The organism is Bounagaea algeriensis (assembly GCF_054491375.1).
In genome coordinates this window covers 911,789-969,170 of the sequence record NZ_CM137102.1, presented here as the reverse complement: position 1 = coordinate 969,170, position 57,382 = coordinate 911,789, and the positions used below count along the sequence as shown (strand labels likewise).

Sequence of the window (57,382 nt, the reverse complement as noted above, 5' to 3'; positions counted from 1 at the left end):
GCCGCAGCCCGGCCAGCTGGTCGGGCAGGTGGTGCACGGCGAACGCGGCGTGCACCAGATCGGCCCGCTCCCCGACGGCCTCGGCCAAGCCCGGATCGGCGGCATCGGCGTGCACATCGCGCACTTCCACGTCGGCGCTGGCGGAACGCCGCGCGCGGCTGGTGGCTTCGGCCAGCAGCTGCGGCGCCGAGTCCACGACGAGGACGCCCGCGCCGGTCGGTTCACGCCGCCCCAGCTCCTCGGCGAAGGCCGCGGCGGTGCCGCCGGCGCCCGCGCCGATCTCGACGACCCGGCGGTCCTCGGCGCGCAGCAGCGAGGCCGCCAGCTGCCGGGTTTCCGGCGCGACGAGCTCGTCGACCTGCCGCAGGTCGGCCAGCCGCTCGTCCCAGTCGATGTTGTCGTGCGAGTGCGTGTGCTCTGCCATGCGGGGCACTGTACGCGGAAGCTCCCATCCACCGCCGCGCCGCGGATTCCCGGCCGCCCCGACCGCACTCCTGACCAGGGGTTTGTACATTTCTCGAGAAATGTCCGCGACTTTTCTCGAGAAACGTGCAAAACCGGCCGGTCGGGCCCACCGCAACGCTAGGCGGCGCGCACCTCATCGGGGCGGGGATGTTTCCGCGGCCGACCGCGGGGCCGTTTGCGCTGGATCACCGCGCCCTGGTCGAAGATCTCACCTCCCCACACGCCCCAGGGTTCTCCGCGGGCGAGCGCCCCGGCCAGGCACTCGGCCTTGATCGGGCAGTCGGCGCACAGCGTCTTGGCCTTCTCCAGGTCGCGCGGGGTTTCCGCGAACCACAGGTCCGGATCGGCGCGGCAGGGCAGCCGCAACGCCCGGCCGCGGTCGGCGGCCGCAGCCAGCCCGCCCCCAGCGGGCCCGGCGCTGTTCGGCCCCTCGCCGTTCGCCCCGGCTCCGTCCTGCCCGGGCAGGGTTTCCGCGGACGCGATCGGCCCCTCCTCGTCCGTCGATTTCTCCGCCACGCGGGTCCGTTGCCGGACACTCGCGGTAGCCATGCGATGACCTCCTGTTGTGCGATGTGAACGCTGTCGTGCTGGATGAGCGGTCGTGTCCTGGTGATCGCCGCGCAACGGCCCCGGACGCGAAAAAGGCCGCGGACCCGGGTGGCGGGTCCGCGGCCTGATCGAGCTGCTGGTGCGGAGTCAGCTCAATGAACGCGTGCAGCGTTGGGCGGCGAACCGGCGCCGGGCGGGAAACCAGCCGATGACGCGGGCGCGGTCGAAGAACGGATACGGGCGCACCGCGCGGAACGGCGCGTCGAACGCGACGAGGCCGGCGGACGTTCCGATCGCGCTGATCAGCATGGTCGCCACCTCCCACAGGGCGTTCGGGCCGCGTCGATCCCCTCTCGACGGCGGCCGCGGTGCCGGTCGCGGCATCCGCTGCCCGCGCACTCTACGAGCCGTCGCTACTGGCCCGCAACGAATTTTTGACCAGCGATTTCGTCACCACCCGACCGGGTGTGCAGGTGGGGCCCCGACGTGCTCGGCGGGCAGCGGTGGCTACCGCAGGAACAGCGCACCGGCCGGGCGCTCCGACACGAGCGGCGCAGCCGAGGTCCCGCCGAGCGGCCGCCGCAGCACCCGACCGCAGCAGCGTTGTTCAACCCCGCTCGCCGCGCACCAGCTCGAGCACGTCGGTGCCGAACTTCTCCAACTTGCTCGCCCCGATGCCGGAGATCCCCACCAGCGCGCTCTCGTCGGCGGGGCGCTGTTCGGCGATCGCGATGAGCGTGGCGTCGGTGAACACCACGTAGGCCGGCACGCTGAGCTGCTTGGCCCGTTGGCTGCGCCACGACTTCAGCCGCCCCAGCAGTTCCTCGTCCACGTCGGACGGGCAGTCGGCGCAGCGGCCGATCTTGATGTGCAGCGTTTCGGTGAGCTTCTGCCCGCACAGGCGGCAGCGGGAGGCCCTGCTCTTCGACTTCGCCGCGTCGGCCTGCTGGGCGTCCGAACGCGCCTTCGCGGGCAGCGCGGCCGGGTGCCGGTCCGGGACGAGGCCGTGCAGGAACCGGCTGCGGCGCCGGTTGCGCCGGCCGCCGGCCTGCCGCGCCAGCGACCAGGACAGCTTCAGGTGCTGGCGGGCACGGGTAACGCCCACGTACAGCAGGCGCCGTTCCTCCTCGAGCGCAGCGGCGGTTTCGGCGCGCTGGATCGGCAGCGTGCCGTCGACGCAGCCGACGAGGAACACCGCGTCCCACTCGAGGCCTTTGGACGCGTGCAGCGAGGCCAGCGTGACGCCTTCCACGGTCGGCGGGTGCTGCGCCTCGGCGCGCTCGTCGAGTTCCCGCACGTAGCGGCTCAGGTCTGCCTCGGGGTCGGTCTGCGCGAGCTCCTCGGCGAGATCGACGAGCGCGTTGAGCGACTCCCAGCGTTCGCGCGCGGAACCGCCCGCCGGGGCTTGCGCGGTCAGGCCGAGTTCGGTGAGCACGGCGCGGACCTGCTCGGGCAGCGGCCGGTCGGCCTCGGCGCGGGCGACCGCGGTGCGCAGCGCGGACATGGCCTGCCGCACCTCGTCGCGGGCGAAGAACCGCTCCCCGCCGCGCACCTGGTACGGGATCTCGGCCTCGCCCAGCGCCTTCTCGTAGACCTCGGACTGCGCGTTGACGCGGAACAGCACGGCGATCTCGGACAGCGGCACGCCCTGGGCGACGAGTTTGGCGATCTCCCGCGCGGTGGCTTCGGCCTCGGCCGGTTCGTCGTCGTGCTCGCTGAAGTCGGGCCGCGGTCCGTCGGGGCGCTGGCCGACGAGCTCCAACCGCGTCCCCGCGGGCCGTTCCTGCGCGGCGCCGATGACCTGGTTGGCCAGTTCCACGATCTGCGGGGTGGAGCGGTAGTCGCGTTCGAGCTTGACCACGGAGGCTTCGCGGAACCGGCGGGAGAACCCGATGAGCCACTTGGGCGTGGCGCCGGCGAAGGAGTAGATGGTCTGGTTGGCGTCGCCGACGACGGTCAGGTCGTCGCGGCCGCCGAGCCACGCGTCGAGCACGCGCTGCTGCAGCGGGTTCACGTCCTGGTACTCGTCGACGACGAACGAGCGGTACTGGGCGCGGAACTGCTCGGCCATCCCCGGTTCGTCCTCCAGGATCGCGGCGATGTGCAGCAGCAGGTCCTCGAAGTCGAGCGCTTCGGCGCGGTTCTTCGCCTCCTCGTAGGCGACGAACAGCCGGGCCAGCTGGCGCGGCGGGATGCTCGTCTCGCGGCCGGCGCGGGCGGCAGCCGCGTGGTACTGCTCGGGCCCGACGAGGCTGGACTTGGCCCACTCGATTTCCGAGGCGAAGTCGCGCACGTCCTCCTTCCCGGTGGACACGCCCAGGCGGTTGGCCGCCTGCACGACCAGCCGGAACTTGTTGTCCACCAGCGTCCACAGCGGCGTGTCGTGCACGCGGGGCCAGAAGTAGCGCAGCTGGCGGAACGCCGCCGCGTGGAAGGTCTGCGCCTGCACTCCGGCGGCGCCGAGGCCGCGCAGCCGGGTGCGCATCTCCCCGGCGGCGCGGGCGGTGAAGGTGACCGCGAGCACGTGCTGCGGCACCACGAGGCCGCGCTGCACCAGGTGCGCGATGCGGTGCGTGATCGTGCGGGTCTTGCCGGTGCCCGCACCGGCGAGCACGCACACGGGTCCGCGCGGGGCCAGCACCGCCTGCCGCTGTTCCGGATCGAGCCCTTCCAGCAGTCGCGGTTGGTCGGCCATGCGGCGCATCTTCGCAGATCCGCGCCAGCGCGCGGGCGCGCACCCCGGCGCGGTGTGCGCCACGTGACCGCACCCGGCCGGGTGGGTGGGGGACGTTTCTCGAGAAAAGTTCCCGACTTTTCTCGAGAAACGTCCCCCACCGGCGCAGTGCTTTTCGCGGTTACTCGCGCGGCGGCTGGTCGTGCAGCGCCCACCCGCGGAGCATGCGGTAGGCGATGGACACGCCCGGCGGCAGCAGCAGGCCGTCGACCGCGCCGGTCTCGGATTCGAGCGCGGCGCGCACCGTGTCGCGGTGCACCCACCGCGCCTCCTCGATCTCGCCGTCCGCGGGCCGCAGCGGCACCGACGGGTCGGCGACGGCGCTGAAGCCGAGCATCAACGACCGCGGGAACGGCCACGGCTGGCTGCCGAGGTAGCGCACGTGCTCGACGAGCACGCCGACCTCCTCCTCGATCTCGCGGCGCACGCAGGCTTCCAGCGACTCGCCCACCTCGACGAAGCCGGCGAGCACGGAGTAGCGCTGCGGGGGCCACACGGGCTGCCGCGCCAGCAGCACCCGGTCGGCGCCGTCGTGCACCAGGCAGATCACCGCCGGGTCGGTGCGCGGGTACTCCTCGCGGTCGCAGCCGCTGCACACGCGCACCCACCCGGCGCGGTCCGGCAGGGTGCCCGCCCCGCACACGGAGCAGTAGTTCGCGCGCTGGTGCCAGCCCAGCAGCCCGACGGCCGTGGTCAGCAGCCCGGCTTCGGTGTCGCTGAGCAGCGCCCCCGCGGTGCGCAGGTCCCGCCATTCCGCGTCCGGGGGCTGCGCACCGGGCCGCACGGCCCAGTAGCCGGTGTCGTCCTCGGCACCGAGCAGCACCGCCCCGGCCGCGGGCTCGGCGCCGAAGTCCTCGGTGGCTTCGTAGTGCAGCCGCACCCCGCCGTCGGCGCGCGCGGCCGCGGGCGCGCGCCCGCGTCGGTCCACCTGCAGCAGCTTCCCACCGCGCCACAGCTTCGCCGCTGCTTCGGGCGAGTCGCGCAGCTCTTCCCTGCGGTCCACTGTGGAACGCGAGAGCAGCGGTGCGGTGTCCAGTTCGAACTCCGCGCCGCTGCCGGCTTCGCCCATCACGGCAGGTCGACCCCTCCCAGGCACCGGAGCTGATCGGCGATCTGGTCCGCATCGCCGACGATGACCCCGGTGAACCTCGTGGGACCGAACAACTTCGCCGCCTCTGCCACCTCGTCGCGCGTCACCGCGCGCAGGCGCTCCGGATGCCCCGCCAGCCAGTCCATGTCGAGGCCACCGGCGGCCAGTGTGGACAGCATCGACGCGAGTCCGGACTGCGAGGAGGTCGATGTGGACAGCGCTCCGATCGCGTACTGCCGCGCCGACTCCACTTCGGACTCCACAGGCGGCTGCACCGCCATCTTCCCGAACTCGTAGCGGGTCTCCAGCAGCGCCGCGGCGGTCACCTCGCTGGCGGTGTCCGCGTCGACGAGCAGCGTCGCGCCGCTCGGGGTGAACTCGAACGTGGAGTGCGCGCCGTAGGTGTAGCCCTTGTCCTCGCGGATGTTCTCCACCAGCCGGGAGGAGAAGTAGCCGCCGAAGACGAGGTTGGCGATCTGCACCGCCGGGTACTGCGGATCGGTGCGCGGCACGGACTCGGCGGAGAACCGCAGCTGCGACTGCACCGCGCCCGGCCGGTGCACCAGCTGCAGAGCACCGCCCCGCACGGCCGGCAGGTCCGGCATCTCGCGCGCGGCCTGCTCGGCGCTCCAGCCGGCGAAGGCCCGCTGCACGCGGCCGACCGCCTCCTCCGGGTCCAGGTCGCCGACGAGCACCAGCGACGAGCCGCGCGGCAGCACCGAATGCCGGTGCAGCTGCCGCACCGCTTCCGGCGTGACCTGGGTTACGTCCTCGGTCTCCGGCACCTCCCGCACGAACGGGTGGTCGCCGTAGCGGTGGCGCTGCAGCTGTTCGCGGGCGATCACCCGCGGCTGCGAACGCGCGACGCCGATCCGCTCCACCAGCCGCGCCTGCTCGGCGGCGACCTCGTCCTCCCGGTAGGCCGGGGCGATCAGCGCGTCGGCCACCACCTCCAGCAGCGTGTCCATCCCGTCGGACAGGGCGCTGCCGGACAGTGTCAGCCGCTCCGGGTCGACGCCGGCCTGCAGGTCGCCTCCGACGGCGGCGAGATCGGTGTCCATCCGCACGCGGTCGCGCTCACCAGCCCCGGTCAGCAGCGAGTCCGCGAGCACCTCCGCCCGGGCCGGGTGCAGCGCGTCGTCGCCGGCGAAGGGGATGCGCAGCCGCAGCTCCACCATCGGCACCGAACCGTGCCGGGCTGCGATCACGCGCAGCCCGTTGTCCAGCACCCTGTCCGCGGTGTCCGGAACGTCGTGCGCGCGCGGCCGCTCCAGGTCCGGCAACGGACGCGGGCCCTGCGAAGTGCGGCCGATCTCCTCGGCGCTGCGGTGCGTTGCGCTCATGCCGCACCTCCTGCGGTGTTCTCGTCGGGTCGGATTTCCAGCAGGGCCCGGGTGTCCCCGCGCAGCGACTTCGCCGCGGCGGCCACCGCATCCGGGGTGAGTTCCCCGAAGCGGCCGGGCAGTTCGGACACCAGCTCGGCCCGCCCGTACAGCAGCTCCGTGCTGCCGAGGTCGAGCGTGCGGGACATGACGCGGTCGTGCTCGCGGTGCAGGCTCGCCGACCAGCGCGCGGCGACCCGGCGCAGCTCCTCGGCGCTGGGGCCGCCGGCGGCCAGCCGGTCCAGCTCCTCGTCGATCGCCCCGACCACGCGGTCCACCTCCACCTGCGGCGTGTGGATCGCGGTGAAGGTGAACGTGTCCGGGTCGCGCGCGTCCAGCGGCGCCCCCATGAGCCCGGCGCCGGCGTGCACGTCGACGACCAGTTCGTCGCGGTGCACCAGCCGCTGTTGCAGCCGCGAGGCGTCGCCCTCGGACAGCACGGAGGCCAGCACCACGTGCGCCAGGTAGCCGTCCAGGTCGGCGACCGGGTCGGGCAGCCGGTAGCCGAGCGCCACCGCGGGCAGCGGGGCGTGCTGATCGGTGTGCTGCTCGCGCGCGTCCGCGGCCAGGTGCGGCTCGCCGAACGAGGACCGCTGCGGCACATCGCGGGCGGGCACGTCGCCGAAGTGCTTGTGCACCAGCTCCACCGCGTGGTCGACGTCGAACTCGCCGGCGATGGTCAGCACCGCGTTGCTCGGCGCGTAGTAGCTGTCGAAGAACGCGGCGCAGTCGTCCACCGTGGCCCGTTCCAGGTCGGTGAAGTCGCCGTAGCCGTTGTGCGCGTTGGCGAACGTGGAGTACAGCACCGGCGGCAGCAGGATCCAGGGGAACCCGCCGTAGGGCCGGTTGAGCACGTTCAGCCGGATCTCCTCCTTGACGACGTCGATCTGGTTGCGGAGGTTCTCCTCCGTCAGCCGCGGCGCGCGCATCCGGTCGGCCTCCAGGAACAGCGCCCGCTCCAGGGCCTGCGCCGGCAGCACCTGGAAGTAGTCGGTGTAGTCCTGGTGGGTCGAGCCGTTGAAGATCCCGCCGGAGCCTTGCACGTGGCGGAAGTGCGCGAGCTTCTCCAGGCTCTCGCTGCCCTGGAACATGAGGTGTTCGAAGAGGTGGGCGAAACCGGTGCGCCCTTCGGGCTCGGAGCGGAAGCCCACGTCGTAGTGCACGCTGACGCCCACTACGGGAGCCGTCCCGGCGGTGGTGTCCGGCGCGAGCACCACGCGCAGCCCGTTGGGCAGCGTGACGCGATGCAGTTGGGGGTCGACCATGCCCGCAGCCTACGTCCGAACCCGGGGTTTTCGTGCAACCCCCGCACGATTCGCCCGGTCGGCGGGCGCGGCGCACGGACGCGCACGGGTGCGCCAGGCGTGCGCGAGCCCCGCTGCGGGCGCTACCCGAGCTGGTTGAGCATGTTCTCCACCTGGTTGCCGATCTCCCGCGCGTCGGCGGGCACGAACGCGGTGAGCTGCTCGCCGGTGCTGCCGCGCTCGGCGCGGTTGAGGTAGCGCCCGTCGGGTTCGGGGGTGTCGAACCACGCCACGATCGGCGAGCGCTGCCGCTTGCCGAGCTGGTCGCGCTTGTTCACCGCGAGCTGGCCGACGCGCACGCGCGGCATCCCGGCGATCTGCTTGGCCAGCTGCACCTGGCGGTCGCCGCTGCGCATCCGGCCGCCGGACGCGGCGGGCCGCATGATTCCGCCGGGCTCGTCGTCCTCGCCCCGCCGCTCGCCCCGCCGGGCGGGGTCCAGCTCGGCGGCCGGCACGCGGACCGCGGGCTGCCGGCCCTTCGGCGCGGGCGGCAGCGTCGGCAGCAGCACTTCCGCCGCGGTGACGCGCTCGTGCACCTCGACGGTGAGCAGTCCGCCGCGCTGGGGGTCTTCGCCGGGGGTTTGCACGCCGAGCACGACGCGGTTGCCCCGTTCGCCCTCGGTGATCGCGGCGAGGGTGCGCCAGCAGTGCGGCTGCTCCGGGTCCGGATACCAGATCGAATCGGCCCACAGGTAGGGCTTGGCCAGTGTGCGCAGCGCGGTGGCCAGGTTCGGATCGATTTCGTCGTCGACGAGGACGCCGCTCGCGGCCATGTTGCCGGCCTCGGCCTGCACCGCCCGCGCCCACTGCTCGACGGTGTAGCCGTGGGAGCGGGTGGTCAGCGGCAGGGCGAGTTCCTCGACGCCGAGGTAGCTCAGCACGGCGTCGAGGTGCACGGGCGGCAGCTGCCAGCGTCCCAGCTGGGTCACGAAAACTCCTTCAACTCGCTGGTCCCGCGGCGGTGTGGCTACTCGATGTCGAGCACCCGGAGCATGAGCCTTCCTGGAGGTTCCGCCAAGCGACCACCCCGCACACCGCTCTGGAAACAGTTCACACGCGGTCACTCGCCGAGGACGGGCGGGGCGGTCTTCGGCATGTCGTTGAACCACACGTCGTCGTTCTCCTCGAGCCACGAGGGACGCTCGTGCTCCTCGTCCTCGCCTTGGCCCTGGCCGCCGCGACCGCCCATACCGCCCATGGCGCCGCGGCCGGCGGCACCACCGCGGCCCGCCGCGGTTCCCGCACCACCGGGCGCGCCGGTCTTGGCTCCGCCACCGTTGCCGACGCCGGAGCGTCCGCCCGGACCGGGGCCGGTTCCGGGCTTGCCGCCGGGGGCTCCACCAGGTGCGCCGCCGACCACGCCACCGCCGCCCCCGCCGGGCGTGCCGCCGCCACCCGGGCCGCCCGGGGTGGCCGCTCCGCCCGGAGCCCCCGGGGCTCCGGGGGTCATCGCCGAGGCGGGCGCCGAGGTGCTGGGGGTGGTCGGCCCCGGAACGCCGGGGGTGTTCGTCGACGGGCCGTTGCTGCCGGGTCCGTTGATGCCGGGTCCGTTGATGCCGGGGGCGCCCGGGTGGGAGCCGCCGCCGGGGACGTTGGCCATGCCGCCACCGCCGGGTGCCGCGTTGGCCGCGGTGGTGGCGCCGCCACCACCGCCCCAGCCCGTGGACGACTGCGGCTGGGCCGGGGGCGGTTCCACCGCGCTGCCGTCCGGCTTGCGGAACGCGGGCATCTGCTGGTCGACCTGGGTGACCGTGGGGCTGTAGACGCTGCCCATGGTCCGGCGCGCGGCCTTCTCCTCCTCCTGGCGCTGCTCCATGTTGCCGATGGCGTCGTAGGCGCCGCCCGGAACGAAGGCGACCTTCAGGCCCGTGGTCCAGCCGTTGAACCCCTGCGGCTCGCCGACCATCTTCTTGGCCTCACCGGCACTGTCCCCGGTGGTTTGCATGTTGTTGCCGGTCATGTGGAAGGCGTTGCCGCTGCCCGTCATCCAGTCGTCCACCGGCTTGGACGCGCTCTTGGCCCGCTCGGCCGCTTCGCCTTCCCAACCCGAAGCAATAACCTTGTCGAGCCTGTTCGAGAACTGCGGACCGCGCTCGGCCAGGTCCTTGCCGAGCTCGTTCCAGGCCTTCGCGATCTCCCCGGCCTTGCCGGCGTCGATGGAGTCCTGGTTGGTCTGGTAGATCTGCGCATGGCTGAAGCCGTCCCAGTTCACGCATTGCGTGACCGCGGGCGAGTCGTAGTCCTCCACGCCCTCCCGCAGCCCGGAGTTCCGCTGCTGCAGCTGGTTCATCTGCTGCTGGTGCGCCTGTTCGGCCTGCTGCACCTGCTCCTTGCGGTCGGATTCCGCGTAGCTCTCGTAGCCGAAGATCTTGGATCCGGTGTCGTGGACGTTCCGCCACTTCTCCCCGATCCAGTCGCCGAACCCCACGGCTTACCCCCTCGTCGTCCCGGCGGCCGCCCCCGGCGACCGCGCGCCCGGTCAGGCTTCTGCGCGGCTCAGCGGAGCACGCCACCTGCAGCGGGCTCGCAGAGCGCTCCACACCTTACGATCCCGAGTGATCCCCTGTCACACGAATCCGCCGATTCGTCAGATTTTTCCGCAGGAGGCGCGTGGCGCGGCGGCAGCGGCGTGTGCGGTGGGTTTCGAGTCTTGCGCACTCGTCGTCCCAGCACCGCTTCCTCCGGACAGGAACCGAGCGCGAGGCTGAAGCTCACCCACATCGCCTGCCAGGCGGTACCGACACTCCGCCATCCACGCTGGGTGGCTCCAACGCACCCCCAGTCACTCCGGCAACCGAGACGCCGTCGCCTCGGCGATCTCCTGAACCTCAGCACAAGCATCAACAGAATCGGAACGAGTTCCGGTTATGCCGTAAATCGCAACGCCTCCACCAGAGGAAATAAGGACGTTGCACACCCCGTTGCCAGCACCACCACCCGTTACTGCAACAGCTCCTTGCTTCCCGCTGACTTGTTTCCGGTCGTACCGGTCCCAAGTACTCGTCGAATACGAATTCACTGTTTCATCAGTGTTCTTGTGGAGAGTGAGACTATCTGCTCACCTTCCCAACGGCAGCCGGGTTCGAAACTAACCTCAGTTGCATCCTGAGAATCCGACGACACGCCCCAAGATTTCAATTCATCAGAATTGAAGAATGTACACGGATCGAAACGCTCCAGAGCCTTCGACTGCCGCGCCGCCTCCGAAGGCTGCTCAGACTCCGAGTCACCGGACGGCGCAGCACACGCCGACACCCCGACCAACAGCACACCAGCCGACACGCCCAAACCTAACCGAAACACACGCACCCCAGTCACTCCGGCAACCGCGACGCCGTTGCCTCCGCAATCTTCCGAGCTTCTGGGCACGGCTCGATTGGATTCGCCCCCTTGTTGGAGACCTGATAGATGACAACGCCACCACCAGCATTGACCAGGATATTGCAGCCGAACCCGTCAGCACCGGCCACCTGTGCCACAGCGGCAGACCGTCCGGCAACCTGCTGTTTCTCGTACGAGGCCCAGTTCCCGCTCTGTTCGTACGAATCCACCGTCTCCTCAGCGTTCTTGCTGAGGTCGAGGGCCTTCTCCGCACCGGACCAGCGGCAGGATGGCTCCCAGGAAACCTGCGTTGAATCCTCCCCCTCCCCCGACGGCAACCCCCACGAGCTCAACTCATCAGGCTGGAAGAACGTGCAGGGGTCGAAACCCTCCAACGCCTGCGCCTGCTGCGCCATCTCCGAGGGCTGCTCAGACTCCGAATCACCGGACGGCGCAGCACACGCCGACACCCCGACCAACAGCACACCAGCCGACACGCCCAGCACGGAACGAACGGTCCTCTTCACTGTCGCAACCCACCTTGCATGTCTTCAGCGGCCTGATCGTCGGTAGTACGGTAGTCCTTCGCCGCGCCTTCAAAAGCATCGGCCAGCTTGCGGAGCTCTTCGGACATCTGCCTCAGCAACGAAAGCGCACCAGCCTCCGGGTCTGTCGCCTTCTGCTCGAACCGCGCCTGCAAAACGCTGCCATCCGGATAGTCGCCGAGCCCCTGGACACGTGCAATCATCTGGGAATTGATGGCCAGCTCCTGCATCGCATCCGCTTCCTCCCTGCAGATTTTCGCAGCCTTCTCGGCGGCCTCGGGATCGAGCCGCAGCTTGCCGGCGCTCACCTGCTCGTTGATCCAACCGGTCTGCTTGCTGACCTCCCCCAAGGCCTGCTTCGACCCCTCGAAGCCACCGCCCTCGCTCATGGCAACCCCCTTCACGCAGCTCCCGCGCCCGGCAAGTCGGACACACTCTAACGGGACGCGCGCGCCCGTGGGGACGGTTCCCGGCACTTCGCCACGGATCACATCTCACCCGAACGGCCGCACACCGCTGCCGTTCCGGCTTCCCCCCACGTCGTACCGGCCCGTGCGCAGCGTTTCCAGGAAACCGCGCCACGAGCGCTGCCCGATCGCCAACACCGCACCGGCCCGCTCCTTGGAATCCCGCACCCGCACACCACCGCCGACGAAGGCGACCTCGACGCAGTTGACGCTGGACCCGCTGCGCGAACTCTTCCGCCAGGTCGGCTCGGTCATGCCACACCCCTCCTCGCGAGATCGGTGATCAACGCTGCCGAAGCCGCCGCGTCCAGCGCAAGCTCGTCCAACGCACGGCACAGCTCGACGTAGCCACCGGTCTTCTCCGGCGTGGAGACGAACACACCGCCCAGGCGGTTCTCCAAGTACACGTACGGATCCAGCGCGGGGAACTCGAAAAGCGTGAACGGTCCATCCAGCCCGGAATAGGCACCGACGCCCGCGGGCACGACGCGCAGATGCACGTGCGACATCTGCCCGTCCGAGACCAGCCGCCACAACTGCCGCTGCATCACGCCGCTTCCACCGATCGGCCTGTGCAGCGCGAACTCGTCGATGTAGAACCTCACCCGGGGAGGCCGACTGCGGGTAAGCAGCACCTGACGCCCCAGACGTGCGGACACCCGGCGGTCGACTTCGGCCTCGGTGCGGTCGACCGTGCCGATGATGTGGTGGGCGTACTCCGCCGTCTGCAACAACCCCGGTACGAGAGCCAGCTCGAACACGGTGATTCCGGTGGCTTGCTCCTCCAAAAGGGTCAGGTTCGCCTGTTCATCGGAGTACGCGTCATCGCGTCCGAGGAACGTCGTCACGCCGTCGTCGCCTTCGGCTTTCGCGGCGAGCTGCTCCCGCAGCTCCGCGTTCACCTCGTACACGCGGCACAGCGCGTGCACGTCCTCGACGGCGGCTCTGCGCTCCCCGGTTTCCGTTCGACTGACCCAAGCGGGGCTCGTACCGAGCGCCCGTGCAACCGATCGGGTGGACATGCGGTTGACCTCGCGGAGCTGTTTGAGCTCGGCACCGAGCCCGACGTGAAACAGCCGTCCTTCCCTCATCGCTGAACACCCCCGGTGAGCCGGCGTGACGTTTCCTCAGGTTTCACGCTGTTTCGCTTTTGCGGAAACTGTTTCGCACCTCGCCGAAACAGCGAAACAACCCTAGTTTTCACCACATCGCTTTCCGAGAGGTTCAACGGACGAAGGACCCGAACGAATGATCTTCGACGTGTTTCGCGACGACTTCCGGGACGTGTTCTGGATCGTCGGCACCGGCACGCGCATCCGGCACGCGACGCGGACGCTGCCCGGTGCGGTGTTCGCAGGGGAGTGCACGACGACGCTGTGCGGCGGCAGCATCAAGGTCCCGATGAGCACCCCGGCCGGGCGCACCCCGCCGAGCGCGCACGTCACCGACCGCTGCCCGCCCTGCGCGGCGACCGCCGAGACCGAACGCCTCGTCCAGCACGTCTGGGACTACTGACACCGCCGCGCCCGAGGCTCGCCCGAGAGACGTCGGCGACATTTCTCGAGAAAAGTCGCGTACTTTTCTCGAGAAACGTCCACCCGATGCACCCGGAAAGTCCGCATTCCGAGCGGGGTGCGCCACCTGAAGCCTGAGGTGGCACGCGAGAGCGCTCGGACCAGCGGCGAGACGGCGGAACAGCACGGATCGGCACAGAACGGCACGGATCGGCCGATGCGGGATCACCGGCCGGCACGATCGCGGTAGGCTCTCCACCGCGATACGACAGTCCAGCGACGTGGCCGGTCGGGACGCGCGCCGTCCGCCGGTGTTCGGGGAGCGCAGCACATGAACCAGCCGCCCTGGCCGCCGGACCACCATCAGCATCGCCACCCCTCGCACCAGGACCCGCGGCAGTCCGGCGATTCCGGCGGCCCGCAGGCCTCGGAGCAAGCGCACGATCCGAGCGCCCACGGCCCGCGCCCGCAGCAGGCCCGGCAGTGGCAGCAGGCCCGGCAGTGGCAGCAAGCCCAGCAGTCGCAGCAAGCCCAGCAGTCGCAGCGGCCGCCGCACCAGCATCCGACCGCCCCACCGCAGGACACCCCGACTCCACCGCAGGGAACTCCGCAGACCACGACACAGCGCGCAACGTCGCGGCGCCCCACCCGCGGCCCCGCCACCACCCTGATCGTCGCCGCGGTCATGCTGCTCCTCGCCGGCACCATCGGCGCCGTCACCACCACCGTCGTCCGCAACGGCTCCGTCACCGCAGGCGGCCCGGACAACCCCACACCGGCCGTTCCGGACAGCAGCTCCCGCAGCGCGCAGCCGCTGCTCGAGGACGGCGGCACCGAGTCCGAACCGGACACCTCGAACGCCGAACCACCGGCGAACACGGACCTCGGAACCGCCGGCCCGGCCGCATCGCAGGCACCGAGCAACGCGCAGGACCCTTCCGAGCCCGTGGCCGCGCTCGCCGACAGCCGGCTGAACATCGCGGACAACGGCGCGGTCAACACCCCGTGCGAACTGCCGCCGTTCGACACCAGCCCCGGGGGCCAGAACACGTTCTACCAGGCCGCGGTGCCCTGCCTGCAGCAGATGTGGGCCCCGGCGCTGCGCGAGGCGGGACTGCCCACCGACGCGGCGACCGTCGTCACCACGGCCAGCAGCGTCGACACCCCGTGCGGCCAGCGGGAGTGGAACGAGACCGCGATGTACTGCGCGCACAACCACACCATCTACATGACCGCCCGCTACTACCCGGAGATCGAAAGCCAGCACGACCCGGGTGTCTACTTGGGACAGTTGGCGCACGAGTACGGCCACGCGGTGCAGGGACTGGCCGGGATCAGCGAGGCGTACAACGAGGCCGTGGCCGACGCGGGCGGCTACGACACGGCCGAAGGCCAAGAACTCAGCCGCCGTTCCGAACTGCAGGCCACCTGCTTCGGCGGCATGGCCCTGGCCGCGCTGCAGAACGGCGGCCTCGGCAACGACTACATCCTCCCCGCACTGCGCGACGCCAGCAATCGCGGTGACGAACAGGGCAACGAGGGGCGCACCCACGGCGCGCTGGCCAGCAACGAGCAGTGGGCCGAACGCGGCTTCTACGCCAACCGCGTCACCGAGTGCAACACGTGGGAAGCCGCGGACGCTGCTGTGGAGTGACCGCTTCGCAGACCGCGGCAGCATCCCGCCCCGGGATCACCCCGAGGACGTCGAGCGGCAATTCCTCGCCGGAGCGGTCAGCGGCGCGCGTGCCCCAGCAGCACCGCGAATCCGGAGCCGGCGACCGCGGCGAGGCTCAGCAGCACCCAGGTCAGGCGCATCGCCAGCTCCTCGGCGGCGGAACGGCCCGCGGCATCGGCGGGCACCGCTGTGATCTGCCCGGACGGGCCGCCGACGCCCGCCGCCGGGTCCGCGTCCGGTGGGACGAGCACGGGCAGCACGGTTCCCGGCGCGTGCCCGCAGCCGTCGAAACGCGCCGTGCGGGTGCTCCCGCCCAGCTCGTAGGTGAGCACATCGCCCTGCGTCCCCTGCTGCGCGCAGGGTGCGGTGCGCACGACCCTGGCCTCGACGCGCTGCCACTCAGCGAGGTTGCGCGCGGGGGCGAGGACGGTCGGTGCCACGGCGACTCCGAGGACGGCGATGCCCAGCACTCCCAGCAGGAGCAGAATCGACGCGAACGGAGCCGAACCCGAGTGCCTCACCCGATCGATACTCCCAGAAATGCTCCGGCTCGGTGAAAACAGCGTCACCGAGTCGCAATTCCCGGCGGAGAACCCGCGGAATCAGGGCGATTCTTCCTGGTCCTGCTCCGCCGCCCGCTGCGCGTCCGCTGCCGTGCGCGTCGACATGCGGATCTCGTGCACGAAATCCTGCGTCGCACCGCCGAGGTACTGCATCGTCTCCTGCATGGTGTTCACGAGCTGCTCCGGAGCGTGGTCGCCGCCGAGCGCTTCGCGCATCCGCTGCGCCATCTCCGGCGCCTGCCCCACGAACTCCTCCAGCTCGGCGGCGGCCTCGTCGGCCTGCTGCAACGCGGCCCGCGCCTGCGGGTCGCGAACGTCGTCGAAACGGCCACTGCTCATCCGCGCACCTCCACGCCCTGAGAACGCGCAGTCCTCGAACCGGTCATCACGCGCACACTAGCGGCCGGCGGTGCTGCTCCGCAGCCGCCTCCGGCGTGCTCTCCGGGGGAACGGCGGCACGCCCCGCGCCTGCGTGCCGCAGCAACCGCCGGTCACTCCTCGTGCGTGCCCCGCTCCTGCTGCGCCCCCCGCTCCTGCTGCGCCGAGGTCTCCCGCGACTGCCCGTGCCAGACGTGGAGCAGGCGGTCGCCGCGTTCCAGCTCGGCCACCTCGGGTGCGTCGACGCGGTGCAACTGCCCGCGCCGCACCACTCCGAGCACGATCTCGCGCACCCGCGTGGGTGCGGCGCCGACCTCCTCGCGCCGCACCGGGCGTTCGGCCAGGGTGAACCCGCGCTCCGGGGCGAGCAGGTCGGCGAACATGTCCACCACCGCCGGGGTCGTCGTGGCCACCCCCAGCAGCCGCCCGGCCGTCTCGCTGGTGACGACGACCGAGTCCGCCCCGGACTGGCGCACCAGGTGCACGTTCTCCCGCTCGCGCACCGCGGCGACCAGCTGCGCCTCCGGGGCCAGTTCACGCGCGGTCAGCGTCACCAGCACCGCCGTGTCGTCGCGTTCGGTGGCGATGACGACGGCGCGCGCGTGCGGCACACCGGCCAGGCGCAGCACGTCTGCCCGCGTGCCCGACCCGGTCACCGTGACCAGTCCGAGCGTGGCCGCGGATTCCAGCGCGGCGGTGTCGGTGTCCACCACGACGATGTCCTCGTGGGAGACCTCTTCGCCGAGCAGCGCGTTCACCGCGGAACGCCCCTTGGTTCCGTACCCGACGACCACGACGTGGTTGCGCACCTTCGACCTCCAGCGCTGGATGCGGAAAGCTTGCCGCGAGCGTTCGGTGAGCACCTCCAACGTGGTGCCGACGAGCACCACGAGGAACAGCACCCGGATCGGCGTGATGATCAGCGCGTTGACCAGCCGCGCCTGCGGTGTGACCGGGACGATGTCACCGTAGCCGGTCGTGGACAGCGATACGGTGCAGTAGTAGAAGGCGTCGGCCAGGCTCAGCGGCCCGCCGCCGCTGCTGTCGGAATACCCGTCTCGCCCCAGGTAGACGACGAACACGCACACGGCCAGCGCCACCAGGGCGCCGAGCACGCGGCGCAGGATCGCCCGCATCGGACCGGCGCGGTGGTGCCCCGGGATGCGGACCGTGCCGACGAGCGCGTAATCCGGACGGGCGGTGAGCTGGTCGACGGCCTGGCCGGTGCCGCGCCGGGCCAGGCCCGGCACCCCTCGTGCAGACCGTCTCACCATGAGCACCACTCCCGAGCGCCCGCTACCAGCCCCGCCGGGGCGACGGCATGCCGCGCGAGCCGCGGCGATCTTACCGCGCCAAACGTGCTCCAGCCCGAAAGCAGGGTGGGCTGAACGGGCTCCCTCCTGTCACCGTCCCGGGGTAACGGCATACGATGCCCCGGTGCAGGAGCTGGAACACGCTGCCCGTGCCCTCGGTTGGGACGGCCACCTCGTCGCGGACCTGGAAGTGTTCGGAGCGCGTTTCGCTGCGGTGGCCAGAATCCGCCCGGACGTGCACCGGTGGCGCCACGCGCACGGGTGGGGCCCCGAACTCGACCCGTCCTCGTTCCGCTCGAGCTCCGAGTCCGACCGCATCCCCGTCGCCGCCGTCGACCTGGTCGGGATCCTCGTTCCGACGGCGCGGGTGGAGAACGCGTTGAGCGCGTGCGGAACGCTGCTCACCCTCGCCCCGTGCGCGGTGGTGCTGCCCTGGTCGCACCCGTACGTGGCCTGGCAGCTGATGGAGCTGGACTACTATGGGGTGGGCGTGCTGCACGCCACCGGCAACGGACCGGCCCAGCTCGCGCTCGAACCGCAGGACCGCACCGCCGAGTTCGGCACCTCGCTGTTCGGCCGGTGGATGCTCGAAGTGCTGTACTCGAAGCTGCTCGAGCAGCAGCCGCAGCTCGCCGAGAACGCCTGAAGCTCGTTCTCGACGGCCGAGTGCCGCACCGAGCGGCCACACCGAGCGAGCGCACCCGCGTGACGGTGCCGAGCGGCCGCACCAGCGGGGACCGCACCGAGCGGCCACACCGAGCGACTGCGCGAGCGACCGGGCCGCGGGTGACCGCGCGCAGCGGCCACCCCAGCACTACCCGCGGAACCGCGGCGGACGAGCTCAGTAGGCCAGGTGGTACTCGCGCCAGTTCAGCTCGTCGAAACTCCACCGCATGCCGCGCAGTTCCTGCAGCATCCGCAGCGCCTGCATGGTGTGCGGCCAGCGCCGGACCACGTTCGCCATCGCCACCGGCGACATCAGCTCCACGGTGCGCCGGTGGTCGCCCTCGCCGATCAGCGCGATCCCGCCCTGCGTGTGCAGGATGTCCACCAGCGGCGTCTGCCCCGTCAGCGCCACGTTCTCCACGCTGACGACCGTGTCCGGCTGCAGGTTCTCCGGCCAGGCCGTGCGGTCGACGTCCGTGGCCACCGGCCGGGGGCAGCTGCCGCAGGTGCAGCCGTCCTCATCGGCCCAGCCCATCTCGGGCCAGGACCACACCACGCTGCCGCCGCGGTCCATGGTGGACAGCGCGGCGATGTGCGGCCACGCGGTCACCACCGCCGAGAGGGTTGTCCGCTGCCACGACACCTCGTCCGCATCGGGCCCGGCGCAGACCCAGGTGCCGTCCTCGGTGCACCGCACCCGGACCAGCGGTACCCGCATGGCGAGCACGTTCGCGTCCAGGTCCACCGGAGTGTCCGGCGGCGACTGGAGCTTCCACGGGTGGTCGGATCGCGTGCCTGTCTGGGTCCCCATCGCGGTGCTCATCGCGATGCATACTCGTCACCGCCCCGCGGCGGGTTCAAGCTCGCCCACTCTAACGAGTGAGAGGAGATTCCTCCGGCGGTTCCTGCTGCACCGCGGCCTCGTCCGGCACGTCCCGCACGAGCTCGGCCAGCCCCTCGGCATCCAGCAGCTCCTCCGGGAGCACCGTGCGCTCCTCGCGCACGTAGTGGAACGCGGCCCGCACCCGCTCCAGCGGCGTGCCGGACAGCTCGGACCACGCCACGCGGTACGCGGACAGCTGCACCGCCGACTTCCGGGCCTCCTCGCCCTGCGGCAGCCGGCCCGTCTTCCAGTCGACCACGGTCCAACCGCCGTCGGCATCGGCGAACACCGCGTCCATCCGCCCGCGCACGAGAACGCCGGCCAGCCGCGTCTCGAACGGCACCTCCACGCGGTGCGGCGTGCGGTCGGCCCACTCGCTGCGCTCGAAAGCCCGCCGCAGCTCGGCGAATTCCACGTCACCGCCCTCCTCGGCGGCGACGTCGTCCGCCGCGCCCGGCAGCTCGCCCAGCTCCAGCAGCGCGTTCGAACCGAACCGGTTCTCCAACCACTCGTGGAACTCGGTACCCCGGCGCGCCACCCGGTTCGGCGGCAGCGGCAGCGGCCGGCGCAACCGCTCGGCCAGCCGCTCCGGATCCCGCGCCAGTTCCACGAGCTGGCTCACCGACAGCCGTTCCGGCAGCCGCACCCGCTCGCGGCGCCGGCCGCGGGAACGCTCCGCCAGCAGCACGTCCACGTCGTGCGCCCAACCCTCCGGATCGTCGGACTCGCCGTCCGGGCCGGCCTGCTCGGCGGACTCCGCCGGTTCCGGTGCGGCCTGCTCGTCGGACTCGCCGTCCGGGCCGGCCTGCTCGACGGACTCCGCCGGTTCCGGTGCGGCGGAAGGGTCCGGTGCGGCGGGCGAACCGGGTGGCACGTCGGGGTCCTCGGGTGCCTCCGACCGGTCCCGCTCGTCGAGCTGCGCCATCACCCGGCGCACCCGCTCGGCGCCCTCGACGACGGCGCCGCGCCGCTGCTCCAGCGGATCCGCGGGCCACCGCACGCTGCGCGCCTCCGAAGTCAGCGGGTTCTCCGCCTCGTCGGCCGGAGCCGGCACCCACTGCTGCACCTGCCCGGCCGGCCCGCACAACTCGGCCAGCTCGGTGAGGAACTCCGACGGGCCCTTGGGCTTCTCCCCCGTCTCGGCCCACCAGTGGCCGGACAGCAGCAGCACCCGCTCCGAACGGGTCAGCGCCACGTACAGCAGGCGCCGCTCCTCGGCCAGCCGCCGCTCCTCGAACTCCTCGTCGTGCTCGGCCAACCGCGCCTGCAGCTCCTTGCGGTCCGCACCGGACAGCTCGGCCGCGTCCAGCCGCGGCAGATCCACCGCGTCGCCGCGCAACTGCGCGGGCAGCTCCGTGACCGACCGCAGCCAGCACGAACCCTTGCGCCGCGCGGGGAACACGTTGCGCACCAGGTGCGGCAGCGCCACCACCTCCCACTCGAGGCCCTTGGCCGCGTGCATCGTCAGCACCTGCACCCGGTCCTCGGCCACCTCGACCTCGCCCGGTGCCAACCCGTCCTCGGCGCGCTCCGCCGTGTCCAAGTAGTGCAGCAGGTCCGACAGGCCGGCCGCGGGGCTGGCGGTGGCGAACTCGGTGACCACGTCGGCGAACGCGTCCAACTGCACGCGCCCGGCCGAACCGGGGCGCGCGGTGCTTTCGATGTCCAGCCGCAGCTCCCGCTCCACCTCGGCGACCAGCTCCGGCAGCGGGCGGTCGAGACGACCGCGCAACCGCTCCAGTTCCCGGCCGAGCTCGCGGATGCGCCGGTAGCCCGGGTCGGAGAAGCGGTCCGGCCCACCCGGATCGTCCAGCGCGTCGACCAGCCCGCTCTGCTCCGCGTTCTCCCCGGGCAGCGCGGCCGTCACCGCAGCGGAGGCGTCCGCGTCGTCCGGCGGGTCCACCCGCGTGCCCAGTTCCCGCGCGCGGTCGTGCAGCGCGACGAGATCGGCCGCGCCGAGGCGCCAGCGCGAACCGGTGAGCACCCGCATCGCCGCGGTACCCGCCAGCGGGTCCACGAGCATCCGCAGCACCGAGACGAGATCGCGCACCTCGGGTTCGTCGAGCAGCCCGCCGAGCCCCACGACCTCCACCGGCAGTCCCCGCGCGCGCAGCGCCGCGGCCACCTCCGCCATGTCCGCGCGGCGGCGCACCAGCACCGCCGTGGTCGGCGGCGTGCCCTGCTCGTCGGTGACCGTCTTCCACCGGGCGGCGATCTGCTCGGCCACCCACTCGCGCTCCTGCCGCACGTCCTCGGCCAGCGCCAGCCGCACGTCACCTGCGGGCGCATCCGGACGCGCCCGCAGGTCCGCGACGTCCACACCGGACTCGCGCAGCGGTTGGGACACGGCGTTGGCCAGCCGCAGCACCTCCGGCGGGTTGCGGAAGCTCGTCACCAGCCCGTACCGGACGGCGGGCGTGCGCTGCTCCTCCCGCACCTGCGGGAAGTCCGCGCCGAACCTGGGCAGGTTGGCCGCGCTCGCACCCCGCCAGCCGTAGATCGCCTGCACCGGATCCCCCACCGACGTCACCGGCAGCGGCTCGCCCCGCCCGTAGAGGGCGCGCAGCAGCTCGCGCTGCGCGTGCCCGGTGTCCTGGTACTCGTCCAGCAGCACCGCGCCGAACCGGCCCCGCTCACCGGCCACGACCTCCGGGTGCTGCAGGGCCAGGCGCGCGGCGAACGCCATCTGGTCGGCGAAGTCCATCGCCCCTTCGCGGCGCTTCGCGCGGGCGTACTCCGCCACCAGCGGCAGCAGCGCTGCGCGCAGCCGCTGGGTGGAGGTCACCCTGCGCAGCTCCTGCGGCAGCTCGGCGCGCTGCCCCTTGGCGCGGGGGGCGTTCTCCACCGCCCGGCACAGCTGCTCGGCGTGCGCCCGCACCTGCTCCGGGTCGACGAGGTGCTCGGCCAGCTCCCCCGCCAGCGACAGCACGTACTGGGTCACCGTCGCCGGGATCCGGTCGGTGTCGAGGTCCTCGGTCCAGGTGGAGACCACGCGGTGCGCCAGCTGCCACGCGGCGGTTCCGGTGAGCAGCCGCGCACCCGGTTCGACGGGGATGCGCAGTCCGTGCTCGGCGACGAGGCGTCCAGCGTAGGCGTGGTAGGTCAGCACCGTCGGCTCGGAGGCCAGCACCGCGGTGGTCAGCTCGCGGCTCGGGTCGACCTCGTCGAGCAGGCCCGACCCGGCGAGCCGCCGCAGCCGGGCGCGCACCCGGTCGGCCAGCTGCCGCGCGGCCTTGCGGGTGAACGTCAGGCCGAGCACCCGTTCCGGCTCGACGTGCTGGTTGGCGACGAGCCACACCACGCGGGCGGCCATGGTTTCGGTCTTGCCGGCGCCCGCACCGGCGACGACCAGCGCCGGCTGCGGATCGGCGGCGATCACCGCGGCCTGCTCCCCGGTCGGCGCGGGCAATCCGAGGGCCTGGGCGATGCGCTGGGGACTGACCTGCTGGCTCACTGCGCGACCTGCCTTCCCTGCAGCGGGCAACTCGTGCGCACCGGGCACCGCCCGCAGTCGGCGTTCTCGTGGGCGAGGTAGCCGGGGCCGGTGCTGGACTCGGCGGCCGCGTGCACCTCGTCGAGCCACCCGCGCACCTGGTCGTCGTCCAAACCGGACTGCACGCGTTCGGTCGCCGCCCCGGTCCGGTCGGGTTTGGCCACGTAGAGCAGCCGCGCCCCACCGGGGGCGGAACGGTCCTCCTGCTCGGCGCGGAACGCGCCGAGGGCGGCCGCCAACTGGTACACCGCCAGCTGCGGATGCTGCTCCGCGTCGTTCTTGCTGACCGGGGACTTGCCGGTCTTGATGTCGACGATGACCTCCTGCCCGGCGGTGTCGGCCTCCAGCCGGTCCACCCGGCCGCGCAGCTGCAACCACGGCCCGCCGTCCGAACGCGGCGGCAGCTGCAGGTCCAGGTCGTGCTCCACGCCCTGCTGGGAGAGTTCGCCGCGGGTGTCGGCCATCCACCGCAGGAACGCCTCGAGCATCCCGGAGACGCGTTCGCGCTCCTTGCGGGAGAACCAGGGCGCGCCCGCGTCGACCGACTTCCACGCCTCGTCGAGGGCGCGCCGCAGCTCCTCGAAGGACCTGCCCTCGGCGGCCAGCCGGGCCACCTCGTGCACCAGCGTGCCGGTCACCGCGGCCAGTTCCGCGCCGTCCTGCCCGCCGTGCCGCTCCAGCAGCCAGCGCAGCGGGCACTGCCGCAGCACCTCCACCGTGGACGGGGACACGCGCACCGGCTCGTCCTCACCGACCGGGGCGTCGTGGCTGGACACGTCGGCCAGGCCGTACCAGCTGGCGGGATCCGCCCCGGGCACGCCCGCGCGGGCCAAGCGGGCCAACTGGGTGGCGGCGCGTTCCCGCCGGTCCGGCTCGGTCTCGGGGTCGCAGACGGCGCGGCGCAACTCGCCGACCAGTTCGCCCGCGGACAACCCGCGCTGCGGCGGCGTCACCGGGCGGGGTTCGACCTCGCCCTCGGCGTCGGTGCCGTCGAGCTCGTCGAGGAACCGCGACGGCTGCTCCTCCTCCCCGCGCACCGCGCTGACCAGCAACCGGGAACGGGCGCGGCTGGCCGCGAGGAACAGCAGCCGCCGCTCCTCGGCCAGCAGCGGCGCGGTCATCGACACCGCACCGTCGCCCGCGCGGAACAGCGCGTCCAGCAGCCGTTCGATCCCCAGCAGCGAGCCGCGCTGCCGCAGGTTCGGCCACACGCCCTCCTGCACCCCGGGCACGGCCACGACCGTCCACTCGCGACCGGCCGCGCGGTGGGCGGTGAGCACCTGCACGGCGTCCTCCCGGGGTGCGGCGGGCGCGCGCGAATCGCGGGCGATGTGCTGGGCGTCCAACTCGTCGGCGAAGGCGGCCGCGTCCTGGCCGGACCAGCGCTCGTCGAAACCGCGGGCCTCGTCGAACAGCTCCACCACCGCGTCCAGGTCCCGGTTGGCCTGCGCGCCAGCCACCCCGCCGCGCTCGGTGCCGGCCAGCCACTCCTCCTGCAGACCGCTGGCGCGCCACACGCGCCAGAGCACCTCTTCCACCCGCGCGCCCGAGGTCACCGCCTCGCGGGCCTCGTGCAGCAGCTGTGCGAGACGCCGGGCCGGTGCGGCGGCCGCGTCGGGCAGGCCGGTGAGCCGGTCGGTGTCCTGCAGCACCTCGACGAGCAGCTCCCCGCTGGGGCGGCTGCCGCCGGCGGCCAGCTCCAACCGCCGCAGGCCGCGGCGCAGCCGGCGCAGCGCCAGCGGGTCGGCCCCGCCGAGCGGCGAGGTCAGCAGCTCCTCGGCGGTGTCGGCGTCCAGCGCGTCCGGCCGCGCGGCGCTGCGCAGCAGCCGCAGGAACGGGCGCACCGCGCCGCGCTGGGACAGCGGCACGTCGTCGCTGGGCACGTTCACCGGCACGCCGGCGGCCAGCAGGGCGCGGCGCAGCACGGGCAGGGTGTGCCCGAGCGAGCGCACCACCACGGCCATTTCGGACCACGGCACGCCCTGCTGCAGGTGCGCGCGGCGCAGCTGGTCGGCCACCCACGTGGCCTGCTGGGCTTCGGTGGCCAGCAGCCGCACCCGCACCGTGCCCGGATCGGCGGTGTCGACGTGCTCCGACGGGTCGGAGTTCCGGGTCGGCTGCCGCTGCGGACCGCTGCCCGGCATGCGGGCGGCGAGCCGGCCCACCGCGGTGCGCACGGCCGGGGACATGCGGTGGTCGGCGGTGAGCACCTCGACGGGGGCTTCGTCGGACTTGATCAGCTCGGGCTCGGCGCCGCGGAAGGAGTACACCGCCTGGTCCGGATCGCCGAACAGCAACGTCTCCGCGGCGGTTTCGCGCAGTTTGCCGACGAACTCGTACTGCTGCTCGTCGAGGTGCTGGGCGTCGTCGACGACGACGTGGCGCACGCGCCGCCGCTCCTCGGCGAGCAGCTCGGGGTCTTGGTCGAACGCGGCCAGCGCGGCGCCGATGAGCTCGGCCGCGTCGTACTCCGGCGGCTGGTTGCCGGTGCGCTCACGCAACCGGGCGATCGCGCGGTACTCGGCGCCGAACCTGCCCACCGCTGTCCACTCGGGACGGCCGTGCTGCTCGCCGAGCTCGATGAGGCGGTGCTCACCGATCCCGCGTTCCGTGGCGCGCAGCAGGAAGTCCCGCAGCTCCACGGCGAATCCCGGCAGACCCAGCGCCGGGCGCAGCGACTCCGGCCAGATCGAGGCGCCCTGGTCGACGTGCTCGCGCAGCAGTTCGCGGATGCGGTGGTCCTCCTCCGCGCCGGTCAGCAGCTTCGGCGGCGCCTGCCCCGCGCGCACCGCCCGGTTGCGCAGCACGGCGAAGGCGTAGGAGTGCACGCTGCGCGCCAGCGGCTCCGGCGTGGTGCGCGGCCGGGTGCCCTCCTCGGTGAGCACGCGGGTGATCTCGCCGCGCATCCACTCGGCGGCCGAACGGCCGGTCGTGAGCACGAGCACGTTCTCCGGCGACACCCCGGCGCGGGTGACGCGCTCGGCCGCGGCGCGCGCGGCCAGCGTGCTCTTGCCGGTGCCGGGGCCGCCAAGCACGCGCAACGCCCCCTCCGCGTGGTCGAGGACGCGGCACGCGGCCGGTTCCCGCGCGGCGGCATCCGTCCCCGCGGTGCGCGCGTGCGGCGTGCGTACGAGCAGAGGTGCGGTCCGGCGCATGGCTCCGATGGAATCATGACCCACCCACGGTTCCTCGGACGTGCCGCGCCGTTCCGCCCCGGATCACACGGCCAGCGGGTGTACTTTTCTCGAGAAAAGTCGCCGACTTTTCTCGAGAAAAGTACAAACCCCTGGTGAGCGGGCACGGGAACGGGGATCGCGGGCGGTAGGCTCGCCGCCGTGGACGAGCGGACGCTGGAACAGGTGCGGTCGGTGGTCGCCTCGATACCGCCCGGCAACGTGCTCTCCTACGGCGACGTCGCCGAACTCGCCGGGCTGCCCACCCCGCGGCTCGTCGGCCGCATCCTCGCCGAGGACGGCGGTGATCTGCCCTGGCACCGCGTGCTGCGCGCCGACGGCACACCGGCCGAACACCTGCGCAGCCGCCAACTGGCCCTGCTGCGCGAAGAAGGCGTGACCACCGGGCGGCGGCGCATCGACATGCGCCGCTACCGCTGGGGAGCGGAGTAGGTGCGGCCGGTCCCGGGACGTTCCACACGTGGCGGTGATCAACGAGCAGGCGCGGGCGAACCGGCTCGGCAGCCTCCTACTGGCGACCCTGCCCTACTGACCACCCTCCTACTGACCACCCTGGGCGTTCGCTCCGAGGTGCTCGGTCACCAGCTTCACCAGCGCAGCGGTGCGCGAACGCTGCGGAATGACGTGCGGCAGCCCCGCCTCGGCGATCGGCGCCGCGGTGACCGGGCCGACGCAGGCCAGCAGCACCCGCTGCCGCAGCGCCGCGTCGAGTTCGCCGCGGTTGCCGAGCCGCTCGGCCCGGCGCAGCAGGTTGGTCGCGGCCGGGGCGCTGGTGAACGGCAGCGCGTCGATCCCACCGGCGATCACCTCGCCGATGAGCCGGTCCAGCGCGTCCATGTCGACCGGGTCGGTCCAGCGGTACACGGGCACGGCGACGACCTCGGCGCCCGCCTCGGCCAACCGCTCGCGGAACGTCCACATCGGATCGCCGTGGAGCTGAACGGCCACCCGCTCACCCGCAACCCCGGTCTGCAGCAGGTGCTGGAGCACCTCGTCGGACTCCTCGTCCGGTGAGGTCCAACTCTCCCGCAGGCCCGCTGCGCGCACCGCACCGCAGGCCTTCGCCCCGCGCGCGAGCACGTTCGCACCTGCCAACTGCGCCGCGAGCCGCTCACGCAGCCCGCGGTGCTCGGCGGCCTCGAACCAGCCGCGGAAGCCCATCCCCGTGATCGCCACGACGTGCTGCACCGGCCGGGCGAGCACCGCTTCGGTCGCCTCGGCCAGTTCGCCGTCCTCCGGCAGCGGCACCGTGTGCATCGCGGCGCCGTAGCGCACGCGCGCGCCGCGCCGCTCGAACGCCGCCCCGATCTCGGCGGCCTTGCGCTCGGCGGTGATGCCGATGGTGCGTCCCCGCAGCGTCTCCTGCGGTTCCGTCGCGGTGGATTCGGTCACGGGACGATCGTCGTCCATCGCACCCGCCCCGCGCCAGGCGAATGTGGTGCGAATCGGCGCAGGCGGCACGAACCCGGCCGGGCAGACCGGTGAGCGCGGGAGCGGTCAGAGCACGTCGAGCACCATCTGCGAGGAACGCTCCAGCCCGCTCAACGAGCGCAGCGTGGACCGCGGGTGCAACGCGTGCACCGCGAGCCGAAACAGCAGCGCCCGCAGCAGCACCTGCGGCCACTCCGCCAGATGCGACCAGCGCTCCACGATCGCCGGGTCCGCCCCGCCCCAGGCGAGCGCGTCGATCACGGTGACCGCGGCGGCCCACTCGACCGGGCGCCAGTACGGGTGGAAGTCGATGATCCCCGGCGGGGCGTCGTGGTGGAACAGCACGTTGCCGAACAGGTCGCCGTGCACCACCTGCGCGGGCAGCCGCACCTCGCGCCGCGCGCCGACGAGCACGTCGTACAACCGGCCGCCCTTGTCCTCGGGCAGCCGGTAGTCCTCCTCGCCCCAGGACATCCGGTCGGCGAGAGCGTAGATGTCCTGCCGGTCCTGCCGGAACCGCGGAGCCTCCAACTGGCGGCTCGCCGAATGCAGCCGCAGCGACATGGCGACGACGTCGTCGTGCCGCGGTTCCGGTTGTCCGGCGATGTCCCGGCTGGCCGACCAGCCCGAGACCACCCAGCGGCCGTCGGTGGACCGCAGCGGCCGCGACACGCGCACGTCCTCGGGGGAGAGGGTGTCCAGCGCCTGCGCGACCCACGCTGCTTCGGCGTTGTGCGCGGCCGGTTTGAGCAGGATGTCCCCGCAGCGCCAGGCCGCGGCGCTGGCGAGCAGTTCCGGCTCCTCCGTGCGCGCACCGAACGCCGCGCGCACGTGCGGCGGTGGCGGCTCCGGCGTAGCGTTCACGGCCCAGACGCTACCGTGCACGCCGCCGAATCCCCAGCAGGCACACCGCGCGCCACGCGCAGCGCTTCGCCGTGGCGTTCTATCTGCCGGTGGCCACGTCCGGTGAACAGCAACGGGGCCGGTGCGCGCGGCACCGGCCCCGGGGCACCGCGACCGCTGCGCGATCGACGGTGGAAGTGCTCAGTACTGGTTGATCAGTACGTGGGCAGGCTCGTGTCGACCTGGTTGGCCCAGCCGAGCACGCCGCCGCCGACGTGCACCGCGTCCGAGAAGCCGGCCTTGTGCAGCGCCGCCAGCGCCTCGGCGGAACGCCCACCGGTCCGGCAGTGCAGCACGACCTGCCGGTCCTGCGGCAGTTCGGCCAGCGCCTCACCGGACAGGATGCGGTCCTTCGGGATCAGCGTCGAACCGTCGATCTTGACGATCTCGTACTCGTGCGGCTCGCGGACGTCGACGAGTTCGAACTTCTCGCCGTTGTCGAACTTCTCCTTGAGCTCCAGCGGGGTGATGGTGCTGCCCGCCGAGGCCTGCTGCGCGTCGTCGGAGACCACGCCGCAGAACGTCTCGTAGTCGATCAGCTGCGTGACCGGCTCGGCGTTCGGATCCTTGCGGACCTTGACGGTGCGGTAGCTCATCTCGAGCGCGTCGTAGATCATCAGGCGGCCGAGCAGCGTCTCACCGATGCCGACGATCAGCTTGATCGCCTCGTTGACCATGATCGAGCCGATCGACGCGCACAGCACACCGAGCACGCCGCCCTCGGCGCAGGACGGCACCATTCCCGGTGGCGGCGGCTCCGGGTACAGGTCGCGGTAGTTCGGGCCGTACTGGTCCCAGAACACGCTGGCCTGCCCCTCGAACCGGAAGATCGATCCCCACACGTACGGCTTGCCCTGCAGCACCGCCGTGTCGTTGACGAGGTAGCGGGTGGCGAAGTTGTCGGTGCCGTCCAGGATCAGGTCGTAGTCGGCGAAGATGTCCAGGGAGTTCTCCGTGGTCAGGTGCGCCTCGTGCAGGTTGACCTGCACGAACGGGTTGACCTCGTGGATCGACTCCTTGGCGGACTGGGACTTGGACTTGCCCAGGTCCGACTGGCCGTGGATGACCTGCCGGTGCAGGTTGGACTCGTCGACCTCGTCGAACTCGACGACCCCGAGCGTGCCCACCCCGGCGGCGGCGAGGTACAGCAGCGCGGGGCTGCCCAAGCCGCCGGCACCGATCACCAGCACCTTGGCGTTCTTCAGCCGCTTCTGACCCTCGACGCCGACATCCGGGATGATCAGGTGGCGGCTGTACCGCGCCACCTCTTCCTTGGTCAGCTCCGCCGCGGGCTCCACCAGCGGCGGCAGTGACGTTGCGCCGGACATTCCCAGCTCCTTCTCGATGGTCGGTGCCGGTCATCCTGTCGTACCGGACCGCGCGGAGGAACTCCGCTGGCGGTGGCGCGGCGGGACCGGCCCGGGGGCTTTCGCACGAAGGCCGGCACCCGGCCCTCACCACACGTTCAACACCAGCGTGGCGCGCTGACTTCCCGCAGACCAAGGTCTCCCACGATGCGAGAGCGCGGACGCACGGAGAACGGGGCCCGCTCCTTCACCGCGCGTCGGGCTGCGGGAACGGCCAGGCGTTGTACTCGCACGTCTTGCCGTCCGCCGGGATGTCGCTCCCGCCCTGGTCGGCGCGCTCGTTCAAGCGGTGCAGCTCGTCGTTGTCGGTGCTGAAGGTCTGCTGCATCATGATCGGAGCCAGCCCGCCGTCTTCCGCGCAGCCCACGTGGCCGTTGCCGAAGACGTGCCCCACCTCGTGGTTGATGAGGTAGCGCCGGTAGTTGCCGATGTCACCGTTGAAGTCCTCCGCTCCGCGCACCCAGCGCGCCGCGTTGAGCAGCACCTTGTCGCCGATGCGGCAGGACGTGTCGTAGGGCAGCCCTTCCGAGTAGCCGCACATCTCCCGCGCCGTCTGCTGGCTGAGGAGGATCACGCGGAAGTCGGGGCTCGGGCCGTCCGGGCCGACGCGCTGCACGGCGAGGTCACCGCCCCGCGGGTTGGTCCAGCTGCGCGGGTCGGCCAGCGTGGCCTGCACGAGGCGGCCGTAGGACTCGTTGCCCTCCACCAGGTCCACGCCGACTTCGGTTTCCACGGTGTAGCGATGGAGTTCGCCGCTGCCGGTCTTCGGCGACTCTCCCGGCAGCACCTCGAACGTGCGCCCACCGGTGGTGGGCACCGGTGGGCCGGGTGGCAGCTCCGCCGAGGACCCCTCGCCCGCGGCCTCGCCCTCGGCGGAGCGCGGTTGCGGGGGCGGTGCGGTGACCACCGGTTCTTTCGGGACGGCCGCTGCCGGCGCCTGCTCGGGAGGACGGGGGTCGGAGCCCGCCGAGGACGGCAGCACCGGTGGCCCGAAGCTCTGCACGAGAGCGAGCCCGGTCAGCAGCGCCAGCAGCGGCAGCGCGTAGATCCGCCACCCGTAGCGGGCGAACAACCGCCGGGAGCGCGACCACCACGCCGGGTCGCTGCTCGCGGCTTCAGGGTCCTCCGCAGCCTCGCCCGGTCGCCAGGACGCGGCCGCCGGATCCGCGTCGTCGACGCGGGCGGGTTCGTCCCGCGTCGCGGTGCTCCCTGCACGGCTGGGGGAGTCTGATCGACCAGGCACGACGACAAGGCTGCCACAACGTCCGCGCAGTTCTCCGGCTCGGGAGTACCCGACACGACCGATCTTGCCCGACCGGGTTAACCGGTGATCCCTTGGCGGCGCGAGCGCCGGCGGTGAGCCGCTCGTCGCGCGCACAACCCGCGGGCAGCGCTAGCGTTGCACTACCAGTGAGTAAAGTCCCGTACCCTGCACGGCCGGAAAGGCCATGCCGGGGGGTGCGCCGGACACCACCCGCTTCCGACTCGGAAGCGGGCGCCCTGGCCAAGCGGGAGAACCGCGCGACGCCGCGCAGCCGCCGGCACCGTTCCTCCGGGAGCTGCCGGTGAGCAGCGACGCGGTTCCCGAACGGAGTGGAGGCGAGGATGACCGAGACCGCGCAGCCGAACCGTGGTGTTCGGCTGCCCCGCGACGAACGGCGGGCGCAGCTGCTGCAGGCCGCGAAGCACGTGTTCGTGCACAACGGCTACCACGCCGCCGCCATGGACGACATCGCCGAGCGCGCGGGGGTCAGCAAGCCGGTCCTCTACCAGCACTTCCCCGGCAAGCTCGAGCTCTACCTGGCTCTGCTGGAAACCCACGGCAACGAGCTGGTCGACCGGGTGCGCGGGGCGATCGAGTCCACACCGGACAACAAGCAGCGGGTGCGCGCCGCCGTCGGCGCGTTCTACGAGTTCGTCGCCGGCGAGGACGGAGCCTTCCGCCTCGTCTTCGAGTCCGACATGCGCGGCGAGCCGACCGTGGAGCAGGCCGTGGAAACCGCCCTGTCCGGCTGCATCGACGCGGTCACCGAAGCCGTCACCGCCGACGCGGGGCTCGATGCGGAACGCGCCCGCCTGCTGGCCGTGGGGCTCGTCGGGTTGAGCCAGGTCACCGCGCGCTACTGGCTCGACGATCAGCACAGCATCAGCCGCGAGGAAGCCGTGGGCTTGATGTCCACCCTCGCCTGGAAGGGACTGGCCGGCTTCCCCCTGCAATCCGGCCAGTCCGGCTGAGGCGACCTCCGGCCGGCGAGGCGAGCGCAACGAAATCTGGACTCGCTCCAGAGAGCACAATTTTCATGAAAATTGTGAGTTGTCCCCACACGAGCGGAGTACGAACGATCCCCACACCATCGGATCAAGCGGAGCTGGATTCCGCTCGTTCGGGTGGGGATGCTGGCGCATCGGGCCTGGTCACGCGGTGGTGGAGAACTGCTGAGCCCCGCGACCGCCGGGATCGGCGAGCACCGGGCGGATCAGTTCCGCCAGCCTCGTGGTGACCTCCTCGGTGCGCTCCAGCGGCAGCATGTGCCCGGCGCCGCCGTAGCCGATCAGTTCCGCCTGCGGCAGCGCCTCGGCGATGCGCCGCGCCTGTCCGTACGGCGTGAGCCGGTCGGCGAACCCGCCGAGCACCACGCACGGCAGCGACCGCAGCGGTTGCAGGCTCCCCGCGCGCTCGTGCTCGGCCAGCGACCAGCGGAACTCGGCGAACGCGCGCGGCTCGCACGCCGCGACCGCCTCGGCCGTGGCGGCGATGTCGGCGCGCCGCGGCCGGCGCCCGAACAGCAGCCAGCGCAGCCCGGGCCGCAGCGGCGCCGACTTGCGGACGGCGCGTCGCCCCGACAGGCGCCCCATCCCGCGAGCGAGCGCCTGCTCCCCGGCGTAAGCCACCTCGGACAGCGGGTAACGCAGCCCGAGCGCCACCTTGGCCAGACCGCCCGCGGCGGAGGCGACGAACGCCACCGCGCGCACGCGCTGCCGCACGAGCTCCGGGTGGCGTTCGGCCAGCGCCATCAGACTCATCCCGCCCATGGAGTGGCCTGCCAGCACGACCGGGCCGTCCGGCACGCGCTCGGTGATGAGTTCGGCGAGGTCGTCGGCGCAGCGCTCGATGGTGTTGGAGCCGGCGGGAGCACCATCGCTGTCGCCGTGCCCGCGCAGGTCGAACCGCAGGATCCGCAGCGAACTGCCGGCACCTGCCGGAAGTCCCGCGACCACGCGGTCCCAGGTGCGCCTGCTCAACGTCCACCCGTGCACGAGCACCACCGTGACGGGCGCGTCGGCCGGTCCCTCGTCCGCCACGTTCAGCCGCACACCGTCGGAAGTGCGGAAATCGGACGGCCGGGTGGTTGCTGCTGTCGTCACCGGTTCTCCTCGTCTGTCCATCGTTCCGAGCTGTCCATCGTTGGGGGCTGTCGGTCGTTCGGGGCTGTCGATCGTTCCGGCTCGAGAGCCGCGGCGCGGGGGTCGCGCGCCGTCGGCGTCCCGAGGCCCTTCCGCACCCGCGCCGCTCCGCGGCGCACCCGCCGCGCCGTTCTCCCGGGTCCGCTCAGTCAGGTCCGCTCAGCCCGTTCCCCGGCGTACCCGCAGCGCCGCTCCGCGGCAGGTGCACTCAGCGCCGTTGCGCGGAAGATCCGCTCAGTCCCGGAGGAGGCAGGCCTTCTTCCACAACCACTCCCCGGGCTTGCCGATGAGCCCGGCCTCGTCGAGGAAGGGCATGATCTTCTCGCCGGCCCAGTGCAGCGTGTCCTGCCAGTTCGGGTTCTGCCACGCTGCTTGGAACCCGTCGCGCGGGCGGATGCCGACGGCCTTGTACACGTGCGGGTTGATGAGGCTGTAGCAGATCGCGTAGCCGACGGCGGCGGTGGCGAACTGGTGGTAGGCGCGTTCGGCCTTGCCGCAGTCGGCCATGCGCCGCACGACCTCCTCGCGCGCGAACGTGACGTGCCGGGCCTCCTCGAGCACGTGGATGCGGTTGACCATGCGCACCAGGGGCTGCACGTTCTCGTCCCACATCTGGTCGCGCTGCAGGCGGTCGAGGATTTCCTCGGCGATGAGGATCGAGGCGTACGCCGAGGGCCCCCGCAGCGTGGCGGGCAGGATGCGGCCGCCGTTCTTGAGCAGGGGCACGGGCCCGTACGCGGGGGCGCCGACCCGTTGGACGGCTTTGCCGAACATGGTGGAGTGCCGGCACTCGTCTGCGATCTCGGTCAGCGCGTACTGCGCGTGCCCGGTGCGCGGGTCGGCGTCGTAGTACTCCTTGAGCAGCATCTGCATGAGCAGGACCTCGAACCAGAGGCCGTTGGAGGCGATGCTGGCGAACTCGTGCTTGGTGAGCTCGATGCGCTGCTCGTCGCTGAGCCGCTCCCAGAGCTGCGTGCCGTACAGCGAGGAGCGGTGCAGCGGAATGAACGCTTTACCCTCTTCGAGCGGGGCGTCCCAGTCGATGTCGACCTCGGGGTCGTAGCTGTTCTTCGCCGAGGACTTCAGCAGCCGGTCCGCTGTCTTCTCGCGGTCGTTGACCTGCATCCGAGACATTGCCGGAACACCTTTCGCCGTGCGTCGCAGGATTGCGTGTTACCTCAAGTAACAGCTACCTTCGGTAGCGTGAGCCAGATCTCCTCCCCTGTCAAGGCTGCTGCCACGACCGCGACTGGCACGACCGCGACTGGCACGACCGCGACTGGCACGACCGCGACTGGATTCGCGGACTCGCCGCCCGCCGACCGGTCCGATTCACGTACAACGGAACCGGTGAGCAGCACAGGGAACACGGAGCCGACCCAGATGCACGCGAACACCGGAAAACGCCCGGACGCGCGCCGCGAACGCTGGCGCGAGCACCGCAGGGCGCGGCGCGCCGAGTTCGTCGAAGCCGCCGTCCGCGCCATCGGCAAGCACGGCCACGAAGTGGGCATGGAAGAGATCGCATCGGAGGCCGGCGTCAGCAAACCCGTGCTGTACCGGCACTTCAGCGACAAGAGCGACCTCTACGTGGCCGTGGGCCAGTGGGGCACCGAACTGCTCATGCAGCGGATGCGCCCGCTGTTCGCGGAGCACGGCAGCCCGAACCAGCGGATTCGCAGGCTGGTCGACGCCTACCTCGGCGTGATCGACGAACATCCCGAGCTGTACCGCTTCGTCGTGCGCCGGAACTTCGCCGACCGCCCGGTGCACGAGGATCCGGTCAGCAACGAGAAGACGGTCATCGCGAACTCGCTTGCGCGCCTGCTCGGCAACTACATGCGCGTGCTCGGGCTCGACTCCGGCGGGGTGGAGGCGTGGAGCCACGGGATCGTCGGAATGGTGCAGGCCAGCGGTGACTGGTGGCTGGAACGCCAGTCGATGACCCGCGCCGATCTCGTGGCCTACCTGGCGCAGATCATCTGGTACGGCATCGACGGCGTGCTCCGCAACGCCGGCATCGTCCTCGATCCCGACGCACCGCTGGACATCGAGGCGCTCAGCTCCAACGAGGACCCGAGCCCCGAAGGGGACCCCACCACCTCGTAGGGATCGGATGCCTCCGCGCTCGGCGGAAAACCCCGGCTTTCGACCACACTGGACCCGACCACACCGGATGGATCAGATGCAACAGCACGAGCACGAGCACGACGAGGACGACTACAACGGCCCCGCCCTGGTGTTCACCGCGGATCGCGAGATCGCGGTGGACGTGGTGCTGCGGGGGAACTTCCAGCCGATCGACGGCCGGTTCCACTGGTACGGGCGCACCCGGCCCTGTTCCGAGATCGACGAGCTCACCGGCGGGAAGAAGGCCCAGGTCGTGCTGCGCACCGAGCAGGGCGAAGCCGCCGCCAATCTGTCCGAACCGGACCCGTGGGGCCGCTACCGCATCACCGGCACGGGCACCCCGCCGTTCCACGTGCCCGACGAGCACGAACTCGATCTCGACGCGGCGGGCGAGCGCGGCTGACCACCGCTCGGGCCCGCACCACCGGGAACAGCTGCGAAGACGCGCGGGGCGGCCTCCGGCAGGAGACCGCCCCGCGCTCGAGTCGCCCGAACCTCGCGGATTCGGCGTCGTCTCGTCGTCAGCTCACGCCGAAGCCCACGCGGGGCGCGTCGGCCGGTCCCAGCTCGACAAACGCGATCTTGGCGGCCGGCACGATGTACTGGCGGCCCTTCGTATCGCTGAGCTTCAGAACGCCGTCGGTGTTCTTCAGCGCGTCGGCGACCAGCGACTCGATCTCCTCGTGGGACTGTCCGCTGGCCAGTGTCAGCTCCCGCGGGCTGTCCACGACGCCGATCTTGACCTCCACGCCGACCTCCGTACTCGTCGTCTCCACTGCCACGACCAGGTTATCCCAGACCGCGGGCCCGCCGCCGGAACCCGGCCGTCACCCGAGTCCGAGGCGGCCCATCCGCTTGGTGTGGTTGTTCTGCAACTTGCGGAACATCGCGGCCACCCCGGAAACGTCGCCGGAGCCGGTGATGATCAGCTCGGTGAGCGAGTCGCGCTCGGCCACGACCCACTGCGCCTGCGTGATCGCTTCGCCGAGCAGGCGCCGCCCCCACAGGGTCAACTTGTCGCGCAGCGCGTCGTCCTGCTCGCAGGCGGCGGAGACCTCGCGTTCGGCGAAGGCCGAGTACCCCGTGTCGTCGAGCACCGTCAGGATCAGCCCGCGCGTGGGCTCGTCGAGCCACCCGGCCACCAGGCGGTAGAAGTCCGCGGCCAGCCCGTCGCCCACGTAGGCCTTCACGAGTGATTCCAGCCACGAATGCGGAGCGGTGGACGTGTTGAACTGGTCGAAGGCCGCGACGAACGGGCTCATCACCTCTTCGGCGGAGTGGCCGCGTTGGGCGAGGTGGTCCTCCAGCATCCGGTAGTGGCCGATCTCCGCGGAGGCCATCCGCGCCAGCGCCGCGTGCCCGCTGAGCGTCGGTGCGCTGCGCGCGTCCTCGGCGAGCCTGTCGAAAGCGGACAGCTCACCGTAGGCGAGCGCGCCGAGCAGGTCGGTGACGCCTTCGGCGTAGCGTTCGCCCAGGGTCAGCGACGCGTTCGCGTCGGAGGCAACGTCCTCGTCGGACAACTCCCACCCTCCTGGAGGTGTGCTCGTATCGGCGGAGCACTGGCGTTCCGCCCCGGTCGTGCCCGAAACTCTAACGCCATGGTGCGCGAATGTGGCCCGCATGACAGACCGACCGGGCGCAGACGGGTATCGTGGGGATCGGTGTCGTGCGTATCCGTGCTGGAACCTCCCGCGCTGGCGAGCACCCCGGGAAAAGCCCTGGGAAACCCGCGGTGGGCACTGGTGACGGGTACGCGGCCCACGACGCGCGGACGCCCTCCGCACCGGAGGTCGACGCCTGCTGGCGGCGCCCCTCGATCCGCGAACCCGAGCGGCAGCGCTCCGGCCGGTGAGACCGAACTCACCGCGGACGCCGTGCGTGGAACCCGGAGCGACGAGGGCCGTGCCGCGCACCGGGACACCGCAACCGGCCACCACGCGTCCGGCGGAACCCCGAGCGAGAGGAAGTTCCACGCGTGGACGCCACGGCGGCGCCGACCGGCGCTCGTGGTGAACAACACAGTCGCGGCGCGGCCGCCGAGTCGCCTCGACAGCCCGGACGCCCGACCGGTACCGGATGGCGGGGGCGGCCGTTCGGCGGAGCAGCCGCGCAAGGCAACACCGGTCGCGGCGGAGGAGTGCCAGCTGACCGGCGACAACACGCCGACGAAAACGTGCGGCGAGCAAGAGAGGCGATCATTCTGACGTTCACCGACTACGAGGCCGACGAAGGCCTCGCGGATCAGGACAACGAGACGCACACATCGACCACGTCCGCCGATTCCGCGTCGACCCCGCAGACGCAGCAGGACGTGGCACCGGACACACCCACTTTCGCCGAGCTGGACGTGCACCAGGAGATCGTGCGCGCGCTCAGCGACTCCGGCATCGAGCACACCTTCGCCATCCAGGAACTCACCCTGCCGCTGGCGTTGAACGGCGAGGACATCATCGGCCAGGCCCGCACCGGCACCGGCAAGACCCTCGGCTTCGGCGTTCCGCTGCTCCAGCGGCTCCAGCTGCCGGGCGACGGGACGCCGCAGGCGCTGGTCGTGGTGCCCACGCGGGAACTGTGCATGCAGGTCACCCGCGACCTGGAACACGCGGGCAAGCACCTGGGCGTGCGCACGCTGTCCATCTACGGCGGCCGTCCCTACGAGGAGCAGATCAACGCGCTGCGCGAGGGCGTCGACGTGGTCGTCGGCACCCCCGGCCGGCTGCTCGACCTGGCCGAGAAGCGCCACCTGGTGCTCGGCAAGGTGCGCGGGCTGGTGCTCGACGAGGCCGACGAGATGCTCGACCTCGGTTTCCTGCCGGACGTGGAGCGCATCCTGCGCATGGTTCCCGAGCAGCGGCAGACCATGCTGTTCTCCGCGACCATGCCGGGCCCGGTGCTCACGCTGGCGCGCACGTTCATGCCGCACCCGACGCACATCCGGGCCGAGCAGGCCGACGAGGGCGCGATCCACGAGCGCACCAAGCAGCTGGTGTACCGGGCGCACGCGATGGACAAGGACGAGCTGGTCGCGCGGGCGCTGCAGGCCCGCTCCCGGGGACTGGTGATGATCTTCGCGCGCACCAAGCGCTCCGCGCAGAAGCTCGCCGACGAGCTCGCCGAGCGCGGGTTCGCCGCCTCCGCGGTGCACGGCGACCTCGGCCAGGAGGCCCGGGAGAAGGCGCTGCGGGCCTTCCGCAGCGGCAAGGTCGACGTGCTCGTGGCCACCGACGTGGCCGCGCGCGGCATCGACGTCTCCGACGTCACCCACGTGATCAACCTGCAGTGCCCGGAGGACGAGAAGACCTACGTGCACCGCATCGGCCGCACCGGCCGCGCGGGCCGCGAAGGCGTGGCGATCACGCTGGTCGACTGGGACGAGGAATCGCGCTGGAAGCTCATCAACGACGCGCTCGGCCTCGGCCAGCCGACCCCGGTGGAGACCTACTCGACCTCCGCGCACCTCTTCGAGGACCTGGACATCCCCGCGGGCACGGTCGGTCGCCTGCCGCTGTCCCAGCGGCCGAAGGGCTCCGAACCCGACTCCGAGCCGGAGCAGCGGGGCAAGTCGCGCCGGCGTTCCCGCCGCCGGCGCACCCGCGGCGGTGTCGAGCAGCGCTCGAGCGAGGCGGAGGCCGGCTCCCGCCCGGACGGCGGTGAGAGCCGCGATTCCGGCAAGAGCCGCCCGAGCGGCCGCCGCAGGCGGCGCACCCGCGGTGGCGCGTCCGCGTCGGCGTCGACCGGCGGTGGCGAGTCCGAGGCGAACACCGGCTCGGCGGACGAGTCCGGCCAGAGCGGCACGCGCAGCCGCACGCGCCGTCGGCGCCGCCGCGGTTCCGGTGACCAGTCGGCCCGGGAAGGCGCCGCCTGAACGGTTCTTCGCGTGGTGGGCGGCCGCCGTCGACCACGCCCGCACGGGCCGCGCGCGGCGCGACTAGGCTGGCCCGGGAACGCGCGAGCGCACCCGGCCAGCTGGAGGAACCGTGGTCCGTCCGGAACGACGCACGAGGGGCGACATCGCTGCGGCGGTGTCGCTCGTGATCGCCGTGCTCGTCGGGGCCACAGCGCTGTGGTGGCACAGCGACGCGCGTGCCACCCGCTCCCAGCCCGCCGCCGCACCGATCCCGGAACGAACCGCTGCCGGGACGGTGCCGCAGCGGTTCGAGGAGCGGTGGCGGGCCGAGTCGCCTGCGACCACCAGCCCGGTCGTCGCAGGACCCGCCGTCGTCACCGGCCGGGGCTCCGAAGTCGCCGGCCGCGACCCGGTCACCGGTGAACCCGCCTGGCGCTACGCGCGGGACCTCCCGCTGTGCACCGTCGGCGCCGAGTGGGACCGCGCCCTGGCGGTCTACCGCAAGGAGCACAACTGCAGCGAGGTCACCTCGCTGCGCGGTCCCGACGGCGTGCGCGGGCCGCAGCGCAACACCGACGCCGAATTCGGCACGCAGTTGCTCTCCGACGGCACCTACGTCACCGCGACCGGTCGCGACCTCGTGGAGTCGTGGCGCTCGGACCTCGTGCGCACCCAGCAGTTCGGCGTGCCCGCGGCACCGAAGAACCCGGACAACAACGTGCCCCGGCCCGACTGCACCTACTCCTCGGCGGCCGCAGGGCACGAGCGGGTGGCGCTGATCGAGGAGTGCCCCCGCGAGTCGACCGACCGCATCACCGTCATCAAAGCCCACCCCGAGGACAGCGAAGAGCCGGAAGAGGTCGTGACCACGCTGGTCGGCAGCTCCTCCGCCGAGGTCGTCGCCGTGTCCGAGCAGCGCGTGGCCGTGCTGCTGTCCGATCTCGGACGCTTGCAGGTGTTCAGCACCACCTCGGGCAGCCTCGTCACCGAGCACCCGGTGCGCGTCGGGTCCGACCGCCCGGCCGACGGCCCGGTGCGCACGCCGGAGACCGCGGACGGGCGGTACCTCTACTGGAACACCGGGGCGGACACGCTCGCGCTCGACCCGAACCAGCTGACCCCCGTGTGGACGCTGCCCGATGCGCTCGGGCCGGGGGTGCACTTCGGGGGGCGGCTGCTGGTGCCGGTCGCCGAGGGCTTGGCCGTCGTCGCGCCCGACACGGGTGAGCGGCTGCGCACCGTCCCCGTCGACCGCGGTGGCTACTCCGGCCCGGTCCGGTTGAGCACCGCGGGTCCCGTGGTGCTGGAACAGCGCGGGGACACCGTGGTGGCTCTCGGCGCTGCGCAGGCGGGCGGCTGACCCGCGGCGGAAAGCACGGCCGCGGCGCGGTTTCAGAAACTGCGGCGCGGTTTCAGAAACTGCGGTGCGGTTTCAGAAACTGGGTGGAGTGATCGCCCAGACGCTGACGGCTTCCTCCGCGCCGACGTTCTCGTAGCGGTGGGGGTGCGTGGCCTCGAAGTTGACCGCGTCACCCGCGTTCAGGTCGTAGCAGGTGTCGTCGACCCAGTAGCGGAGTTGGCCGCTGACCACGAAGCCGACTTCCTCGCCGGCGTGCGTGTGGGCGACCGGGCCGGACGAGGCGCCCGGGGCAACCTTCATGATCAGCATCTCCAGCCGGCCCGCGGGGTCCGGGTTGAGCAGTTCGTACCGGATCGCGGCGTTGCCGGTGTTGACGATCTCGACCCTGTCGTCCGGCCGCACCAGGGCTCTGCGCCCGCCCTCGACGGTGCGGAACAGCTGGGTCAGCGAAACGCCGACGGCGTCGAGGATGGTGCGCAGCGTGCCGACGGTGGGGCTGTTGACGTTGCGCTCGACGTTGCTGAGGTAGCTGCGCGAGAGCCCCGTCCGCTCGGCGAGCTGCTCCAACGTCAAATCGCGGTTGCGGCGCGCATCGCGGATGTGCCGTCCCAGCTCCTCCTCGGTCGAGGTGGCCGCCTGCTCCGGAACCCCTGTCGTGCTGCTGCTCACGGCACCCCTTCCGTCGACGCACTGCGCCCAGTTTAGTGGACGGGAGCTCGGCACAGTTCCGCTCCGGAAACGACGCACCTCGCCCTGCGGCTACTATTCTTGACGGAACACCGCTCGAGTCGCAGTCTGGATCCAGTTTACTGGACGCGGCGGCCGTCATGTTCCGGTCGACGGTGCCGACGGCGAGGGAGCAGTCGACATGCAGGACGAGCGCGAGCAGTACTTGATCCGCTACGCCGGGGACTTCGCCCCGTTCGTCGTGGACACCGCCGAGGGGCCGTGGATAACGACGAAGGACGGCGAGCGGATCCTCGATTTCACTTCCGGGCAGATCAGCTCCACCCTCGGGCACAACCACCCGAAGATCGCAGCGGCCGTGCAACGCTCGCTGCGGGAGGTGGTCCACCTCAACTCGTGGATGGTCAACGACGACGTGCTCGAACTGGCCCGACGCCTGGCGGGACTGCTCCCGGAACCGCTGGTGCGGTCGATGCTGCTGAACGTCGGATCGGAGACGAACGAGGTCGCCTTCCGGCTGGCCAAGGCCTGCACCGGCAAGTTCGAGATGGTGGGCCTGACGCGCAGTTTCCACGGACTGCTGGCAGGGACGAACTCGGTGACCTTCTCGATGGGGCACAAGGGCTACGGCCCGTGGATGCCGGGGAGCCACGCGATCCCGGCTCCGTACGAATACCGCTGCCCGATCCGGCACTGCCGGAACGCCTGCGACACGCTGTGCCTCGACGTCGGTTTCGAGACGGTGGACCAGGCCTCCGCCGGCTCCCTGGCGGGGATGGTGGTCGAGCCCGTGCTGTCCACCGGTGGGATCATCCCCCTGCCGGAGGGGTACCTGGCGGCCGCCAAGCAGAAGTGCGACGAGCGGGACATGCTCCTCATCGTCGATGAGGCCCAGACGGGTTTCGGGCGGACCGGCACGATGTTCGCCTTCGAGCAGCAGGGCGCCACACCCGACATCCTGACCGCGTCCAAGACCCTGGGCGGCGGTGTCCCGCTGGGGGCGACGATCACGAGCGCGGAGATCGAAGAGGCCGCCGTGGACAACGGTTTCGTGCACCTGACCACGCACGTCTCCGACCCGATGCCCGCCGCGGCCGGTCTGGCCGTCCTGGACGTCCTCGAGGAGGAGAACCTCGTCGAGCGCTCCGCGCGGATGGGCGAGCACCTCCTCGCCCAGCTGCGCGGGCTGCAGGAAAAGCACGAAGAGATCGGGGATGTGCGCGGCCGGGGACTGCTCGTGGGAGTGGAACTCGTGACGGACCGGGAGACCAAGGAGCCCGCCAGCGCGCTGGGCGCCGCGGTCACCGCCGAGTGCCTGCGGCTCGGGCTGTCGATGAACATCGTCAAGGGTGTCGGCTCGCAAGCGAATTGCCTGCGCATGGCGCCGCCCCTGTCGATCGGCCAGGAGGAGGTCGACACGGCGATCGCCATCCTCGACCAAGCCGTCACCACCTGCAAGAAGCAGCTGGACCGGCAGGACGACGACGCCCCGCCCCCTGCGGACTGACCACCGGCCGGCCGACGATCAAAACCTGCGCCGACGCGCGGCTGCACGGACGTCGACGGGGGACTGCTGGCCGAAAAGACGCCGGCGGAAAGGCCGCTGGCGGGAGGTCGCCGGCGGGAGCACGTCGGCCCGCACACCACCCGCGGCAACCATCATTGCAGGTGAAGCGGCCCCGACGCGGTCGGGGATCACCACCACCACAGCGCGAGCGTGCCGAAGACGACGACGTGCACGCCGAGGCAGGCTGAACCGCCGCGCAGGCCCCCGCGGGGTTCGGCCACCCGTTGCAGCGCGAGCCCCAGCAGCGCCGCGAGGAGCTGCCCCACGACGACACCGAAGCCCGGACCCTGCTGCCCGTGGCTCACCATCCAGATCTGCACACCGAGCACGATCAGCGCGAGCACGCACAACCCCGCGGCGAGGCTGCCGCTGAGCCCGCGCACCGCCCGCCCGAAACGTCCGGGCGCCCGCGGCGCGCGCCGGCCCGGTCGCACCGGGTCGAGAGGTGCGCGCGGCGAGGCCACCGACTGCGCCAGGTGCGCCGTTCCGCGCGGCCCGGCAGGCTTGCCGTAAGGCGCAGCAGGCTTGCCGCGCGGTGCTGCGTGCTTGCCGTGCGGCGCGGAGAGCTTCGGGGATGTACGCATGGACGGGTCCTCACTCGGTCGGTCGTTGGGCGCAGCGTCGAGCAATCCCGCACCAGCGCCGTCCCCGCCGTTCGCACCAACCGCGGTGCTGCCGCTGCACGCACCCCACACTACGCAGCACGCGGGTGTCGCGCCGCGGCGCTCACTCGAGGATCACGCTGCCGGTGCTCAGCTCGGCGAGCCGCTCCAGCGACGCGGGCGGGGTCTGCTCCTGGCCGATGCGCAGCGTCTTGTTCTTCCCGTGGTAGTCGCTGCTGCCGGTGGGGACGAGGTCCAGTTCCGCGGCGAGCGCGCGCAGCTGCTCCCGTTCCCGCCGACCGTGGTCCGGGTGGTCCACCTCGACGCCGACCAGGCCGCTTCCGGCGAGTTCACGGATGACCTCGGCGGTGACCCGCGAGCCGCGCGGGGCGAAGGGGTGCGCCAGCACGGTCACACCGCCCGCCTCGGTGATCATCTCGATCGCCCGGTGCACGGGGGTGTCGGCGCGCGGCAGGTAGTACGGGCCCGCCGAGTGCAGGTACCGGTCGAAGGCCTCGTCCACCGAGGAGACCGCGCCGCCGCGCACGAGCGCGCGCGCCAGGTGCGGTCGCCCGCCCGGGGAGTCGGCGGGCAGCCGGTCCATCACGTCGTCCGGGTCGACGGGGAAGCCCGCCTCGGCCATGATGCCGGCCATCTTCCGGAGCCGTTCGCGCCGTTCGGCCCGCAGCCGGGACTGCTCCGCTGCGACCGTCGGGGATCCGGAGTCGAACAGGTACGCCAGCAGGTGCGCGGTCACCGTGCCGCCGCGCCCGTTCGGGCAGGCGCAGGACAGTTCGGCTCCCGGCACGAGGCGCAGCCTCCCGGAGCGGGCGCGCACCGCCTCGGCGGCGGCCTGCCAGCCGGCAGTGGTGTCGTGGTCGGTCAGGGCGATCACGTCCAGGCCCGCTTCGATCGCCGCGTCGACGAGCTGGGTCGGCGTGTCGGTTCCGTCCGATTCCGCGGAATGCGTGTGCAGGTCGATTCGCACCCCGCCAGTGTCCCCCATGCCCGGGCGGCGCCGGCTCGGAGGCTCTCCAGCCGGGGGCAGGCCGGCCGGGGTGGGGGCTGCTGCAGCGGTGTCGTCACATCCTGGCGGTGCGGCGCTGGCCGTGGGCGGCGCGGCGCGCCTTGAGCATCGAGAACCGGTCCTGCTGGGCCTTCTTGTCGCCGAAGACGAGCCTGGAGATGGCGTCTTCCACCTCGTCCGGGTTGGGCACGTAGCCGACGCGGTTGAGCGCCTGGATCTGGCCGGCCGATTCCACGATCAGCGTGCCGTAGCCGAGCAGGCGACCGGGCACGCTGCGGTGGAAGCTCAGGTCGGTGACCTTGGTGACCGGCATCATCGCCACGTTGGTGGTGAAGATCCCGCTGGTGAGCAGGAACCGCTTGTCGGTGACGACGATGCGCTCCACGTACCAGTCGAGCACCTGGTAGGCGAACCGCAGCAGCACGACCAGCCCGAGGTACCACAGGACGTTCATCACCGCGTTCGCCGTCGGCGGAACCAGGTAGGACACCATGACGAGGCCGATGAGCAGCCCCACGGCCTCGAACAAGTCCCACACGAGGCAGGCCCAGTGCCGCCGGACGCGGATGACCCGGCGTTCCGTGTCGAGCAGGTACTCGTCGGGGTCTCTCGGGGAGAACACGGTGTCCCACCTTCCCAGCCCGCGGGCTACACGAAAAGATTCTCCATGAAGGTGATGACGGATTGGGCAGCTGACCGCAGACTGCCGAGCAGTCCGGTGACCAGGTCGCTGGCTTGCGTTGGCGAGCTGAACAAGAAGAACAACAGGAACGCGACAACGGCCCAGGTCAGAATTCTCTTGATGTTCACTGTGACGCACCCCGTCCAAATGCCCGTGATGTAGCGCAGGCGCTTGCCGATCCGTTGTACCGCACTCAGCCGCCGAACGGGAGCACTGTCCCGCACTTGGGCCAGTCTCCCAGCGACGCCCGACCTTCAACTACCCTCCGTGTCGGTGATCTTACCCGACGGCCATGGGGGTTGCCGGGCGGGCACGTCGGACGTGCTCCACACGGGTGAGAAACGGCGGCCGGATGGCGGAATTCCACGTGCTCGCGATGCGGGGACGCGCGCACGAGTCCCTCCACAGGGGACGCGACCGCGCCGGGCGGAGCAGTGGCGGGCTCGCGCTCCGGAAACGCCGAGGAGACGTCGATCACCGGCACCGGCCTCCGCGGAGAATGCCCGGCGAGCTCCGGCGGACCCGAGAATCGCGGAATCCTCGCCGGTGACGCGGACGGAATCGCGGAAAAGCCGAGCCCTCCTCGCGCGTCGACGCCCTCCCCGCCGGAATTCGGCGGGGAGGCTCCGACGCGCCGCGAAATCCCGGCCGCGAAAAACGCGATCCGTCCGGCCGAATCGGGATCCCGCATTCCGGGAGGAGCGCCGGGGCCAACCCGGCGAGACCAACGGAGAGTGATGACGCGGTGCGGGTTTCCGCGGCACGAGCGGGCAGCGCGCACCGCAGTCGCGCTGCCCTCACTCGAACGGAGCAGCGAGTTCCCAGCACGCCGAGTTCCCAGCTACGCCGAGTTCCCAGCTACGCCGAGTTCCCAGGAGCCGGGTTCCCAGGAGCCGGGTTTTCAGGACGCGGACGGCGGACGCATCGCCAGCCGCGCCAGCATGTCCCGCCCCTGCTCGGCGTGCTTGGGCTGGGACAGCACGTCGTAGCGGCCCGCGACGAGCTGGCTGGCCGAGGAGAAGTCGCGCCGCCCGCGGGCCGAGGCGTAGGTCACCGCGGCGAAGATGAGGCCGAACAGCACACCAACACCCAGCCCCACGAGCACCGGCCCGAACCAGCTGCTCTGCGGTGGGGTGAACAGCCCCATCAGGATCCCCACGAACAGACCGAACCACGCGCCCGAGGCGGCCCCGCCGCCGAGCACGCGCCCCCACGTCAAGCGGCCGGTGACGCGCTCCACGAGCATCAGGTCCACGCCGACGATCGTCACTTCCTGCACCGGGAACTCGTTGTCGGCCAGGTAGTCGACGGCGCGCTGCGCCTCCTCGTAAGTGCTGTAGGAACCGATGGGCCATCCTGTCGGCGGCGTGGGCAGGTTCGGCGTGCCCGGCGCCGGCCGGCCGCCACCGGTGAACGGGTTGGACACCGTCGACACCTCCGGAAAACGTGCTGCCACGAGCTGGGCCGACCGGGCTCTCCACCCGGTGGAGCACATCCTGCGCGAACGTCCTCTCGCACCAGGATAGCGCGCCCGAGCCCGCCCAGATCGTCTCATCACACCTGATCGGCGCGGCGACGCGGCGGCAGCACGTCCACCAGGCCGATGAACAGCGCCTGCACCGCGGCCGCGAACACCGCGGAGGCGAGCACCCACCCACCGGACACCAGGCCGAGACCGGCCAGTTCCCATGCCAGCGGGACGAAGACGAAGCACGCCGCGGTGAGCACGCTCACCTCGGCCCGCGCCTCGCGGTGGTAGGCGAACGCGGCGAACCACGTCAGCACGCCCATCACCGCGGCGAGCCCGAGCGGGGTGAGGCGGAACCCGGCGGCGAACACGGCACCGGCCGCCGCCACCAGCACGACACCGAGCGCGATCGCCGCGGCCCAGCGCCGCGCACCGCCGCCGAGGACCCGCGTGCTGAGCACGCCCGCGCAGCCGGCCGCCGCCACCGCCAGCGCTCCGGCCAGGAGCACGCCCGGGCCGAAGGACGCCCCCGAGACGTCGAACAGCAACCGCGGCAGTCCCCCGCCGGAGCCGAGCACGGCGTCCAACGAAGAACCACTGCGGATTCCGCCACCCGCGGCCACCGCCGCCGTCGGCGCCAACGGCCCCGTGCACAGCACCGCGCTCGCGGCCGCGAAGGCCAGCGCAGCCGCCCGCAGCGGCACGGCGCAGGCGAACAACGCCAGCAGGACGAACGGTTTGCCCAGGGTCAGCGCGGCCCGGCCGAACCAGGCCGCCACGCCACCTCCCCGCGGCCGGACGGCCCCGTGGGCCACCAGGCCGAGCCGCAGCGCCACGCGAGCGCGGTGTCGCGCGGGCAGGTCCCCGAGGCGCTCGCGGCCGACGTCGTAGGTGGTGACCCGTCGCACGACCTCGTCCGGTCCGGGAGGCGCTGGCTGCGCCGCTGCGGGCTGCGCCGCAGTCGCAGCCTCCGCGACCGATGCCCCCGCTGGGGACTGCGCGGCCACTGCTCCCTGCGCGGCCGGCTCGGGCTGCGCGGCCGGCTCGGGCTGCGCAGCCGGCTCGGCCGGCGCCGCCGCCGAGGCCCCCGCCACGGCCATGCCGGAGCGCTCCGCCGCGTCCTGCTCTGCCGGTGCCGCGGCCGAGGCGGCAGCCGCACGGTCCACACCGGACTCCCCGGAACCGCCGGAGCCGGTCCCCTCGGGCGGGACGGCATCCGAGCGAACCGCACCGGTCGGGGCAGCAGCGGGCGGGGCAGCAGCGCCCGGACCCGGACCGTCGGTACCGGCCACCCCGACACGGTCCACGTGCGGCAACTCCTCGGCCGCGATCATCCAGTGCAGCCGCTCGACGAGCATCCGCCGCGTCACGACCAGGTCGTGCGCCTCCTCCGGGCGGGCGAACAGCTCCGCCAGCTCCTTGCCCACGTCCTCGGAGCACCGCGTCCACACCTCGTCGAGGAACTCCCGCCACCGGTCGGCGTGCTCCTGCCGCGCACCGAGTTCCGCCGCGGACGGGGTGCGCACGACGCGGCGCAGCGCGTCGAGGACCGCCTCGGCGCCGTCGGCGCGCTGCACCCAGCGGGCCGGATCGGCCAGCAGCCGCACCAGGCTCGCGGCGGCGTCCATTCGACCCCACATCCAGTCGTTGGCCCGCCAGCTCGCGGAGAGGAACGCGGCGAAGTTGCCGAGGTCGCTGCCGCGGACCTTGTCGGCGGCGGCCGTCCGCCCGGTGCCGCGCTGCAGCGCGGTGAACGGCAGCGGGCTGGGCTCGTCACTGGCCACCCGCAGCAGGTTGATCGTCGTGCCCGGGTTGCGTCCGAGATCCAGCCCGGCGGTGAGCACGACGAGCTGCCGCAGCACCGCTGCCGGATCGGCCGCCCGCTCCAGCAGGTCGTAGCCCAGCTGCGCTGCCGTGCCCGGTTCCGAGCGCGCAGCGGCGGAGCCGGCGAGCCGCTGCACGACCGCGTCCAGCACGGCACGGGCCTCGGCCACCACGTCCACCGGATCGGACTCCTCCGCGACCGCGTCCCCGCCGGAGGAGTCCACGATGGATTCGAGTTCCCGGGCGAAGTCCGCCAGGTGCGCGGCGAACGCATCGGCCTCGGTGACCGCGCGCAGCGTCGCGGCCAGCAGCGGACGCACCGGCGAGGGCAACCGGTGCTGCAACCGCTCGCGGCGCTGCCACACGCGCCGCACCCACGCGTCGATCTCACCGCGCTCGACGATCGGTTCCCACCGCGCACCGTGCAGCCAGTACCGGTCGGCACAGCCGGCGAGGACCTCGGTGAACGTCCACAGGCGGTAGAGCACGTCCTTGCAGTCGCCCACGTCGGCGCCCTGCCCGGTCTCCAGGTCCCGCGCCCAGCCGAGGCATTCGCGCACGGCCGAGCGCAGACCGGTGACGTCGTGCAGCGTCTCCGGGGTGACGAGTTCGGGCAGCACGGCCGACAGCTGCGGCCGCAGATCGGCCACCGCCTCGGCCGACCACTCCTGGAGCGGCTCCCGCGTGGTCGGCGCCAGCGGACGTTCCGCCTCCGCCTCGTGCGGTGCGGTGAGCAGCCGGTACGTGGCCTGCGCGTCCAGTTCCGCCCGCAGTGCGGTGCTGCGGGCGCGCAGCACCTCCGCGTGCCGCGCGAGCTCGTCCAGGCGCTGCTCGGGTGCGACCTGGCGCACCGGCGCGAGCAGTTCGGCGCGGCGGGCCTCCCGGCGGCGCACCGCGTCGTTGTGCTCCCACAGCACGTCGAGGTCCGAACGCAGCGACTCCTGGCTGAGCCGGGCCTTGAGCGCGGTGGAGGCCACCGGCAGCGGCAGGCCGTCCGGGCGCTCCGCGGGTTCGGCGGCCTCCGGGTTGAGGTAGAGCAGCCAGCGGCTCGTGGGGCGGTTCGCCGGAGCGCGGGCGATCGCGCGGATGGCCGCGGCCACGGGGATGTTGTCCACCACGCCGCCGTCGATCACGCGGAACGGCGCCTCGGGCCGGTCGGTGGCCTCGGTGAACACGCCGAACAGGTTCGGCTCCCCCGCCGGCGGCCGGTGCGGCGAGCTGTGCACGCGGGAGGGTTCGAAGGCGAACGGGTAGCTGGCGGAGGTGCGCGCGGCGTGCGCCAGCCGCCCCGCCGTCGTCGTGAAGTCCGCCCCGGTGGCGAAGTCCGAGAGCGGATCACCGGGCACGCCGTGCTGCTGGAACCGCAGTCCGGCTTCTCGCCGCCGCAGGTGCAGCGAGGCGCCGCGGTCGTCGTGCTGGTGATCGGGCTGCGGATCGAGCAGCGTCGCCGTCAGCAGCAGGTCCAGCCGCGCGGGCAGGCCGCCGGGTTCGGTGGCGTGGTCGAGGATCGCCCGCACCAGGTGCGGGCGCAGGTATCCGTCGGCGTCCAGCAGCGACCGGGGTGCGGGCCGACCGAGGCGCGGTGTCGCGTGCGCCATGGCCTCGATGTCGGCCAGGCGCACCCACAGGTCCCGCATCCGGTCGAACGGCGCGCCGTAGACGAGCGATGCGGCGAGCAGGCTGCCGTTGAGGCCGCCGGCCGAGGCGCCTGCGAGGACGTCGACGCCGACCGAGTCGTAGCCCGCCAGGCGGGCGAGCGCGGCCCACGGGTGCGCGGTCCCGCCGGCTTCACCGGTCCCACCGGTCCCATCGGGCGGATCCGCTTCGTCGGTCTTATCGGTCTGCCCCGACTCGTCCCGGCCGACCGCGTCCCCGCCGGAATCCCCGGCGGCACCCGCCTCCGGGGCGGGGCGCGCCGCCTCCGGTTCGGCCAGCGCACGGCGCAGCGCGTCGATCTCCGCGACCGCTCCGCCGATCCACACCCCCAAGCTCGCGCCGCCGCGCATGGCCAGTGCCAACCGGAGTTCGCCTTGGTCGCCGGAACCCGCCGTGCTGCCCACCTGGACGGTTCACCTTTCGTTCGCTGCACCCGTTCGCTTGAGAACCTATCGCGCGAGCGAACGCTGCGGGACGGAGATCGAGGAGAACGCTCGACCGTCCGCCCCGCGCGGAGGGCCGGCGGACCTTCGCGCTATTCCTGCGGCGGCACCCACCGGTCGCTGCGCCGCAGTCCGGCCGCGCGCCCCTTGCCCGCGACGACCAGAGCCATCTTGCGGGAGGCTTCGTCGATCATCTCGTCACCGAGCATGGCCGCGCCCCGGGCTCCGCCGGATGCGGAGGTGTACCACGCGTACGCGTCGAGGATGTTCTCCGCGTGGTCGTAGTCCTCCTGCCGCGGGGAGAACAGCTCGTTGACGACGTCCACCTGCGCCGGGTGCAGCACCCACTTGCCGTCGAAACCGAGCGCGGCGGTGCGGCCGCCGACCTGCCGCAGCCCGTCTGCGTCCTTGATCTGCAGGTACGGCCCGTCGACCGCCTGCACGCCGTGCGCGCGGGCGGTGGTGAGCAGCCGCATGAGCACGTAGTGGTAGGCGTCGCCGACGTCGTAGCCGGGCGGCTGGTGCCCCACCGCCAGCGAGCGCATGTTGATCGAGGCCATGAAGTCGGCCGGGCCGTAGACGAGCGCTTCCACGCGCGGCGAGGCGGCGGTGATCGCGTCGACTGCCACGAGCCCCGCGGCGCTCTCGATCTGCGGCTCGATGCCGATCGCGCCGACGGGCAGTCCGCAGGCCCGTTCGATCTGCGTCAGCGTCAGGTCCAGCCAGCGCACGTGCTCGGCCGCGTCGGCCTTGGGCAGGATGATCGTGTCGACGTGCGCACCCGCGCGTTCCACCACGCCCACGAGGTCCTGGTAGGTCCACGCGGTGTCGAGGGCGTTGACGCGCACCGAGCGGATCTTGCCCTCCCAGCCGCCCGCGGTGAGCGCCTCGACCACCCGGTCCCGGGCCTCGGCCTTGGCCAGCGGAGCCACCGCGTCCTCCAGGTCGAGGAAGAACTGGTCCACGTCCAGCCCGCGCGCCTTGTCGATCATCTTGGCGCTCGAGCCGGGCACGGCCAGGCAACTGCGCCGGGCCCGTTGGCGGTCGACCATGGTGCCTCCAGCTGGTGCGGGTGCGGTTCGGTTCGCCTGTCTATCACGCGCACGGGCGGGGCGGTCGCGGCGGAGATCACTCGGCTGCACCGCGGCGACCTCCTCCCCTACGGGCCACCTGTCGGGCCACCTACCGGGCCATCAGCCGGGCCATCAGCCGGGTCATCAGCCGCCGTCAGACCACGCCGGGAACCTGCCCGGCGGCACCGCCGGGGCGCTGCTCGACCCACATGGCCAGCACGGCGGGGGCTGGTTCGGCGCTGCTCCGGTACTCCGCGAGGCTCATCCAGGCGAGTTCGGCGATCTCCGCGGCGGGCCGCGGCTCACCGAGCAGCTCACCGGCGTAGCAGGCGAGCTCGACCCGCGCGCCGATGCCCTGACCCACCGCGTCGGCGCGGTAGCGCCCGAGCAGCCGGGGTGCGCGCACTTCACCGCCGAGCTCCTCGCGCACTTCGCGCCGCAACGCCGCCTCCTCCGTCTCACCAGGATCGATCTTGCCGCCCGGCAGGTAGAAGGAGCGCTGCCGCGCTGCGCGGACGAGCAGCAGGCGGTCCGCGGCGAAGTGGACGAGCCCGACGGCGCGGATGGTGGTTTCCCGGTGGCTGTCCCCGTCCTGGCAGCCGGGGTCCTGGCAGCCGGGGTCCTGGCACCCGGCGGCTCGGCCGGGCGCCGTCCCAGGCTGACCGCGAGTGCTTCCGCGTTCCGACACCGCTTCCCTGCCTCCTCTTCGTTGATCAGGGCTGCCGATCAGGGCTGCCGAACAAGGCTGCCGAAGCAACCGGGCGAACCACAGGCTGCCGTGCGGCTCGCGCTACGGCCTTCAAGCTTGCGCGCGGTTTCCGGGCGGCGCCGGCACCCCTCCCTCGGACAGCCGCAGGCAGATCCGGTGCAGCGCGTCGAGGTCGCCGGTGGCCGCGCGCACGAAGTAGTCCGCGATGCCGGCGCGGTGGATGCTCACCGCGTCCCGCAGGCGTTGTTCGCCCTGCTCGGTGATCACCGCCTGCACACCGCGCCCGTCGGAACGCACGCGCACGCGATCGACCAGCCCGAGGCGTTCCAGGCGGTCGACCAGGCGGGTCACGCCGGAGCGGGACAGCAGCACGGCATCGGCGAGTTCGGTCATGCGCAGCCGCTGCCCGGGCGCGTCGACGAGGGCTTCGAGGACTTCGAACGCGGCCAGCGACAGCTTCTGCTCGTCGATGAGGTCGTTTTCCAGGCAGCGCGTCACCCGGGCGTACGCGCGCAGGAAGCTGCGGTACGCCAGGACCTCGTCGTGGGTCGGTAATCGGTCGAGCTCTGCGTGAGCCACGCCCCGGATGTTACGAAACGCGATCGCGTGACTTCGCACAGGCCCGGTAGCTGCGATCAACGCATCGGCGGCCGCGGTCCTCCTCCGGTGGCCGGGCTCCTCCGGAGGGGTGGGACTCACTCGGAACGGCCAAGCTTCCCGACACGCGGAATCCCGCGCCCCCTGTCGTTGAACCTGGGAGGGACGTGGCCGGACAATCGGGGCACTCCCTCCGACGGAGGGCGACCGCACGCCGCCGCGCATGACGGAGTTACCCGTCCGTAGCATGGTGGGTGAGCGCACACGCAGGAAAGGTCGGTGCCAGGCAGACGTGACTACGCAGTCCATTCCCGCCGAGAAGGACATCCACGGTGCTCTCGGCGAGGTTCACGACCCGGAGATCCACAAGCCGATCACCGAACTGGGCATGGTCAAGTCCGTGTCGATCGGCGACGACGGGGACGTGACCGTCGAGGTGTACTTGACGGTCGCGGGCTGCCCCATGCGGGAGACCATCACGCAGCGGGTGGACACCGCGGTCTCCGCGGTGGAAGGCGTCCGCTCCGTGCACGTCGAGCTCGACGTGATGAGCGACGAGCAGCGCACGGAGCTGCGCCAGAAGCTCCGCGGCGACTCCGAGGAACCCCGCATCCCGTTCGCGGAACCGGGGTCGATGACCCGCGTGTACTGCGTGGCCTCCGGCAAGGGGGGCGTGGGCAAGTCCAGCGTCACCGTGAACCTGGCGGCCTCGATGGCCGAGCGCGGCCTGTCCGTGGGTGTCGTCGACGCGGACATCTACGGCCACTCGGTGCCGCGCATGCTCGGCTCGGAGGGCAAACCCACCCAGGTCGAGAAGATGATCATGCCGCCGCAGGCGCACGGCGTGAAGCACATCTCCATCGGCATGTTCACCCCGGGCAACACCCCGGTCGTCTGGCGCGGCCCCATGCTGCACCGCGCGCTGCAGCAGTTCCTCTCCGACGTGTTCTGGGGTGACCTGGACGTGCTGCTGCTCGACCTCCCCCCGGGCACCGGAGACGTCGCGCTGTCCACGGCGCAGCTGATCCCCAACGCCGAGATCCTCGTGGTGACCACACCGCAGCAGGCCGCCGCGGAAGTGGCCGAGCGCGCAGGTGCCATCGCGATGCAGACCCGCCAGCGGCTGGCCGGCGTGGTGGAGAACATGTCGTGGATGGAGATGCCCGACGGCACCCGCGTGGAGCCGTTCGGCTCCGGCGGCGGACAACTCGTGGCGGACTCGCTGAGCCGCTCGGTCGGCACCGACATCCCCCTGCTCGGCCAGGTACCCCTGGACACGCGGCTGCGCGAGTCGGGCGACCGGGGTTCCCCGCTCGTGCTGGAAGACCCGGACGCCAGCGCGTCCACGGTGCTGCTCGACGTGGCCAAGCAGTTGTCCACCCGCGCGCGGGGGCTCTCCGGCAAGCTGCTGTCCGTCTCCCCGGCCTGATGAAACAGGCCGCGGGTTGGCCGGCGCAGCGGGTCGGGCGGGAGGAACTCAGGTGCTCTTGGCCACGGCGAACATCCCGGTGCCCACGGGCAGCGCCACCGGCACGAGCTCGTCCTGCGCACGCACGGCACCGAGCAGCTCGCGCGCACCGGTAGTGGGGTGCTCCTGGACCGCGCCCGCGCCATCCACCCGGACGCCGTCGAAGACGACGACGCCACCGGGACGCAGCAGCCGCACACCCAGGTCCAGGTACTCGGCGGGTTCGGTCGTCGCGGTCCGCACGGTGACGAGGTCGTAGCCGCCCTCGGTCAGCCGCGGCAGCACCTCGCGCGCGGCACCGCTGATCAGGCGCACGCGGCTGTGCGGGATGTCGGCCTGGGACAAGGCCTGCCGCGCCCGCCGCTGCGCCTGCGGGTCGACGTCGATGGAGGTCAGCACACCGTCCTCGGCCATTCCGCGGACGGTGGCGCAGGTTCCCTCGGCCGCCGTGCCGATCTCCACGGCTGCCCTGGCGCGCAGCACCGTCGCGAGGAAGCGCAGCACCTGCCGTGACGACGGCGCGGTGTCCTCGCCGGGGACGTTCGCCGGCGACCGGTCGTCCCGCCGCGCGGGGCCGGCTCCGACCGAGGTCTCGGGTCTCACGTGGGGTAGGCTATTGCACCCGCCCCGCGTGCGGGACGGGGTCGTGCACATCGTTAGGGCTTGGTTGTTTTCCCGGCGCGATCCGATCGCCGCCGAGGTGTTGTGAGTCCCGCCACCCCCTTGGCATTCTTAGCTCCCTCTCAGGCGCCCATAACCCCGTTTTCACCTGCATGGACGAGGCTTGCCCACACGTCGCGGCAGCACCGGAGCCGTTTGCGCATCGGTACTGCCGGGAACACTCGAGTCCGCCCGGACGTTTCCCGTCCGCATCCGCCGCAGGAGGTGGCATTCCGGCCCATGGCAACCCAGCCGATCACTCCCGGCCCGAAGACCGAGGAACTGCCGACCGTGCAGACCCCGGTCTCGCAGCCTGCGGCCACCGGCGAGTCGACCTGGACTCCGCCCACCTGGGACGAAGTCGTGCGCCAGCACGCGGACCGGGTGTACCGGCTGGCCTACCGGCTGAGCGGGAACAAGCACGACGCCGAGGACATCACCCAGGACACGTTCATCCGGGTCTTCCGCTCCTTGGCCTCCTACAAGCCCGGCACCTTCGAGGGCTGGCTGCACCGCATCACCACGAACCTCTTCCTGGACATGGCCCGCCGCCGTTCACGTCTGCGCATGGAGGGCCTGCCGGAGGACAGCGAGCGGCTGCCCGGCGGTGATCCGAGCCCGGAGCACGTGTACCACGCGACCCGGCTCGACCCCGATCTGCAGGCCGCGCTCGACGGGCTCGCCCCCGAGTTCCGCGCCGCTGTCGTGCTCTGCGACGTCGAAGGACTGTCGTACGAGGAGATCGGCGCTACATTGGGGGTAAAGCTGGGCACAGTGCGCAGCCGGATTCACCGCGGTCGGCAGTTGATGAAGGCGACCCTGGAAAAACGCCGTGCGCAGACTCAGGAGGATTGTTCCGCATGAACGGTGTGCGCGGATGGGGGTTTTCCGAGCAACACCTCGCACTGGACGCGATCGTGGCGTTCGTCGACGGTGAGCTCAGCGCGAACGCCCGTGACCGCGCGGCGTCCCACTTGGCGCACTGCTCGGCGTGCACCACCGAAGCGAGCACGCAGCGGCAGGCCCGCAGCGCCGTCCGGGATGCCGACTCGCCGGCCATCTCCTCGGACCTGGTGCGCAACCTGCTCTCCATCCCCCAGCACACCGAGCTGCCAGCACAACCGGAGGAACTGGCGCTGTCCGAGGAGGGCCAGCTGCTCACCTCCCAGCGCCTCGGCTCCGGAACGACCCTGGGCGACGGAGCTCCCCTGGGCAGCGGCACTTCCCTGGCCAACGGGACTCCCCTGGGCAACCGCCCCGTTGCCGGCAGCACCCCGCTCGGCTCGGACGCATCGCAGACGTCCGAGCAGGACGCCGACCGCGCCGCCCAGGCACAACAACTCGGACAGTCCCAGCAGCACGGCCAGTCACAACGGCACGGCGGCAAGCGCCGCACCCGGCACGGCGCCGGAGTGGTGTTCTCCGGGCTGATGCTCGGTGCGCTGGCCCTGGTCAACCCGCCGAGCGACGAGCAGGAGACCACGCCGCAGCAGGCCTCGCTGCCGGACGGCGACAGCCGCCTGCCCGCGACCGCCCGCACGGACCTCGCTCCCACGAGCAGCTCCGCTTCCACGTCCCCGGCACCACCCGCGCCGCAGCACGACCGCGCTCCCGCGGGCGCAGCGCCCTCCGCGGGCCCGCCCGACCGCGTGTCGGCCACCGCCGGTTCCTGATCACCGCCCCGCCGGGGCGCGTTCAGCCGGGCACCGGCGCGGAGCCGGCGGTCATCGCGCTCGCGCCGGCCGGCACCCGTTGCACCAGCAGCACCGGTAGCGCGCACACCCCGCTGATGTGGTGAACTCGTAGTCGGTCACCTGATTCGAACGCATTCCCCGGGGAGCGATGAACGAGCAGCCGCCAGCATCCGCGCACGGACCGGGACGTGCGCGCGACGAGGACGACGCCGACCGCAGCGAGTCACCGCGCGCGCACGGCGGTTCGACCGCGTCCGGCGAACGGTCGGCCCCCGAGGACTCCACCGCCCCGGAGCACCCGCGGCTGCCACCGCGCCCCGTCGAACGCCCGGCGGTCGCCCCGGAGCAGGAAGCCGTCTTCGGCCGCCCACCGGGCGTCAGCGACGGCTTCGACCGCCGCGATGAGACCCCCGAACCGCCGCACGAGGTGCAGCAGCAGCCTCCCTCCGCAGCCCTCGCCGAGGCGTTCGGCCGCCCGCCGCACAGCGATGCGACGCTGCAACGCTCCCCGGGTGAGCAACCGGCAGGAGCCCCGACGGGGTCCGAGGCCGCGGACGAGCCCGCGACCTGGGATTCGCCGGAGCAGGCACCGTGGCGGGAGCCCTCCTACCCGGTCGCGCTCGGCCCGCCCGCCGCCCAGGAGGACACCGGCGATGGCGGGTCAGCGCAGCGGGGACCGCTGCTGAGCGCGCGCGACGTGCTGTTCGGCGGCCGCGTCCGCCCTCGCTCACTGCTCACGCTGGGGGCGCTGGCCCTGGTCATCGGCCTGTGCGGGGCGCTGGTGGGCGGCATCGCCACGCGGGACGGCGGTTCGCTGACGAGTCCGGACGCGACGCTGTCCGAGGTGACTCCGGGCCAGGACCGGCCGGCCGGTTCCACGTCCTCGGTGGCGCAGCGCATCGTGCCCGCCGTGGTCTCGGTCGAGGTGCAGCTGGGCGCCCAGGGCGGCACCGGTTCGGGCGTGGTCATCGACGGCGAGGGCTACGTGATCACCAACAACCACGTGGTCTCGATGGCCGCCGAGTCGGCGAACGCCCAGCTGACAACGGTCTTCCACGACGGCACGCGCGTTCCGGCGCAGCTGGTGGGGCGCGACCCGAAGACCGACCTGGCGGTGCTCAAGGTCGACGTGTCCAACCCGACGGTGGCGCAGCTCGGCAACTCCGACCGGCTGTCCGTCGGCGACGAGGTGCTGGCGGTCGGCTCGCCGCTGGGCCTGTCGGGAACGGTGACCAACGGCATCGTC

Annotated in this window: 53 protein-coding genes (2 of these 53 cut by a window edge); 14 read left to right on the top strand and 39 right to left on the bottom strand. The window is 72.2% G+C overall.

Annotation, left to right across the window (positions count from 1 at the left end):
• From ACVGV2_RS04425 to ACVGV2_RS04360, 14 genes are all read right to left on the bottom strand, one after another.
• Positions 1-424 carry the start of a class I SAM-dependent methyltransferase gene (locus ACVGV2_RS04425; protein WP_459164770.1) on the bottom strand. The gene continues 458 nt to the left of window position 1, outside the view, so the window shows 424 of its 882 coding nt (coding positions 1-424); the start codon lies at positions 422-424; its stop codon lies off the left edge, out of view.
• A gap of 158 nt (positions 425-582) precedes the next feature.
• The gene (locus tag ACVGV2_RS04420; protein ID WP_459165873.1) at positions 583-861 is read right to left on the bottom strand and encodes a WhiB family transcriptional regulator; all 279 of its coding nucleotides are present in this window, start codon (positions 859-861) and stop codon (positions 583-585) included.
• A 300-nt stretch (positions 862-1,161) separates the two neighbouring features.
• A complete protein-coding gene (locus ACVGV2_RS04415) occupies positions 1,162-1,323 on the bottom strand; it encodes a hypothetical protein (protein WP_459164769.1) in 162 nt (53 codons plus the stop codon).
• Positions 1,324-1,621: 298 nt separating this feature from the next.
• Positions 1,622-3,709 carry an ATP-dependent DNA helicase UvrD2 gene (locus tag ACVGV2_RS04410; protein ID WP_459164768.1) on the bottom strand — a complete coding sequence of 696 codons (2,088 nt, stop codon included), beginning with the start codon at positions 3,707-3,709 and terminating at the stop codon, positions 1,622-1,624.
• Between the two features lie 160 nt (positions 3,710-3,869).
• Positions 3,870-4,817 carry an NAD(+) diphosphatase gene (nudC, locus tag ACVGV2_RS04405; protein WP_459165872.1) on the bottom strand — a complete coding sequence of 316 codons (948 nt, stop codon included), beginning with the start codon at positions 4,815-4,817 and terminating at the stop codon, positions 3,870-3,872.
• The gene (locus ACVGV2_RS04400) at positions 4,817-6,181 is read right to left on the bottom strand and encodes a M16 family metallopeptidase (RefSeq protein WP_459164767.1); all 1,365 of its coding nucleotides are present in this window, start codon (positions 6,179-6,181) and stop codon (positions 4,817-4,819) included. Before ACVGV2_RS04400 ends, nudC begins: the two co-directional genes overlap by 1 nt.
• A complete protein-coding gene (locus ACVGV2_RS04395; RefSeq protein ID WP_459164766.1) occupies positions 6,178-7,485 on the bottom strand; it encodes a M16 family metallopeptidase in 1,308 nt (435 codons plus the stop codon). Before ACVGV2_RS04395 ends, ACVGV2_RS04400 begins: the two co-directional genes overlap by 4 nt.
• Before the next feature lie 122 nt (positions 7,486-7,607).
• Positions 7,608-8,453, bottom strand: coding sequence for an ESX secretion-associated protein EspG (locus tag ACVGV2_RS04390; RefSeq protein ID WP_459164765.1), 846 nt, complete (start codon positions 8,451-8,453; stop codon positions 7,608-7,610).
• 131 nt (positions 8,454-8,584) lie between these two features.
• Complete coding sequence (locus tag ACVGV2_RS04385) at positions 8,585-9,952, bottom strand: PPE domain-containing protein (RefSeq protein ID WP_459164764.1); 1,368 nt, start codon at positions 9,950-9,952, stop codon at positions 8,585-8,587.
• A 587-nt stretch (positions 9,953-10,539) separates the two neighbouring features.
• Positions 10,540-10,779, bottom strand: coding sequence for a DUF3558 family protein (locus ACVGV2_RS04380; RefSeq protein ID WP_459165871.1), 240 nt, complete (start codon positions 10,777-10,779; stop codon positions 10,540-10,542).
• 59 nt (positions 10,780-10,838) lie between these two features.
• The gene (locus tag ACVGV2_RS04375) at positions 10,839-11,351 is read right to left on the bottom strand and encodes a DUF3558 family protein (protein ID WP_459164763.1); all 513 of its coding nucleotides are present in this window, start codon (positions 11,349-11,351) and stop codon (positions 10,839-10,841) included.
• A gap of 17 nt (positions 11,352-11,368) precedes the next feature.
• Positions 11,369-11,779, bottom strand: coding sequence for a hypothetical protein (locus ACVGV2_RS04370; RefSeq protein WP_459164762.1), 411 nt, complete (start codon positions 11,777-11,779; stop codon positions 11,369-11,371).
• Between the two features lie 105 nt (positions 11,780-11,884).
• Complete coding sequence (locus tag ACVGV2_RS04365) at positions 11,885-12,112, bottom strand: DUF397 domain-containing protein (RefSeq protein ID WP_459164761.1); 228 nt, start codon at positions 12,110-12,112, stop codon at positions 11,885-11,887.
• Positions 12,109-12,948, bottom strand: coding sequence for a helix-turn-helix domain-containing protein (locus ACVGV2_RS04360; protein ID WP_459164760.1), 840 nt, complete (start codon positions 12,946-12,948; stop codon positions 12,109-12,111). The genes ACVGV2_RS04365 and ACVGV2_RS04360 overlap by 4 nt, the downstream gene beginning before the upstream one ends.
• A 157-nt stretch (positions 12,949-13,105) precedes the next feature.
• Between ACVGV2_RS04360 and ACVGV2_RS04355 the strand changes: the two genes are divergently transcribed.
• A complete protein-coding gene (locus ACVGV2_RS04355; protein ID WP_459164759.1) occupies positions 13,106-13,372 on the top strand; it encodes a hypothetical protein in 267 nt (88 codons plus the stop codon).
• Between the two features lie 330 nt (positions 13,373-13,702).
• On the top strand, positions 13,703-15,025 hold the full coding sequence (locus ACVGV2_RS04350) for a neutral zinc metallopeptidase (protein ID WP_459164758.1): 1,323 nt from the start codon (positions 13,703-13,705) through the stop codon (positions 15,023-15,025).
• 77 nt (positions 15,026-15,102) lie between these two features.
• On the opposite strand, the gene ACVGV2_RS04345 is transcribed toward ACVGV2_RS04350, so the two are convergent.
• From ACVGV2_RS04345 to ACVGV2_RS04335, 3 genes are all read right to left on the bottom strand, one after another.
• On the bottom strand, positions 15,103-15,567 hold the full coding sequence (locus tag ACVGV2_RS04345; protein WP_459164757.1) for a hypothetical protein: 465 nt from the start codon (positions 15,565-15,567) through the stop codon (positions 15,103-15,105).
• Between the two features lie 81 nt (positions 15,568-15,648).
• Positions 15,649-15,948: a hypothetical protein gene (locus ACVGV2_RS04340; protein ID WP_459164756.1), complete on the bottom strand. Its 300-nt coding sequence runs from the start codon at positions 15,946-15,948 to the stop codon at positions 15,649-15,651.
• A gap of 152 nt (positions 15,949-16,100) precedes the next feature.
• Complete coding sequence (locus ACVGV2_RS04335; protein ID WP_459164755.1) at positions 16,101-17,261, bottom strand: potassium channel family protein; 1,161 nt, start codon at positions 17,259-17,261, stop codon at positions 16,101-16,103.
• A 163-nt stretch (positions 17,262-17,424) separates the two neighbouring features.
• Between ACVGV2_RS04335 and ACVGV2_RS04330 the strand changes: the two genes are divergently transcribed.
• A complete protein-coding gene (locus ACVGV2_RS04330; protein ID WP_459164754.1) occupies positions 17,425-17,946 on the top strand; it encodes a hypothetical protein in 522 nt (173 codons plus the stop codon).
• 195 nt (positions 17,947-18,141) lie between these two features.
• Here the strand turns inward: ACVGV2_RS04330 and ACVGV2_RS04325 are convergent, their stop codons facing one another.
• From ACVGV2_RS04325 to ACVGV2_RS04315, 3 genes are all read right to left on the bottom strand, one after another.
• Positions 18,142-18,777 (bottom strand): hypothetical protein, encoded by a 636-nt coding sequence (locus ACVGV2_RS04325; protein WP_459164753.1) that lies wholly within the window; start codon positions 18,775-18,777, stop codon positions 18,142-18,144.
• A gap of 61 nt (positions 18,778-18,838) precedes the next feature.
• Entirely contained in the window at positions 18,839-22,303 is a 3,465-nt protein-coding gene (locus ACVGV2_RS04320; protein WP_459164752.1) for an ATP-dependent helicase, read from the bottom strand.
• Entirely contained in the window at positions 22,300-25,497 is a 3,198-nt protein-coding gene (locus ACVGV2_RS04315; protein WP_459165870.1) for an ATP-dependent helicase, read from the bottom strand. The genes ACVGV2_RS04320 and ACVGV2_RS04315 overlap by 4 nt, the downstream gene beginning before the upstream one ends.
• A gap of 180 nt (positions 25,498-25,677) precedes the next feature.
• Here ACVGV2_RS04315 and ACVGV2_RS04310 point away from each other — a divergent pair, with 180 nt between their 5' ends.
• Positions 25,678-25,968: an MGMT family protein gene (locus ACVGV2_RS04310; protein ID WP_459164751.1), complete on the top strand. Its 291-nt coding sequence runs from the start codon at positions 25,678-25,680 to the stop codon at positions 25,966-25,968.
• A gap of 108 nt (positions 25,969-26,076) precedes the next feature.
• Here ACVGV2_RS04310 and ACVGV2_RS04305 read toward each other — a convergent pair whose 3' ends face one another.
• The 4 genes from ACVGV2_RS04305 to ACVGV2_RS04290 form a co-directional block, all read right to left on the bottom strand.
• Positions 26,077-26,928: a uroporphyrinogen-III synthase gene (locus tag ACVGV2_RS04305; protein ID WP_459164750.1), complete on the bottom strand. Its 852-nt coding sequence runs from the start codon at positions 26,926-26,928 to the stop codon at positions 26,077-26,079.
• Between the two features lie 105 nt (positions 26,929-27,033).
• Positions 27,034-27,831 carry a TIGR02569 family protein gene (locus ACVGV2_RS04300; RefSeq protein WP_459164749.1) on the bottom strand — a complete coding sequence of 266 codons (798 nt, stop codon included), beginning with the start codon at positions 27,829-27,831 and terminating at the stop codon, positions 27,034-27,036.
• A 194-nt stretch (positions 27,832-28,025) separates the two neighbouring features.
• Positions 28,026-29,198 carry an adenylyltransferase/sulfurtransferase MoeZ gene (moeZ, locus tag ACVGV2_RS04295; protein WP_459164748.1) on the bottom strand — a complete coding sequence of 391 codons (1,173 nt, stop codon included), beginning with the start codon at positions 29,196-29,198 and terminating at the stop codon, positions 28,026-28,028.
• Positions 29,199-29,424: 226 nt separating this feature from the next.
• Complete coding sequence (locus ACVGV2_RS04290; protein ID WP_459164747.1) at positions 29,425-30,480, bottom strand: DUF3152 domain-containing protein; 1,056 nt, start codon at positions 30,478-30,480, stop codon at positions 29,425-29,427.
• Positions 30,481-30,842: 362 nt separating this feature from the next.
• Between ACVGV2_RS04290 and ACVGV2_RS04285 the strand changes: the two genes are divergently transcribed.
• Entirely contained in the window at positions 30,843-31,472 is a 630-nt protein-coding gene (locus tag ACVGV2_RS04285; RefSeq protein WP_459164746.1) for a TetR/AcrR family transcriptional regulator, read from the top strand.
• A gap of 180 nt (positions 31,473-31,652) precedes the next feature.
• On the opposite strand, the gene ACVGV2_RS04280 is transcribed toward ACVGV2_RS04285, so the two are convergent.
• Positions 31,653-32,603, bottom strand: coding sequence for an alpha/beta fold hydrolase (locus ACVGV2_RS04280; RefSeq protein ID WP_459164745.1), 951 nt, complete (start codon positions 32,601-32,603; stop codon positions 31,653-31,655).
• Between the two features lie 273 nt (positions 32,604-32,876).
• Entirely contained in the window at positions 32,877-33,776 is a 900-nt protein-coding gene (locus ACVGV2_RS04275; RefSeq protein WP_459164744.1) for an AurF N-oxygenase family protein, read from the bottom strand.
• Positions 33,777-34,025: 249 nt separating this feature from the next.
• On the opposite strand from ACVGV2_RS04275, the gene ACVGV2_RS04270 reads away from it, so the two are divergent.
• Positions 34,026-34,751: a TetR/AcrR family transcriptional regulator gene (locus ACVGV2_RS04270; protein ID WP_459165869.1), complete on the top strand. Its 726-nt coding sequence runs from the start codon at positions 34,026-34,028 to the stop codon at positions 34,749-34,751.
• Positions 34,752-34,818: 67 nt separating this feature from the next.
• Positions 34,819-35,175: a DUF4873 domain-containing protein gene (locus ACVGV2_RS04265; RefSeq protein ID WP_459164743.1), complete on the top strand. Its 357-nt coding sequence runs from the start codon at positions 34,819-34,821 to the stop codon at positions 35,173-35,175.
• A gap of 118 nt (positions 35,176-35,293) precedes the next feature.
• Here the strand turns inward: ACVGV2_RS04265 and ACVGV2_RS04260 are convergent, their stop codons facing one another.
• Together ACVGV2_RS04260 and ACVGV2_RS04255 are read right to left on the bottom strand one after the other, a co-directional pair.
• Positions 35,294-35,521 (bottom strand): DUF3107 domain-containing protein, encoded by a 228-nt coding sequence (locus ACVGV2_RS04260; protein WP_459165868.1) that lies wholly within the window; start codon positions 35,519-35,521, stop codon positions 35,294-35,296.
• A gap of 78 nt (positions 35,522-35,599) precedes the next feature.
• Entirely contained in the window at positions 35,600-36,247 is a 648-nt protein-coding gene (locus ACVGV2_RS04255; RefSeq protein ID WP_459165867.1) for a ferritin-like fold-containing protein, read from the bottom strand.
• Between the two features lie 836 nt (positions 36,248-37,083).
• Between ACVGV2_RS04255 and ACVGV2_RS04250 the strand changes: the two genes are divergently transcribed.
• Positions 37,084-38,637, top strand: a complete 1,554-nt coding sequence (locus ACVGV2_RS04250) for a DEAD/DEAH box helicase (RefSeq protein WP_459165866.1) — start codon at positions 37,084-37,086, stop codon at positions 38,635-38,637.
• A gap of 112 nt (positions 38,638-38,749) precedes the next feature.
• Positions 38,750-39,979 carry an Rv3212 family protein gene (locus ACVGV2_RS04245; protein ID WP_459164742.1) on the top strand — a complete coding sequence of 410 codons (1,230 nt, stop codon included), beginning with the start codon at positions 38,750-38,752 and terminating at the stop codon, positions 39,977-39,979.
• A 72-nt stretch (positions 39,980-40,051) separates the two neighbouring features.
• On the opposite strand, the gene ACVGV2_RS04240 is transcribed toward ACVGV2_RS04245, so the two are convergent.
• Positions 40,052-40,648, bottom strand: coding sequence for a helix-turn-helix domain-containing protein (locus ACVGV2_RS04240; RefSeq protein WP_459164741.1), 597 nt, complete (start codon positions 40,646-40,648; stop codon positions 40,052-40,054).
• 199 nt (positions 40,649-40,847) lie between these two features.
• Here ACVGV2_RS04240 and ACVGV2_RS04235 point away from each other — a divergent pair, with 199 nt between their 5' ends.
• Entirely contained in the window at positions 40,848-42,173 is a 1,326-nt protein-coding gene (locus ACVGV2_RS04235) for an aspartate aminotransferase family protein (protein WP_459164740.1), read from the top strand.
• Positions 42,174-42,361: 188 nt separating this feature from the next.
• Here ACVGV2_RS04235 and ACVGV2_RS04230 read toward each other — a convergent pair whose 3' ends face one another.
• The 9 genes from ACVGV2_RS04230 to ACVGV2_RS04190 form a co-directional block, all read right to left on the bottom strand.
• On the bottom strand, positions 42,362-42,817 hold the full coding sequence (locus tag ACVGV2_RS04230; protein WP_459164739.1) for a hypothetical protein: 456 nt from the start codon (positions 42,815-42,817) through the stop codon (positions 42,362-42,364).
• A 142-nt stretch (positions 42,818-42,959) separates the two neighbouring features.
• The gene (locus tag ACVGV2_RS04225; protein WP_459164738.1) at positions 42,960-43,823 is read right to left on the bottom strand and encodes a PHP domain-containing protein; all 864 of its coding nucleotides are present in this window, start codon (positions 43,821-43,823) and stop codon (positions 42,960-42,962) included.
• Between the two features lie 94 nt (positions 43,824-43,917).
• Complete coding sequence (locus tag ACVGV2_RS04220; RefSeq protein WP_459164737.1) at positions 43,918-44,484, bottom strand: PH domain-containing protein; 567 nt, start codon at positions 44,482-44,484, stop codon at positions 43,918-43,920.
• Between the two features lie 26 nt (positions 44,485-44,510).
• Positions 44,511-44,768 carry a hypothetical protein gene (locus ACVGV2_RS04215; RefSeq protein ID WP_459164736.1) on the bottom strand — a complete coding sequence of 86 codons (258 nt, stop codon included), beginning with the start codon at positions 44,766-44,768 and terminating at the stop codon, positions 44,511-44,513.
• 677 nt (positions 44,769-45,445) lie between these two features.
• Positions 45,446-45,970 carry a general stress protein gene (locus tag ACVGV2_RS04210; RefSeq protein ID WP_459164735.1) on the bottom strand — a complete coding sequence of 175 codons (525 nt, stop codon included), beginning with the start codon at positions 45,968-45,970 and terminating at the stop codon, positions 45,446-45,448.
• A gap of 128 nt (positions 45,971-46,098) precedes the next feature.
• Positions 46,099-49,896 (bottom strand): patatin-like protein, encoded by a 3,798-nt coding sequence (locus ACVGV2_RS04205; RefSeq protein ID WP_459164734.1) that lies wholly within the window; start codon positions 49,894-49,896, stop codon positions 46,099-46,101.
• Positions 49,897-50,027: 131 nt separating this feature from the next.
• On the bottom strand, positions 50,028-50,987 hold the full coding sequence (locus ACVGV2_RS04200) for an HpcH/HpaI aldolase/citrate lyase family protein (protein WP_459164733.1): 960 nt from the start codon (positions 50,985-50,987) through the stop codon (positions 50,028-50,030).
• Between the two features lie 175 nt (positions 50,988-51,162).
• Positions 51,163-51,696, bottom strand: a complete 534-nt coding sequence (locus ACVGV2_RS04195; RefSeq protein ID WP_459164732.1) for an NUDIX hydrolase — start codon at positions 51,694-51,696, stop codon at positions 51,163-51,165.
• A 111-nt stretch (positions 51,697-51,807) separates the two neighbouring features.
• Positions 51,808-52,296: a MarR family winged helix-turn-helix transcriptional regulator gene (locus tag ACVGV2_RS04190; protein ID WP_459164731.1), complete on the bottom strand. Its 489-nt coding sequence runs from the start codon at positions 52,294-52,296 to the stop codon at positions 51,808-51,810.
• A gap of 265 nt (positions 52,297-52,561) precedes the next feature.
• Between ACVGV2_RS04190 and ACVGV2_RS04185 the strand changes: the two genes are divergently transcribed.
• Complete coding sequence (locus ACVGV2_RS04185) at positions 52,562-53,743, top strand: Mrp/NBP35 family ATP-binding protein (protein WP_459164730.1); 1,182 nt, start codon at positions 52,562-52,564, stop codon at positions 53,741-53,743.
• A gap of 48 nt (positions 53,744-53,791) precedes the next feature.
• Here the strand turns inward: ACVGV2_RS04185 and ACVGV2_RS04180 are convergent, their stop codons facing one another.
• Positions 53,792-54,385, bottom strand: coding sequence for an O-methyltransferase (locus ACVGV2_RS04180; RefSeq protein WP_459164729.1), 594 nt, complete (start codon positions 54,383-54,385; stop codon positions 53,792-53,794).
• A 297-nt stretch (positions 54,386-54,682) separates the two neighbouring features.
• On the opposite strand from ACVGV2_RS04180, the gene sigE reads away from it, so the two are divergent.
• The 3 genes from sigE to ACVGV2_RS04165 all read left to right on the top strand — a co-directional run.
• Positions 54,683-55,306 (top strand): RNA polymerase sigma factor SigE, encoded by a 624-nt coding sequence (gene sigE / locus ACVGV2_RS04175; protein ID WP_459164728.1) that lies wholly within the window; start codon positions 54,683-54,685, stop codon positions 55,304-55,306.
• Positions 55,303-56,115, top strand: coding sequence for an anti-sigma factor family protein (locus ACVGV2_RS04170; RefSeq protein ID WP_459164727.1), 813 nt, complete (start codon positions 55,303-55,305; stop codon positions 56,113-56,115). Before sigE ends, ACVGV2_RS04170 begins: the two co-directional genes overlap by 4 nt.
• A 169-nt stretch (positions 56,116-56,284) precedes the next feature.
• Positions 56,285-57,382 carry the 5' portion of a S1C family serine protease gene (locus tag ACVGV2_RS04165; protein WP_459164726.1) on the top strand. It continues 528 nt past the right edge of the window, so 1,098 of the gene's 1,626 nt are visible here — the first part of the coding sequence; it begins with the start codon at positions 56,285-56,287; its stop codon lies off the right edge, out of view.

Coding starts and splice junctions, on each gene's coding strand:
- ACVGV2_RS04185 (WP_459164730.1), top strand. CDS start 52,562: ATGGTGGGTGAGCGCACACGCAGGAAAGGTCGGTGCCAGGCAGACGTG.
- ACVGV2_RS04370 (WP_459164762.1), bottom strand. CDS start 11,779: ATGAGCGAGGGCGGTGGCTTCGAGGGGTCGAAGCAGGCCTTGGGGGAG.
- ACVGV2_RS04200 (WP_459164733.1), bottom strand. CDS start 50,987: ATGGTCGACCGCCAACGGGCCCGGCGCAGTTGCCTGGCCGTGCCCGGC.
- ACVGV2_RS04365 (WP_459164761.1), bottom strand. CDS start 12,112: ATGACCGAGCCGACCTGGCGGAAGAGTTCGCGCAGCGGGTCCAGCGTC.
- nudC (WP_459165872.1), bottom strand. CDS start 4,817: ATGGGCGAAGCCGGCAGCGGCGCGGAGTTCGAACTGGACACCGCACCG.
- ACVGV2_RS04400 (WP_459164767.1), bottom strand. CDS start 6,181: ATGAGCGCAACGCACCGCAGCGCCGAGGAGATCGGCCGCACTTCGCAG.
- ACVGV2_RS04285 (WP_459164746.1), top strand. CDS start 30,843: ATGACCGAGACCGCGCAGCCGAACCGTGGTGTTCGGCTGCCCCGCGAC.
- ACVGV2_RS04395 (WP_459164766.1), bottom strand. CDS start 7,485: ATGGTCGACCCCCAACTGCATCGCGTCACGCTGCCCAACGGGCTGCGC.
- moeZ (WP_459164748.1), bottom strand. CDS start 29,198: ATGTCCGGCGCAACGTCACTGCCGCCGCTGGTGGAGCCCGCGGCGGAG.
- sigE (WP_459164728.1), top strand. CDS start 54,683: ATGGCAACCCAGCCGATCACTCCCGGCCCGAAGACCGAGGAACTGCCG.
- ACVGV2_RS04340 (WP_459164756.1), bottom strand. CDS start 15,948: ATGAGCAGTGGCCGTTTCGACGACGTTCGCGACCCGCAGGCGCGGGCC.
- ACVGV2_RS04315 (WP_459165870.1), bottom strand. CDS start 25,497: ATGCGCCGGACCGCACCTCTGCTCGTACGCACGCCGCACGCGCGCACC.
- ACVGV2_RS04325 (WP_459164753.1), bottom strand. CDS start 18,777: ATGGGGACCCAGACAGGCACGCGATCCGACCACCCGTGGAAGCTCCAG.
- ACVGV2_RS04275 (WP_459164744.1), bottom strand. CDS start 33,776: ATGTCTCGGATGCAGGTCAACGACCGCGAGAAGACAGCGGACCGGCTG.
- ACVGV2_RS04335 (WP_459164755.1), bottom strand. CDS start 17,261: ATGGTGAGACGGTCTGCACGAGGGGTGCCGGGCCTGGCCCGGCGCGGC.
- ACVGV2_RS04355 (WP_459164759.1), top strand. CDS start 13,106: ATGATCTTCGACGTGTTTCGCGACGACTTCCGGGACGTGTTCTGGATC.
- ACVGV2_RS04410 (WP_459164768.1), bottom strand. CDS start 3,709: ATGGCCGACCAACCGCGACTGCTGGAAGGGCTCGATCCGGAACAGCGG.
- ACVGV2_RS04360 (WP_459164760.1), bottom strand. CDS start 12,948: ATGAGGGAAGGACGGCTGTTTCACGTCGGGCTCGGTGCCGAGCTCAAA.
- ACVGV2_RS04265 (WP_459164743.1), top strand. CDS start 34,819: ATGGATCAGATGCAACAGCACGAGCACGAGCACGACGAGGACGACTAC.
- ACVGV2_RS04415 (WP_459164769.1), bottom strand. CDS start 1,323: ATGCTGATCAGCGCGATCGGAACGTCCGCCGGCCTCGTCGCGTTCGAC.
- ACVGV2_RS04235 (WP_459164740.1), top strand. CDS start 40,848: ATGCAGGACGAGCGCGAGCAGTACTTGATCCGCTACGCCGGGGACTTC.
- ACVGV2_RS04270 (WP_459165869.1), top strand. CDS start 34,026: ATGCACGCGAACACCGGAAAACGCCCGGACGCGCGCCGCGAACGCTGG.
- ACVGV2_RS04230 (WP_459164739.1), bottom strand. CDS start 42,817: ATGCGTACATCCCCGAAGCTCTCCGCGCCGCACGGCAAGCACGCAGCA.
- ACVGV2_RS04350 (WP_459164758.1), top strand. CDS start 13,703: ATGAACCAGCCGCCCTGGCCGCCGGACCACCATCAGCATCGCCACCCC.
- ACVGV2_RS04170 (WP_459164727.1), top strand. CDS start 55,303: ATGAACGGTGTGCGCGGATGGGGGTTTTCCGAGCAACACCTCGCACTG.